General features: G+C 58.3%; 48 protein-coding genes, 3 tRNA genes and 1 other RNA gene (1 of these 52 running past the window's edge). 34 read left to right on the forward strand and 18 right to left on the reverse strand.

The annotated features are described in order from the left end of the window. Positions 1-242: 242 nt before the first annotated feature. Together I5961_RS03780 and I5961_RS03785 are read left to right on the forward strand one after the other, a co-directional pair. On the forward strand, positions 243-914 hold the full coding sequence (locus tag I5961_RS03780) for a histidine phosphatase family protein (protein WP_227234398.1): 672 nt from the start codon (positions 243-245) through the stop codon (positions 912-914). Continuing rightward, positions 911-1,732: a phosphatase PAP2 family protein gene (locus I5961_RS03785; protein WP_227234399.1), complete on the forward strand. Its 822-nt coding sequence runs from the start codon at positions 911-913 to the stop codon at positions 1,730-1,732. Before I5961_RS03780 ends, I5961_RS03785 begins: the two co-directional genes overlap by 4 nt. 65 nt (positions 1,733-1,797) lie before the next feature. Here the strand turns inward: I5961_RS03785 and I5961_RS03790 are convergent, their stop codons facing one another. The 6 genes from I5961_RS03790 to I5961_RS03815 form a co-directional block, all read right to left on the reverse strand. After that, on the reverse strand, positions 1,798-3,231 hold the full coding sequence (locus I5961_RS03790; RefSeq protein ID WP_227234401.1) for an ArnT family glycosyltransferase: 1,434 nt from the start codon (positions 3,229-3,231) through the stop codon (positions 1,798-1,800). A gap of 68 nt (positions 3,232-3,299) precedes the next feature. Beyond that, positions 3,300-3,887 carry a ribosomal protein S5-alanine N-acetyltransferase gene (gene rimJ / locus I5961_RS03795; RefSeq protein ID WP_085702412.1) on the reverse strand — a complete coding sequence of 196 codons (588 nt, stop codon included), beginning with the start codon at positions 3,885-3,887 and terminating at the stop codon, positions 3,300-3,302. A gap of 216 nt (positions 3,888-4,103) precedes the next feature. Then, a complete protein-coding gene (locus tag I5961_RS03800) occupies positions 4,104-4,472 on the reverse strand; it encodes a DUF6124 family protein (protein WP_227234403.1) in 369 nt (122 codons plus the stop codon). Positions 4,473-4,997: 525 nt separating this feature from the next. Further along, positions 4,998-7,961 carry a type I restriction endonuclease subunit R gene (locus tag I5961_RS03805; protein ID WP_227234405.1) on the reverse strand — a complete coding sequence of 988 codons (2,964 nt, stop codon included), beginning with the start codon at positions 7,959-7,961 and terminating at the stop codon, positions 4,998-5,000. 188 nt (positions 7,962-8,149) lie between these two features. Continuing rightward, complete coding sequence (locus I5961_RS03810) at positions 8,150-9,388, reverse strand: restriction endonuclease subunit S (RefSeq protein WP_227234406.1); 1,239 nt, start codon at positions 9,386-9,388, stop codon at positions 8,150-8,152. Position 9,389: 1 nt separating this feature from the next. Beyond that, a complete protein-coding gene (locus I5961_RS03815) occupies positions 9,390-11,987 on the reverse strand; it encodes a type I restriction-modification system subunit M (protein WP_227234408.1) in 2,598 nt (865 codons plus the stop codon). Between the two features lie 236 nt (positions 11,988-12,223). On the opposite strand from I5961_RS03815, the gene I5961_RS03820 reads away from it, so the two are divergent. Next, positions 12,224-13,225, forward strand: a complete 1,002-nt coding sequence (locus I5961_RS03820) for a restriction endonuclease (protein ID WP_227234410.1) — start codon at positions 12,224-12,226, stop codon at positions 13,223-13,225. 103 nt (positions 13,226-13,328) lie between these two features. On the opposite strand, the gene ssrA is transcribed toward I5961_RS03820, so the two are convergent. The 7 genes from ssrA to I5961_RS03855 form a co-directional block, all read right to left on the reverse strand. Beyond that, positions 13,329-13,717, reverse strand: a transfer-messenger RNA (tmRNA) gene (gene ssrA / locus I5961_RS03825). A 96-nt stretch (positions 13,718-13,813) separates the two neighbouring features. Continuing rightward, entirely contained in the window at positions 13,814-14,092 is a 279-nt protein-coding gene (locus tag I5961_RS03830) for a hypothetical protein (RefSeq protein ID WP_085698372.1), read from the reverse strand. Positions 14,093-14,222: 130 nt separating this feature from the next. Then, a complete protein-coding gene (locus I5961_RS03835) occupies positions 14,223-17,045 on the reverse strand; it encodes an FAD-binding and (Fe-S)-binding domain-containing protein (protein ID WP_227234412.1) in 2,823 nt (940 codons plus the stop codon). Continuing rightward, positions 17,042-17,713 carry a LutC/YkgG family protein gene (locus I5961_RS03840; RefSeq protein WP_227234414.1) on the reverse strand — a complete coding sequence of 224 codons (672 nt, stop codon included), beginning with the start codon at positions 17,711-17,713 and terminating at the stop codon, positions 17,042-17,044. Before I5961_RS03840 ends, I5961_RS03835 begins: the two co-directional genes overlap by 4 nt. Next, complete coding sequence (locus I5961_RS03845; RefSeq protein ID WP_227234416.1) at positions 17,713-19,167, reverse strand: LutB/LldF family L-lactate oxidation iron-sulfur protein; 1,455 nt, start codon at positions 19,165-19,167, stop codon at positions 17,713-17,715. The genes I5961_RS03840 and I5961_RS03845 overlap by 1 nt, the downstream gene beginning before the upstream one ends. After that, positions 19,164-19,988, reverse strand: a complete 825-nt coding sequence (locus I5961_RS03850) for a (Fe-S)-binding protein (RefSeq protein ID WP_227234418.1) — start codon at positions 19,986-19,988, stop codon at positions 19,164-19,166. The genes I5961_RS03845 and I5961_RS03850 overlap by 4 nt, the downstream gene beginning before the upstream one ends. A gap of 150 nt (positions 19,989-20,138) precedes the next feature. Continuing rightward, complete coding sequence (locus I5961_RS03855; RefSeq protein WP_227234420.1) at positions 20,139-21,833, reverse strand: lactate permease LctP family transporter; 1,695 nt, start codon at positions 21,831-21,833, stop codon at positions 20,139-20,141. Positions 21,834-22,095: 262 nt separating this feature from the next. Here I5961_RS03855 and I5961_RS03860 point away from each other — a divergent pair, with 262 nt between their 5' ends. Continuing rightward, a complete protein-coding gene (locus I5961_RS03860) occupies positions 22,096-22,863 on the forward strand; it encodes an FCD domain-containing protein (protein ID WP_085698378.1) in 768 nt (255 codons plus the stop codon). A gap of 50 nt (positions 22,864-22,913) precedes the next feature. Here the strand turns inward: I5961_RS03860 and smpB are convergent, their stop codons facing one another. Beyond that, positions 22,914-23,396, reverse strand: coding sequence for an SsrA-binding protein SmpB (gene smpB / locus I5961_RS03865; protein WP_007953781.1), 483 nt, complete (start codon positions 23,394-23,396; stop codon positions 22,914-22,916). A 119-nt stretch (positions 23,397-23,515) separates the two neighbouring features. Here smpB and I5961_RS03870 point away from each other — a divergent pair, with 119 nt between their 5' ends. Genes I5961_RS03870 through I5961_RS03880 form a run of 3 tightly spaced genes read left to right on the forward strand, consistent with a single transcriptional unit; the run spans position 23,516 to position 25,668 of the window. After that, complete coding sequence (locus I5961_RS03870) at positions 23,516-24,919, forward strand: sodium-dependent transporter (RefSeq protein WP_227234422.1); 1,404 nt, start codon at positions 23,516-23,518, stop codon at positions 24,917-24,919. A 7-nt stretch (positions 24,920-24,926) separates the two neighbouring features. Then, on the forward strand, positions 24,927-25,361 hold the full coding sequence (locus tag I5961_RS03875) for a type II toxin-antitoxin system RatA family toxin (RefSeq protein ID WP_003221509.1): 435 nt from the start codon (positions 24,927-24,929) through the stop codon (positions 25,359-25,361). Next, complete coding sequence (locus I5961_RS03880; protein ID WP_085698381.1) at positions 25,354-25,668, forward strand: RnfH family protein; 315 nt, start codon at positions 25,354-25,356, stop codon at positions 25,666-25,668. Before I5961_RS03875 ends, I5961_RS03880 begins: the two co-directional genes overlap by 8 nt. Before the next feature lie 63 nt (positions 25,669-25,731). Here I5961_RS03880 and I5961_RS03885 read toward each other — a convergent pair whose 3' ends face one another. Beyond that, positions 25,732-26,259, reverse strand: coding sequence for an outer membrane protein assembly factor BamE (locus I5961_RS03885; protein WP_085685591.1), 528 nt, complete (start codon positions 26,257-26,259; stop codon positions 25,732-25,734). Between the two features lie 97 nt (positions 26,260-26,356). On the opposite strand from I5961_RS03885, the gene fur reads away from it, so the two are divergent. Next, complete coding sequence (gene fur, locus I5961_RS03890; RefSeq protein WP_085685593.1) at positions 26,357-26,761, forward strand: ferric iron uptake transcriptional regulator; 405 nt, start codon at positions 26,357-26,359, stop codon at positions 26,759-26,761. Positions 26,762-26,836: 75 nt separating this feature from the next. On the opposite strand, the gene recN is transcribed toward fur, so the two are convergent. Continuing rightward, entirely contained in the window at positions 26,837-28,510 is a 1,674-nt protein-coding gene (gene recN / locus I5961_RS03895) for a DNA repair protein RecN (protein WP_085702435.1), read from the reverse strand. Between the two features lie 240 nt (positions 28,511-28,750). On the opposite strand from recN, the gene grpE reads away from it, so the two are divergent. The 8 genes from grpE (at position 28,751) to I5961_RS03935 (ending at position 39,224) form a co-directional block, all read left to right on the forward strand. After that, positions 28,751-29,320, forward strand: coding sequence for a nucleotide exchange factor GrpE (grpE, locus tag I5961_RS03900; RefSeq protein WP_085685597.1), 570 nt, complete (start codon positions 28,751-28,753; stop codon positions 29,318-29,320). Positions 29,321-29,422: 102 nt separating this feature from the next. Further along, positions 29,423-31,339 (forward strand): molecular chaperone DnaK, encoded by a 1,917-nt coding sequence (dnaK, locus tag I5961_RS03905; RefSeq protein ID WP_085698383.1) that lies wholly within the window; start codon positions 29,423-29,425, stop codon positions 31,337-31,339. Positions 31,340-31,636: 297 nt separating this feature from the next. Continuing rightward, positions 31,637-32,761, forward strand: a complete 1,125-nt coding sequence (gene dnaJ / locus I5961_RS03910; RefSeq protein ID WP_085698384.1) for a molecular chaperone DnaJ — start codon at positions 31,637-31,639, stop codon at positions 32,759-32,761. A gap of 9 nt (positions 32,762-32,770) precedes the next feature. Further along, positions 32,771-33,577, forward strand: coding sequence for a 4-hydroxy-tetrahydrodipicolinate reductase (gene dapB / locus I5961_RS03915; protein WP_085698385.1), 807 nt, complete (start codon positions 32,771-32,773; stop codon positions 33,575-33,577). 256 nt (positions 33,578-33,833) lie between these two features. Continuing rightward, positions 33,834-34,970: a glutamine-hydrolyzing carbamoyl-phosphate synthase small subunit gene (gene carA, locus I5961_RS03920; protein ID WP_007953761.1), complete on the forward strand. Its 1,137-nt coding sequence runs from the start codon at positions 33,834-33,836 to the stop codon at positions 34,968-34,970. 126 nt (positions 34,971-35,096) lie between these two features. Beyond that, the gene (gene carB, locus I5961_RS03925; protein WP_085698386.1) at positions 35,097-38,318 is read left to right on the forward strand and encodes a carbamoyl-phosphate synthase large subunit; all 3,222 of its coding nucleotides are present in this window, start codon (positions 35,097-35,099) and stop codon (positions 38,316-38,318) included. Further along, positions 38,315-38,791, forward strand: coding sequence for a transcription elongation factor GreA (greA, locus tag I5961_RS03930; protein ID WP_007953757.1), 477 nt, complete (start codon positions 38,315-38,317; stop codon positions 38,789-38,791). The genes carB and greA overlap by 4 nt, the downstream gene beginning before the upstream one ends. Positions 38,792-38,819: 28 nt before the next feature. After that, positions 38,820-39,224, forward strand: a complete 405-nt coding sequence (locus I5961_RS03935; RefSeq protein WP_227234424.1) for an MFS transporter — start codon at positions 38,820-38,822, stop codon at positions 39,222-39,224. A 9-nt stretch (positions 39,225-39,233) separates the two neighbouring features. Here I5961_RS03935 and I5961_RS03940 read toward each other — a convergent pair whose 3' ends face one another. Next, complete coding sequence (locus I5961_RS03940) at positions 39,234-39,542, reverse strand: YhbY family RNA-binding protein (protein ID WP_085698388.1); 309 nt, start codon at positions 39,540-39,542, stop codon at positions 39,234-39,236. A 101-nt stretch (positions 39,543-39,643) separates the two neighbouring features. Here I5961_RS03940 and rlmE point away from each other — a divergent pair, with 101 nt between their 5' ends. The 17 genes from rlmE to I5961_RS04025 all read left to right on the forward strand — a co-directional run bounded on the left by rlmE (position 39,644) and on the right by I5961_RS04025 (position 55,689). Beyond that, the gene (rlmE, locus tag I5961_RS03945) at positions 39,644-40,273 is read left to right on the forward strand and encodes a 23S rRNA (uridine(2552)-2'-O)-methyltransferase RlmE (RefSeq protein ID WP_085698389.1); all 630 of its coding nucleotides are present in this window, start codon (positions 39,644-39,646) and stop codon (positions 40,271-40,273) included. Positions 40,274-40,475: 202 nt separating this feature from the next. Further along, complete coding sequence (gene ftsH, locus I5961_RS03950; protein WP_011332403.1) at positions 40,476-42,383, forward strand: ATP-dependent zinc metalloprotease FtsH; 1,908 nt, start codon at positions 40,476-40,478, stop codon at positions 42,381-42,383. 8 nt (positions 42,384-42,391) lie between these two features. Then, complete coding sequence (folP, locus tag I5961_RS03955; RefSeq protein WP_085698390.1) at positions 42,392-43,243, forward strand: dihydropteroate synthase; 852 nt, start codon at positions 42,392-42,394, stop codon at positions 43,241-43,243. Positions 43,244-43,259: 16 nt separating this feature from the next. Continuing rightward, a complete protein-coding gene (gene glmM / locus I5961_RS03960; protein WP_085698391.1) occupies positions 43,260-44,597 on the forward strand; it encodes a phosphoglucosamine mutase in 1,338 nt (445 codons plus the stop codon). A gap of 65 nt (positions 44,598-44,662) precedes the next feature. Continuing rightward, complete coding sequence (gene tpiA / locus I5961_RS03965; RefSeq protein WP_085698392.1) at positions 44,663-45,418, forward strand: triose-phosphate isomerase; 756 nt, start codon at positions 44,663-44,665, stop codon at positions 45,416-45,418. Positions 45,419-45,422: 4 nt separating this feature from the next. Beyond that, positions 45,423-45,806 (forward strand): preprotein translocase subunit SecG, encoded by a 384-nt coding sequence (gene secG, locus I5961_RS03970; protein WP_011332406.1) that lies wholly within the window; start codon positions 45,423-45,425, stop codon positions 45,804-45,806. A 22-nt stretch (positions 45,807-45,828) separates the two neighbouring features. Further along, a tRNA-Leu gene (locus tag I5961_RS03975) sits at positions 45,829-45,914 on the forward strand. A gap of 97 nt (positions 45,915-46,011) precedes the next feature. Then, positions 46,012-46,088 (forward strand) — tRNA-Met (locus tag I5961_RS03980). Between the two features lie 138 nt (positions 46,089-46,226). After that, on the forward strand, positions 46,227-46,685 hold the full coding sequence (rimP, locus tag I5961_RS03985) for a ribosome maturation factor RimP (protein WP_039769696.1): 459 nt from the start codon (positions 46,227-46,229) through the stop codon (positions 46,683-46,685). A gap of 47 nt (positions 46,686-46,732) precedes the next feature. Next, a complete protein-coding gene (gene nusA / locus I5961_RS03990; RefSeq protein WP_085698393.1) occupies positions 46,733-48,214 on the forward strand; it encodes a transcription termination factor NusA in 1,482 nt (493 codons plus the stop codon). A 27-nt stretch (positions 48,215-48,241) separates the two neighbouring features. Further along, positions 48,242-50,758, forward strand: a complete 2,517-nt coding sequence (gene infB, locus I5961_RS03995) for a translation initiation factor IF-2 (RefSeq protein ID WP_227234426.1) — start codon at positions 48,242-48,244, stop codon at positions 50,756-50,758. 161 nt (positions 50,759-50,919) lie between these two features. Beyond that, positions 50,920-51,318, forward strand: a complete 399-nt coding sequence (gene rbfA / locus I5961_RS04000; protein ID WP_085698395.1) for a 30S ribosome-binding factor RbfA — start codon at positions 50,920-50,922, stop codon at positions 51,316-51,318. A gap of 4 nt (positions 51,319-51,322) precedes the next feature. Further along, positions 51,323-52,240, forward strand: a complete 918-nt coding sequence (truB, locus tag I5961_RS04005) for a tRNA pseudouridine(55) synthase TruB (RefSeq protein ID WP_227234427.1) — start codon at positions 51,323-51,325, stop codon at positions 52,238-52,240. A gap of 141 nt (positions 52,241-52,381) precedes the next feature. Beyond that, entirely contained in the window at positions 52,382-52,651 is a 270-nt protein-coding gene (gene rpsO, locus I5961_RS04010) for a 30S ribosomal protein S15 (protein WP_085698397.1), read from the forward strand. A 193-nt stretch (positions 52,652-52,844) separates the two neighbouring features. Further along, entirely contained in the window at positions 52,845-54,950 is a 2,106-nt protein-coding gene (gene pnp, locus I5961_RS04015; protein ID WP_011332410.1) for a polyribonucleotide nucleotidyltransferase, read from the forward strand. Between the two features lie 129 nt (positions 54,951-55,079). Further along, positions 55,080-55,155 (forward strand) — tRNA-Thr (locus tag I5961_RS04020). Between the two features lie 234 nt (positions 55,156-55,389). After that, positions 55,390-55,689 carry a DUF6388 family protein gene (locus I5961_RS04025; RefSeq protein ID WP_085698564.1) on the forward strand — a complete coding sequence of 100 codons (300 nt, stop codon included), beginning with the start codon at positions 55,390-55,392 and terminating at the stop codon, positions 55,687-55,689. A gap of 51 nt (positions 55,690-55,740) precedes the next feature. Here the strand turns inward: I5961_RS04025 and nadC are convergent, their stop codons facing one another. Beyond that, complete coding sequence (gene nadC, locus I5961_RS04030; protein WP_011332412.1) at positions 55,741-56,589, reverse strand: carboxylating nicotinate-nucleotide diphosphorylase; 849 nt, start codon at positions 56,587-56,589, stop codon at positions 55,741-55,743. Positions 56,590-56,843: 254 nt separating this feature from the next. Here nadC and I5961_RS04035 point away from each other — a divergent pair, with 254 nt between their 5' ends. After that, on the forward strand, positions 56,844-57,671 hold the start of the coding sequence (locus I5961_RS04035; RefSeq protein WP_227234429.1) for a DUF1631 domain-containing protein. Its footprint extends 1,362 nt past the window's final position; the window shows 828 of its 2,190 coding nt (coding positions 1-828); it begins with the start codon at positions 56,844-56,846; its stop codon lies off the right edge, out of view.

Genomic DNA, 57,671 nt, shown 5'->3' on the forward strand with positions numbered 1-57,671 from the left:
CAAATCCTCCAGAAAAACGTTGTGCTACTTGATCGTCGGTCAGGCTGGAAGATTGTTGTTTTTTTGCGCCAGCAAGGGTGTAAGCAGGACTGTATCGGCCGCAAATCCGAGAGCTGAAAGGATTTTGTCCGACGGATTTTGTAACAAGGGATCCCAAGATTTTTTTCACATGGGTTTCACTGGCTGCCCACGCCGTGCTCTTTAACCTCGCCGCATCGAATGACAAGTGATGGCGGCTTTTTGTGGAATTGCGACTGAGTCTGTTCGGCGTCAAGCGCTCGATTGATCTGAGCGGTCTGGCCCGTTTTCGAAACACCTGGGTGGTATTGGCAGCTTCGGTGCTGGTGATTCCGCTGACCCTCTGGCTGCTCGCCCCGGCGGCGGTGCCGGACCTTGCCCACGGCAACGTGGCCGGGGCCAAGGCGCTGAAGGAAGGCTGGAGCAAAGGCGAAATCATCGTGCTGGTGCGCCATGTCGAGCGCTGCGATCACTCGAAAGCGGCGTGCCTGAGCGGCCACGATGGCATCACCGACCGTTCGCGCAGTGTCGCGGTGAGCGTCGGCGCTCAGTTCGAGCAGTTGGGCCTGGACGAGGCCGACGTCTACAACAGCCCGATGATGCGCACCGTGCAGACAGCCGGCTACATGTTCAACAAGGCGGCGACCGGCGAAGACTGGCTGATCAGTTGCAAGGGCCGGATGCTGCAGGACGCACTGGCGCACAAAGTCCCGGGACGCAACCTGATTCTGGTGACCCACAGCGAATGCATGGCGCAGCTGGAAAAAGACCTCAAGGTGCCGGCCTCGACCCTCGGGTACGGCGCGTCGCTGTTTGTTTCCGCCGCCAGCCCGGCGGCCCCACGGATGCTCGGCTTCATTGAAGCCTCAGACTGGCGCACGGTGACCACCCAATGAAATCCCGCTTTTACGCTTACAACTTCGGCATCCCGCTGCTCTGCGCAGCCGTGGTTTTTCTGATGTTCGACATGACCAATATCGACATCGCCTTCAGCAACCTGCTGTTCGATCCGCTGACCCACACATTCCCGCTCGACAAGATTCATTTCTTCGAAAAGCTGACCCACAAGTGGGCGCGGATCATTCCGAACTGGACTGCCGAAATTGCCTTGATCGGCGCCATGCTGTCGTTTGTCTGGCCACTGGTGAAGCCGCAAAAGCATCCGCGCGTGTGCGGTTTTCTCGAGCGTTGCAAAGTCGCGCCGGTGCTGCGCTTTGCCGCTGATCACCGTAGGGATTTTCTGTTTATCGTGGTGGCTTTCGCGGTCTGCACCGGGGTCATCCATTTCCTCAAGGCGCACACCAGCGTTTACTGCCCGATCGAGACCACGCTGTACGGCGGAAAGATGCCGCATATCGAGTGGTACAACAATTTCCAGCTGTTCCACGAAGCGGGTGAAGGGCGTTGCTGGCCGGGCGGTCATGCTTCCGGTGGCTTCACCATGCTGGCGCTGTATTTCGTCGGGCGTCGTTATCAATGGCGCTTTTCCAGCGCATTGTTGTGGGGCTCGCTGCTGCTCGGTTTTGTCTACGGCACTACGCGAGTCCTACAGGGCTGGCACTACATGTCCCACACGTTCTGGGCCGGGATCTTCGTGTGGCTGGCGTGTTTGCTGACGGCGCTGGCGTTCTACGGGCGGGCTCGTCTGGAATTGCCGGTGTTGAGCAAACGTGAACGTAAGGTGTTCGCTGCACAGCCTGAGGCTTCGCTCTGAGTCCCCGCCGCTGAAATGAAAAACCCGCCATCACCGGCGGGTTTTTCGTTTGTGCTGTGGTGGCTTCAGTAGCCCACGAAGTAATACGCCTGGCGCCCAACCATCATGGTCTTGTGGACTTTCAGCGGGGCGGTGGGTTCGCTGTCTCCCGACATCACGGCGATGTGCGAGGGCGATGCACTGAGAAACTCCCGTAGCTGCGCATCGGTGTCCAGGCCCTTGAGGACGCTCTGGGTATAGAACACGCTGGCGCCGCCGAGCCGTTCGTTGGCTTGAAACAACGCGACCTGACTGCCGCTCGCTTGCAGCGACTGGATGTGTTCGGTCAACGGCAGGAACGACAGGCGTTTGTCGGCATTTGGCAGTGCCCATTGCGCGGCGCCAAGGTAGCTGGCGATGACCACCGTCAGTATCCCCGCCGCCAGTGGCTGACGATGACGGGCGATTCGTCCGACAAAACCCTTCCTGTGATCCTTCAACTTGTCGAACAGCACGCCCGCATATTCGGCGGCAATCACTGCCGCTGCGGGTGTCATCGACATCAGGTAAACCGTGCGTTTGCTCGAGGCCAGGGTCAGCAGGATGAATTGCGCAATGATCCACAGGCTGAAAAACAGCAGGTAACGATTGGCCTTCAGTTCCTTGCGAAAATGCCACAGGCCCAGGTACACCAGAATGTTCCACGGCAGGAACGCCTGCGGCAGCTTGGCGAGGTAGTAGTAAAACGGCTCGTAGTGGCCGGCTTCAACGAACGATCCGCTGAAACGTCCTACGCTGTTGGTCAGCAACACTTCGCTGACCGCCTGGACGCCGCCGCGCTGATAGAGCACGGCGAGCCAGATCATCAGCGGGATCAGACCGACAACGGTCAGCAAGCCCGGACGCAGCCAGTCCGTCAGTTTGAAGCGCTTGTCCATCAGGTTGTCGGCCAGCAGAAAAGCGAAAATCACCACGCCCGGCATCGCCAGTCCGAGCACGCCTTTGCTCAACGTGGCGATGGCGATCCCGGCGATAAACAGCGACGAATTGCCTGGGGTCGATGCTCGCTGCGCCTGGAAGAACGCCAGCAATGCCGCAGTCACACCGAGGGCGAGCAACGCATCCTCGCCGACCCCGCGCACGTTGCTCCAGTAACTGGCCATGGTCGCCAGCAGAATCCCCGCCGTCCAGGCGATGGCCTTCGGGCGGTCGAAGCGGCGCAACATGGCGTACAGCAGCATCACGCTGAGCAACCCGGCCACCGCCGACGCCAGTCGCACCGCCCAGGGCGAGACGCCGAAAACCCGCAGGGCGCTGGCGTCCAGCCAGAGGCTCAGGGGCGGTTTTTCCAGGAAAGGTTCACCGAACAGACGCGGTGTCACCCAGTCGTTGTCCAGATGCATTTCCATCGCAATGCCCGCCACCCGGGCCTCGGTGGAGCCTTGCAGTTGATGGTTGCCAAGGGCGAAAAAGAACAGCAGGGCGGCAAGCAGAAGCAGGGAAGAGGCGGCACGCGACATGGGTTCAGGCAACCGGAAGTGAACGGAAACCCGAGCTTACGCGGCCAATCCTTAACAATTTGTGAACGTCACGACAGCGGTCGTGACCAGCGCTGATCCGGCGTTTCGAAACGCGGATTGACCCGCGCTGTCAGCACATGATCCTGCCAGCGCCCGGCAATGTTCAGGTACGCCTTGGCGTAGCCTTCCCGTTCGAATCCAAGGCGCTCCAGCAACCGTTCGCTGCGCTCATTGCCGGGAATGTAATTGGCCATGATCCGGTGCAGGTTCTGGGTGTCGAACATGTAAGCGATGGCCGCCTCCAGCGCTTCCTGCATCAAACCCTTGCCCTGATGCGCTTCGTCGATGTGATACCCCAGATAACAGGCCTGAAACGCACCGCGGATGATCCCGCTGAAATTGCAGGCGCCGATCATCTGCCCGCCATCCGGGGTCAGCAACGCCATATGCACCGCCAACCCGGCGTCGAAGGCGCTGGCCTGGATTTCAAGGCGTCGGCGGATCTGCTCGGTGGAAAAATAGTCGGTGGTGCGAATCGGCGACCACGGTGCGAGGTGGCGTTGATTGCGCTGGTAGAACGCGCTTTCCAGCGGCGCCTGATCCGGGTCGAGTACCGCGAGCGTCAGGCGTTGGCAGGGCAGGGTCAGCAGCGGCATCGGGTGCTCCGGGTCTCGGGATTGAACACCAGAATTGCCCGGTGAGCAGGAAAAAACAAATCGCCGCCAGATTGCGGGCGAAAAAAAGCCCGCAGGAGCGCGGGCGAACCGTAGTTTCTTGAATGAGCGAGGCCAATGTACACGGCCATCACCGCCGCCGGGGTGAAGAAAAGTTCATGTCGATGAACGACTTGCAGCATCGGCGAACGGTCGCTTTCAGTGCACGACAGGTGCCGTTGTAGCGGGCACCAGGTTCACCGGATCAAGGTTCTCCATGGCGCGATTGACCAGCATTTCGGTCATGATCGACAGCTGCCGGATCGCCAGCAACCGGCTGCGCTGAGAGCCAGTGAAATCATCGGCGATATTGGCCGTCATCATGTTCAGCGCCGCCAGCGTTTCGCAGGCATGGGTCAGCAGAGTGGCCGTGTCCACGTCGGTGCGCACGGAGAAAATCTCGTTGAACGGCAGGGTGCGACGCGGCTTTCTCACGTATTCCTGAGGCTGGGCAAGCACAGCCGGTTCTTTCGATTCGGTTTCGTGAGGCGGTGTTTGATCAGGCAGGCTTCGGGTGTCTTTTTTCATGACGAGGCTCCATGGTTTCAGGCTCCCGGCGAATCCCTTTGGTAAACCATCTGCCGGGTTGCAGCGGAGCGCGAAGACTAGCGTTTGGAAGCATCTTGAACCAGTTCATGGAAGTCGACGCGGGTTGCGGGAAATTTCCTAGGACGTTGGGTGGAGACGTTGTCCGGATGGGGAACTGCAGATGCGACAAGGCCCGCACTTGGCGGGCCTTGTCGTTGAGAGTTGGTGGGCCGGGGTAATTTGAAACAAGTCGGTATCTATCTGTTTTTTATCTAATAACTTATTGGTCAACTTGCTTTGAATGCCCGTTGGAACGCTGCGTGGTCTGGACTCCGATGGACGGCTGCTCCGCTCCGTAATTCAGCAGACGGCCTATGCGAACAAATCGACCAAAGCTGCTGTGCGTCAATGCGCGAAATCTGACCACAATTAATTGGTTTCCTGTCGCTCAAGCACGGGCTTACGTCAATGGCAGAGGGAAAATCTCAGGCCCTGTATCTTTGTTCTGTTTTTGCTCTGAACCCATTAACTACCTTCAACTCCACCCCGTAGGAGAAAGTCGCTCAGAAGCTTGGCAGCCTTGATTTTGACCTTGAAAATTGGGAGTGAAACACCCTCTAGACCGTCAAAATATGCCTTTGCTTTTTCTTGATCTACTGTGCCCCTAAGATCATCAAACCGACCGTACTCATTGAGATTAGCTTCCGTGAGATGGGTGCTCATCAAAGCAATCAGCTTCGCTGCATGCACCCCCAAAGCTGAAACAATTGCCGCTACTTCTTTATCTTTTGCGGCCGTCTTGTAACCCGTCAGATAGTCGCGGAAGGTCCGAACGGGATCGATCTGCACATCGCCGCGCTGGATGTCGTGCAAAAAAATCTCGGCTAACTTCTGGTCCTCCTGCGAGAGCGACGTGAACGACCGATGCAGCTCGGCCAGAGTTGCCTCCTTGGATGCCCCGTCCCCGTTCTGTAGCTCTTTGAGGTACTTGGCAAAACGCGAGTTCATGTAGTCCGCGTCGATCTTGCCAGTGTCGATCTCGGTGATGTGGCTGTCGATGTCGAACGGGATGCTCTCGCTTGCGCCGCTACCGCCTGCCCCCAGTTCCTTGTAGCGTTGCAGCAACGTCAGGTACTGCAGCTTCGTGATGTCCAACGCAATCGACTGTTTGGGATCCGTGTCGAATTCGTAGACTGACTTGTCCCAGGTGAAGCCCTGAATCTTGGCGGCCTCCAAGATAGCGCTGAACCGGTTGAACTGTTTCGCGAAGACTGCCCGCGCCGCCAAATCGTCGGGCAACTTGGCAAAGTCGGTGATGCCCGCCGCGCTGAAGAGAGCGCTGATCTCGGTGAAGCAGTCGTTCAAGCGCTCCAGGTTTCGGGGCAACTTGTCGGCAAAGAGGCCAATGGGCTTGTCGCCCGAGTACACCTTCACCGCCGCACTCACGTTGCGCTTCATCGTGTGCGGCTTGCGGTAGTAGCGGATCGTGCCAAATGGCTTGTCTGGTCCGAACAGCCGGTTGGTGCGTGAGAGCGCCTGGATGAGATTCTCGTAATCCAGCAGCTTGTCGCAGTACAGCGTGTTGACCCACTTCGAATCGAAGCCGGTCAGCATCTGGTTCACCACGATCAGCAGATCCAGCCGCTTCTCCGGTTCGGCCTCGACCCGGATGTAGGGTGCCTTGTGGGCCAGACGTGCGGCCAGGTCCTTCTTAAAATTCGCATGGGTTCCCATGTCGAACTTCTGACCATAGGTGGCGTTGTAGTCCTTGATGATCTCTTCCAGCCCGGCTGCCTTGAAGGTTGGATCGGTACCGCCGATGTCGTCATCGCTGATGTGTGGGTCGAACAGCGCGGTGATCTTCAGCGTGGGGCACTCCGCCTTCATGAGGCGGTAGTAGACGATCGCCTCAGTGATGCTGCTGGTGGCAAAAATGGCGTGGAACTTCCCTCCTTGGCTCAGCACCTCCCAGTTGTCAGCGATGTCCCTCAACACGGCGTGGTGGTGCTCGTCGCGCTCGTACTGGGCATTCGACAAGTAGTCCTCAATGCCGCGCTGGTACTCCCCCGCTGCATCGACGTGGCCTGCCATCGGCACATCGTTCACGTACCGGTTGAAGGCCTTCTTCTTGGCTGGGTCCGCCAGCGCCTCAGCCACGGACGACGCCTTGGCCTTTTCCAACGCCACTGCCAGTCGAAGGTCGCGGTCGCGGTAGGTCAGAACCTGGTAAGGATCGAAGCCCAAAACGTTCTTGTCGCGGATACCGTCGGCAATGCTGTAGCGGTGCAGTTCGTCCCCAAAGACATCCGTCGTGGTGTTGTCCTTGCGAACGTTCTCTGTGTGGATGGGCGTGCCGCTGAAACCGAAGAACACCGCGCCTGAGAAGCTCACCTTGATATCGGCCAGCATATCGCCGAAGGTGGAGCGGTGGCATTCGTCGACGATGAACACGATGCGCTTATCGCGCATGGTTTTTAGGTCGTGCGCCTTCAAGCCATCGGTGTCGTCCGTGATCCGGCTCATCTTCTGGATGGACGTGACGATCAGGGTGTCCGCGGGCGAGGTGCTCTTCAGAGTCTTGACCAGCACCCCGGTGTTCTCGGTGGCCTGAACCTGGTTACTGTCACCGGCAAAGTCCCGGTAGGCCTTCAGCGTCTGCGTTCCCAGTTCCACCCGGTCCAACAGGAACACCACTTTGTCGGCATCCTTGGAGTTGGCGATGAGCTGGGCCGACTTGAAGCTCGTCATGGTCTTGCCCGAGCCGGTGGTGTGCCAGATGTAGCCGCCCAGGCGGTTCGGGTTTTTCCAATCAGTCTTGGCCACCTTGTCGGAAATGGCGTGCGCGGCGTAGTACTGGTAGCTGCGCATCACCTTCAGCACGCCGTCGGCCTCGTCGGCTACGGTGTAGAAGCCGATCAGCTGGTGCGCCATCGGGATGGACAGCAGGCTGGAGGTGAAACTCTTCCAGTTGTTGATGGGCTCGTTGTTGAAGTCAGCCCAGTGGAAGGCGTAGTCCTTGTTGAACTTGCCGTCCGGACCGGGGTTAGCGAAATACAGCGCCTCCCCAGGCTCCATGGCCACAAAGATCTGAACCAGAGAGAACAGCCTGGTGAACACGCCCTCGCGTGCGTATTTCTGGATCTGGTTGTAGGCCTGGCTGACAGGCACACCGCTCTTCTTCAGCTCGATGTGGATCAACGGCATGCCGTTGATCAGCAGCAGCATGTCACCCCGCCGGTCATGTTGCAGTTCAGACGTGCGGGCGTAGCGCGGCTGCTGGGCAATCTGGTAGCGACTCTGCCCAGCGGCAATCTCGTGCCGGTCGTAGACCTTCAGGCTCACCTCCTTGCCAAAGTGCAGCGTGTCGGCCGGGTTGTCCCGCGTGATGGCCACCGTCTTGCCGTTGATGAAGCCGTTCAGCTTCAGCGGGGTGCGCAAGGCGACTATCTGCTCCATCACCTGCTGCATCTCGCTGTCGGTCAGCGGCACCTCGTTCAGTCGGTCCTTACCTCGGTTGTTCTCGAAGAGGATCTGCTTCCAGTTCGCCAGCAGGTCGGCCTCGCTGGGGCACTTGATGACCTGCAGCTCCCCCAGCCGCGCTGGCGCAATTCGTGGATGACAGCCGCTTCAAACTCAGATTCTTTGACAAAGGTGGTCATACGTGATGGGCTCGACGCTCAGACAAACATCTCTTCCAGAAAGGCGAATTTAACTTGCTGGAACCTTTGGATTTGGGTGGCGTGCTGGAAAATCAGTTCGTCCAGCGTGCGGAAGTAGGAGCCGATTTTTTTTTGTTCAGGAACTGTGGGAGCACGAAAGCTGAACTCCGAATACTCGCCTGCATTAATTCCTGGTTGACCAGATCGCTGGGAGTTGATCGCTACAAATTTTCCGTACTGACTAGTCAGAGTCGTGTAAAAAATAAAGTCAACACACTCCTTATTAAATGCCTTTGCTCGGATAAGGAACCCCGCAAAAAAAACACGTCCGTCACTTTCTTGGTAACGGTATGTCTTGCCAACTGAGGCGCCAGTTCGAGCAAATAAGATATCACCCTCGCTTAACAAATATTTTGAGGCACTAACAAGATCCGCATCTGGCGTGGTGAGATTTGCTTGAGAGAGGTTGCGTAAATTTTCATCAATATCCGTGATCCGGATATATTTGTTCCGCCCGTCATAGTCTTTTGCAGGAGCGTTTAGTCCATATTCGAATGGGCCGCATACATCACCCAGCTTCTTATCTGTCCAATTTTCCGAGAATCCCTTAAAGCGGATTTCAGGGATGGTAGCGCCGGGTTTCGGGAACATTTTTTGAAGCATTGACTCCTTCAGTGCTATCAACTTTTTATGCTTGCACTGATATAACCGGATCAACTGATCCAGTCTTCGGGAATGGGCGCAAATTTTAGTTTGTTCAGTGACGCCAGGAATCGTGACCTTTCGCCTCTTCCAGTCTTCGGCATCGAAGAGCAGTTTTTCGATGTCCACACCATAGGAGCTCAGAAAGAACTTCCTGCGCATCGCGGGAAGTCTCGCGATGATAGCGAGGAATTCCGTCAAGAGCTTGCGGCTGTCAACGGCCGTCAAGTACTCGTTCGAAACGATTGCGCCACCCAACTCAGCCGGGATGATGCCGGTGGCCCCATGGACCACTTGGCGCTTGGAAATGACAAAGTCACCCGCAATGAGCTGCGCATAATTCTTCACCAGGATTTCGCGTCCTAGCAGGTGGCCGCGAGAGACGACTCCTTCATTACGTCGTTTGACCGTGATGAGCTCGTAGCGCTGATTGTCCTCTAGCTCGATAGGACGACGCTTTTCGGCGAGGACATCGCCAATCTTCTCTTCCACCCACGGTTCGCTGTATGCCTTGAAGCGAATTCGCGGCACCATTCTTGTGGTCTGGTTCGCCATGTCAGTTCCCCGCCAACAAGGTCTTCAGCTCCTCAATGCCCTTGAGGTCGAACTCGCCGCCATCCAGTTCTCCCAGCATGCTCACGAGGGCCTTTTCTGATTGCATAATGTCGCGGGCGTTATCGGCATAGGTAATCCGGTACTTCTCTACCAAGGCTTGTAGTCTGGCGATGAGACTGGATGTCACCAGGCCAGGCAAACGGTGCAACTCGTCCACCAGCGGCGAGAGCCACTTGCTTTCGAGCAGGGGGTAAACCTGTGCGTCGCTCAAAGCCTCGACTGTGGCTTTGGTTTTGAGGTGCAGCGCTGAAATGTCCTTCTTGATGGCCGATTTCAGTGACTTCTCTTTGGCCAGCACTTTGGCCACTTGGATGATCTTACCTTCATAGGACTCGGCGTCGAAACTTCCAGATTCTTCGGCCTCGGCAGAAAACTCTTTCGCCTCTTTCGCCACGGCTGCTCCGACGAACTTGTCGCCAGCTTCGTTGAACGTATCTTTGGATTTGTCTTCTTCATTGAAGCTATCGAGCAGTTCGACCAGCTTAGCGACAACGTCGGCCAGTTCAGACTCCTTCTTGCGAAGTGCATCCAGCTCCTTCTTGTGGTGTGCCAACTGCACCAGGTCAAAGGGCAAGATTCGGCCCTTCCAGCCCTCCTGCACTTCCACGTCCTTCCCGTCCTTCTTCTTGAAAACATAGTTCGGGTCAACCACGCGCGTGGCACCAAAGCCCTCGGTCTGCAGGATTTCAAGATCCACAGCAATGGTCTGCCAGTGGTCGTCGAGGACTTGATAGGCCTGGTACTTGTCGATGAGCGACACAGTGCCGACCTTGGCCAAGCGGGCAAACAGTTCGTCGCAGATAGTCGCTTCTTGGCGAGGGACCTGCAGAGTAAGCATCTTGCCGATCAGTTCGCTTTGCAGCCAAGGCTTGAAGCCTTCGAATGCACGGGTAAAGGCCTCGTTGAACTCCGTCACATCAGGGTGCTGCTGCACAACTGCAGCCAGGTCATCCGCCTTCGGCTGGGCGTACGGTGTGCCATCCAAGGTGAACAAGGTCGCGCGCAGGTTGGGGAAGGCCTTCCAGTAGTCGGCCAGCGCTTCCAGTTCGTTCAGCGGGATACCGCCGAACATTGAGGCGTACAGGTCCCAGCTCTCGTGCGGCTCGGACGAGTCCACATATCGCGGAATATTGAGGTTGTAGTCGTTTGCCTCCCCCTGCAACTCGGTCTTCGGCACTAGACTGCTGAAGCCAGGCACGGTGGCTCGGGCTATCACCACATCAGTAATTTTCTTGATGTCGCAAGCGCGGAGCTTGTTGTTCTTGCCCTCTTTGGCAAAGCCCTTGGAGGCATCCACGAACAGCACATCGCTACCTTCGCGCTTTTGCCGGAGCACAAGGATGACGGTCGCGATACCAGTGCCGAAGAAGATCTTGGACGGCAGGCCGATGATGGTTTCGAGATGGTCGTTCTCGATCAGTTGCTTGCGGATGACGCCTTCTTCACCGCCCCGGAACAGCACGCCGTGCGGCAGGACGATGGCCATGATCCCGTTGGGCTTCAGGTGGTACAGGTCGTGCAACAGGAAAGCGTAGTCGGCCTTGGACTTCGGGGCTACACCGAAGCGGGCATAGCGCGGGTCAGTATCCTTGTGCTGCGGGTCCCACTTTTGTGAGTAGGGCGGGTTCGACACCACTGCATCCAGGTACAGCGGATTGTAGCTGTTGACCGGGTCCTGCTCGTCGAAGTACGGCCAGTCGTCTTCCAGCGTGTCGGCGTTGCGCGTGACGATGTTGCCCGGGAGGATGCCGCGCATGACTAAGTTCATGCGCGTGAGGTTGTAGGTGTTCTCCTTCAGCTCTTGGGCGTAGTACTTGATGCTGTCTTTGTCGCCCATGTGCTTGGCGATTGCTTGGCCGATATTGAGCAGTAGCGAGCCGGAGCCACTGGTGGAGTCGTAGATCTGGATGGTCTCGCGGTCTTTCAGGTGGTGCGCGATGACCTCGGACATCAGCACAGACACCTCGTGCGGCGTGTAAAACTCGCCTGCTTTTTTGCCCGCATTGGCTGCAAACATACCAATCAGGTATTCATAGATGAAGCCGAGCACGTCGTAGCCCTGCTTGCCATCCATGGGTATGTCTTTGATCAGTTGGAGAAGCTCGCTGATCGCCTTGGTCTGTTTTGCTGCGGTGTCGCCCAGCTTGCTCAGTCCGGTCTCCAGCGTCTTGAAGATGCCCTCGAACAGGCGCTTGTGGTTCGGGTGGATCAGGCGGCCAAAGGCCGACAGGGCTTCGCGAACATCAGCAACATCGAAGTCGCTGGCTTGTTCGAGCCACGTGGAAAACAGGTGCTGATGGGCGATGAAGTAGCCCAGGCTGGACTTGAAGTGGTCAACGGTTTCCGTGTCCTCTTCAGTCACCGCACTGAAGTCTTCGTCCGTGAATCCCTCGGCGGAGGCGAAGGCCAACAGCTTGTCGGAGAGGTACTTGTAGAAGATGAAGCCAAGGATGTAGTCCTTGTATTCGTTAGCCTCGATCTTGGATCGCATCTGGTTGGCAGATTCCCAGATTTTGGCTGCGAGCTGTTGCTTATTCACGGCGAGTACTTTTAGGGAGTTGATCAGGAAAGTTGAATGAAATTTTCTGCCTTAAGCAGAGCTGAGCCAGCAAAAGGATGGGATTTCAATAATGCGCCGGAGTATCGCACCCACAGGGCGTCCACGAAAAGCTATGAATACGGTTGGCGGGTGGATACCGTCCTAAACTGCATTCACACAAACGCTCACCATTGCTACAGTCTCACCTCGAATTCATGGAAATAACGAGTGTCAGCATGGCAGCGATGTGGATGATCCGAGGTGACGGCGGCCGTCTCTATGACGATTTCAGAGATCGCAATATGGCGGCGATTGGTTGGGCTCAACTAGCCCCAGAGGCCAAGCCAGGTGTTTCTCGGAAGGCATTGATTCAGGCCTATAAAGACCTCCAGCCAGGGATTAAGGACGGGAGTGCCGTATCTGGTGCTTCGCAGGTATTTCGTTTCGTTAACGAAATCAGCATTGGCGATACGGTCGTTACGTATTCTCCCGCGAACCGAACGTATCTGGTTGGTCGCTTCACTGGTGAATGCCAGCTTCGCCCAGATCTGGCGGATGATGGGATGTCTTTAACTCGGTCTGTTGAGTGGTACCCGCAGGAGGTTGATCGCGACAAGCTCACTGGCGCGAGCAGAAACAGTCTGGGATCAACACTAACCGTATTTAATGTTGCAGAGGATGCTCAGAAGGAATTGCTGGCCCTCGCTACTGGTAAAAACGTCTCCGCTACGCCGAAAGATCTTATTGAAGATCCTGAGGCTCTGGAAGACCCGTTGAAAGGTGTTCAAGAGATTGCCTTTGAGAGGATCAAGGACCAAATCAACAGTCTGGATTGGGCTGAAATGCAGGAGCTTGTAGCTGGAATCTTGCGAGCAATGGGTTACAAGACGCTCGTTTCACCGGCTGGTGCTGATAGGGGGAAAGACATCATCGCTTCTCCTGATGGTTTTGGATTTGAACCGCCACGCATTGTTGTGGAGGTTAAACATCGAAATGCCCGGATGGGGAGTAGTGAGATTCGTAGCTTCTTGGGCGGTAGGCACAAGGATGATCGTGGGCTGTATGTCAGCACTGGCGGGTTCACCAAGGAGGCGCTCTATGAGGGAGAGAGGGCCCATGTCCATCTGACAATGTGGACGCTGGATGAACTGGCTCGCACTTTGATGGCCCATTACCCGGCTACTGATCCAGAGACCAAGCGATTGGTGCCGTTGAGCTATTTTTACATGCCAGCGTGAAAAGCCTCGTTGGCCGAAAGAGCATGTGCTGATTTGAAATTCCCTAATCAGCACCGAATCGCAGACACAAAAAAAGACGTCCAAGGACGTCTTTTTGTCTATTTGGTGGAGCCGGGGGATTTGAACCCCCGTCCGCCAGTACTCCGCTGTCGGTACTACATGCGTAGCCGTGTCTATTAAGTTAACCCTCAGCGACCCGACGGGCAGGGTGCTTTGGGCGAGTTGTGTAAGTTTTAGCCGCTTCGTCCACAACGTACTGCACGGCGATTCTGTTCTATATGACAATCATTTTGGGTTTACAGACATCCCCTGATGATTGCTGGACCCGAAGGTACCAGGAGTGCATGTCAGCTGCAATTAAGCAGCGAGAGCAGCACCGTATTGGTCGTCATTGGCAACTATAAGTAGTTGCAACAGTGGATTTACGACTTCTGTTACCAAGTCGGCATGCACCTAGAGTTTCGCAACCGGCGTCGAATCCTGAACGGCCCCGAACTCATTGCCCGGTACATCTGTTCGAGCAACAAGCACGCGCAGTGTACGCCAAACGGCCCGCAAGGCCAACCCGAAGGTTGGCCTCAGCTTCGATCAGTTGTTGGTTCCGCTGGTTTTGCGGATTTCCAGAATGGTTTGCTGGGTTTCAGCCACGCATTCGTCGATCTTGCCCTGGGCTTTGAGTGCCTGGGCCTTTTGCACACTGGCCTCTACCCGTTGACTCAGGTCAGGCGACGACATGGCTTGGGCCTTGGCGTTGTTGATGGTTTGCAGATTGGCATCGCACAAGTCAGCAGGCTTGTCAGCAGCAAAGGACGTGGAAGCCATCATCGAGGCAGTAACGAACAGACCTAACAGTACAGAACGTTTCATGTGTATCTCCTTGAACTGAGGGATCCAGACTTCGCTGGCCGTCAGGACGGGCGACCGAATGGAGGAAAAGCCCCGATTGTTCGGGGCCTGTTCTGTGGACTGCGCTCAATCGCAAGGGTTCTATTTTTCTTCACACGGCGGTTGCGGGGGCTTTGGCCCGGGTCACCCGATCCACCAGGTACACCAGGCCGTGGTAGTCGATTCCGCCGTGTTGCGTCAGGCCGATCTCACAGGTGCGGCTGGTGGAAATCCCCTCGCTGCACTGTTGCACCGCATCCTTGAGCGTTCGCAGCGAATGGCTGTTGAGTTCCGGTGTGGTGAAACCCTTGTCGCCGGCGAAACCACAGCAGTGAATGCCTTCCGGGATCACGACCGTCTTGCTGCATTTGCGCGCCAGTTCGATCAGCGCCTGGCTTTCCCCAAGGTGCTGAGTGCTGCAGGTCACGTGAACGGCAATCGGTGCTTCCTGCGGCGTGAAGTCGAGCCGGTCCATCAGATGCGTACGGATGAATCGCACGGGGTCGTACAGATCCAGGCGAACATTTCCCACATCCTGCACCAGCCGCAACGTGCAGGGGCTGGTGTCGCAGTAGATCGGATCAAGCCCGCCGCGACTGGCCTCAAGCAATGCACCGATCAGCTCCTGACGCTTGTGTTCGGCCTGCTCGGCATAGCCCTTGGACGCGAAAGGCTGACCGCAGCAGAGGTTGTCCAGATTGTCCGGGAACACCACCTGATAACCGGCCTTCTCCAGCAGACCACGGGTTTTGTCGTACAGCGACATCTGCTCTTTGTCGCCCGCCGCCGGCCCCATTACCCGCGAGACGCAGGCTGCCAGATACACGACGCGCGGACGCTCGTCCGACACGGCAGGGCTGAAGCGGATGGCTTTTTCCGGCTGTGGCATCGCGTTGGTCCACAGCGGCACCTGACCTTTGGACAGCCGCGTCAGGGTTGCTGAAAGCTTCGCCAGGCGTGGTGCACCCAACAACATTCGCGCACCGTTGGCCACATGCAGGGTGAAGCGCGCACCTTGCAGGGTGGTGGCGAAATTTCCTTCGATCAGGTTGGCGGTTTTCGTATGGGTTGCGTGATGGCCGCGAAGCTTTTTCACCAGCTCACCGGTATTGATGCCTACAGGACAGCGTTGCGCACACAAACCGGTCGCGGCGCAGGTATCGATGCCTTGGTACTCGTAGGCTTTTTCCAGTTCGGTGGTGTCGATCCCGGCGCGCTTTCGCGCTTGAATATCGCGCCAAATCACGATGCGCTGGCGCGGGCTCAGGGTCAGGCCTTTCGAGGGGCAGACCGGCTCGCAGAAACCGCACTCGATGCATTTATCCACAATCTCGTCGGCCGCCGGCAGCGGTTTCAGGTGCTTGAGGTGGATCTGCGGGTCTTCGCTGAGCACCACGTCCGGATTGAGAATGCCGTTGGGGTCGAGCAGGCGTTTGAGCTGCCACATCAACTGATAGGCGTCGCTGCCCCATTCCAGTTCAACGAAGGGCGCCATGTTGCGTCCGGTGCCGTGTTCCGCTTTCAGCGAGCCGCCGAACTCCACGGCCACCAATTGCGCCACGTCGTCCATGAACGCCTGATAGCGTGCGACTTCTTCCGCGCTGTTGAAGCCTTGGGTGAAGACGAAGTGCAGATTGCCTTCCAGCGCGTGTCCGAAAAGGATCGCTTCGTCGTAGTGATGTTTGTCGAACAGCTCGATCAGACGGTTCACGCCGATCGCCAGTTGTTCCACCGGGAAGGTGACGTCTTCGATGATCACCGTAGTGCCGGTCTTGCGCACGGCGCCGACGGCGGGGAAGGTGTCCTTGCGGATCGCCCAGAGGCGGGCGTTTTCGACCGGGTCTTCGGTGAAGTCGACCTGCTTTTCCACCGGGAAATCGCCGAGCGACGCCATGATTTGCGCCAGTTGTTCCTGTAGCAAAGTGGAAGAGGCGGCGCGGGATTCGATCAGCAGTGCGCAGGCATTGTTCGACAGCTGCTGTACGAAATCCGGCATCCCGGGTTTGTCCTGCACCGAGCGCAGGCTGCGGCGATCAAGCAGTTCCACGGCGGACACCGGTTGGCTTTTCAGCACGGTGACCGCGTTGCAGCAGGTTTCCACGTCGGGGAAAACGATCAGCGCCGAAGCCTTGTTCGGGTGGTCGATCACCGTGTCGTAGGTCACCGCGCTGATGAAGCCGAGGGTGCCTTCGGAGCCGACCAGCAAGTGGCTCAAGATATCCACAGGCTCATCGAAATCCACCAGGGCGTTGAGCGACAGGCCGGTGGTATTTTTCAGACGGTATTTGTGGCGGATTCGCGCGGCCAGTTCGGCATTGGCGCGGGTCTCGCGGCCCAAGCTCGCCAGACGTTCCAGCAAGTCACCGTGGCTGACTCGAAAAGCCTCGACGCTGGCGGCATCTTCGGTGTCGAGTCGGGTGCCGTCGGCCAGCACCAGGCGAATCCCGGCCAGCGTGTGGTAGGTATTTTGCGCAGTGCCGCAGCACATGCCGCTGGCGTTGTTGGCGACGATGCCGCCAATCTTGCAGGCGTTGATCGACGCCGGATCCGGACCGATCTTGCGCCCGAATGGCGCGAGCCATGCGTTGGCCTGGGCACCGATGACGCCCGGTTGCAGGCGGATTTGCGTGCCTTGTCCTCGGATTTCCCGGGCGTTCCAGTTATCCCCAAGCACGATCAACACCGAATCACTGATCGCCTGGCCGGACAGGCTGGTGCCGGCGGCGCGGAAGGTCACCGGGACCTGATCGCGCTGGGCCAGTTTCAGCAGCGCTACCACTTCATCTTCGGATTCGACGCGGATCACCAGTTGTGGAATCAACCGGTAGAAGCTGGCGTCGGTGCCGAAGGCCAGGGTCGACAGCGGATCGTCGAAACGCCGTTCGGCTGGAATCAGTTGCTGCGCATCGCGCAGGAAAGTCGCCGGTAAGGTCATTGGTCCTCCAGGATCAACACCACCAGGTCTTTCGGGCCGTGGGCGCCGTAAGCCAGGACTTGTTCGATGTCGGCGGTTTTTGACGGGCCGGACACCAGCAGCGCATTGGTCGGCATGCCTTGGGCCCACTCGAATTCCTGCTGCACCTGATAGAAGTTGTCGCGGATCTGGCTGGCCTTGAGCAGGGCGTAATGCACCGGCGGCACCAGGCTCATCAGCCGTGGTTCTTCGCGGGTTGGCCAGAGAATCAGGCTGCCGGTGGCGGCAATGGCGCCGAGGGTGCCGGTCAGGCTGGCCGGGGTGTCGTTGAACAACTCGGCTTTCCACTCTTCCATCGGCCGGTCGTAGGACTTCAGCGTCGGCAGATCAGGATTGTTCGCCCAGTGCTGTGAGATGCGCTGCCCGTGAGGCGTAGTCGGTGCGATCAGCAGACTCGGCAACTGGCGGTCGCGCACTAATTGCGCCAGCAGCGCCGGCCACGCTTCAGCAGACGTCAGGTGGATTTCGGTGTGCACCGCTTCCATCAGTTTGCGCAGTTGCGGGATCCGTTGTTCGGCGCTGTAGGTGTAAGGCCGGGTTACCAGATCGACATCGAAGTTGTCGGCAATCGGTGTGGTACCGGCCAGACTGTTCCTTAACTTGCCGAGGATGTTTTGCTTGGCGCTCATCAACGGTCTCCTTGTTTGGCCAGGTGTTCGCGAGCCATGTCATGCAGTGAGCGGGGAGCGGGTTTCGGAGCGCTGTGATTCTGCGTCCACGGCCCGACGTTGTTCGGCGCCAGCGCGCGCAGGCGTGTAGCGAAAAATGCAAACAGTCGATACAAAGTCGGCGAGCTATTGAGCTTCGCCCAGGCGTTCCAGATGAAGCGTTCCTTGCGCGAATACTTGCTGCCCTGGCCGCGCATCACTTGATGAGGACTGTCGGGGGCTTTGACGTTCTCTTCGCGCAGGCGGCGCAGCAGTGCGGGGATAGGAATTTTTACCGGACATACTTCACCGCAGGCGCCGCACAGCGAAGACGCGCTTGGGTGATCCGGGACTTTCGCCAGACCGACCATGTGCGGGGTGATGATTTTGCCGATCGGGCCGGGGTAGACCTCGCCGTAGGTGTGGCCGCCAACGCGGGTGTAGACCGGGCAATGATTCATGCAGGCGCCGCAGCGGATGCAGTTCAACGTCTGGCGCAGTTCGCTGTCGGCGAAGGCTTGGCTGCGACCGTTGTCGAGCAGTACCAGATGCACTTCCTGCGGGCCGTCGAGTTCATGTTCCTTGCGCGGGCCGGAGATCATGTTGACGTAGGTGGTGATCGGAATGCCCAGCGCCGAGCGGGTCAGCAATGACAGCAGCGGCACCACGTCGCGCAGGTTTTCCACGACTTTTTCGATGCCGGTGACGGCGATGTGCACCGGCGGCACGGTGGTGGTCATGCGGCCGTTGCCTTCGTTTTCCACCAGCAGCAGAGTGCCGGTTTCGGCCACGGCGAAGTTGACGCCGGAGACGCCGATGTCCGCTTCGAAGAATTTCTGCCGCAGAACCCTGCGACCGATCTGTATGAGTTGGTCAACGTCCTTGGTGTATTCCACGCCAAGTTTGTCGTGGAACAAGGACGCGACCTGACCGGCATTCTTGTGGATTGCCGGCATGATTATGTGTGAAGGCTTCTCGTGGTCGAGCTGGACGATGTACTCCCCCATGTCGGACTCCAGACATTCAATGTCCCGAGCCTCGAGGAAATGGTTCATCTCCATCTCTTCGCTGACCATCGATTTGCCCTTGATCACTTGCCGCGCCTCGTGAGCGCGGATGATCGAAAGGACGATGCCATTGGCCTCGTCCACCGTTTCCGCCCAGTGCACTGTCACACCGTTGCGGGTCAGGTTCTGTTCCAGTTGCTCGAGCAGGTCGGGCAACTTGGAGAGCGCGCGGGCACGGATCGCATTGCCCAGTTCACGCAGGTGTTCTCTTTCGTGGGCATCGCTGAAAGCCGCTGCCCGCTTGGTCATCAGTGAATCCATCGCGGTGCGGAAGTTGTTCCGCAACTGCGAATCGTCCAGGGCGTTATGTGCCCGGGTGCGGAAATCTTCTTCTACGGCAACCGTAGGAATAATCGTGGAAGTGCTCATCGCGCACCTCCGCTTCGTTGCCAGAGGAAGCTCGCCAGGTGTTGCCCGCGCAGCGCTTCCTTCTGTTTTTCCAGCGAGCCGTTGATGTTCATCAGACAGCCGCAGTCGGCACTGAGTACCTGATGTGCGCCGGATTCCTTCAACGCCCGGGTCTTGTCAGCCACCATCGCGCCGGAAATGTCTGGCATACGGACGCTGAATGTCCCACCGAAGCCACAGCATTCGCTTTCATGGTCGTGGTTGACCCGTTCCACGTTGCTCAACTGCGCCAACAACTCGCGGCCGTGCAGGTGGGTGTTCATTTCCCGCCGCGCCGAACACGAGGTGTGCAGCGCCACTTTGACCGGCTCGCCGCTGTCCTTGAGCTGCACCTTGCAGACGAACAGCAGGAACTCGGCCAATTCATAGGTGCGGGCCGCGAGGGCCTGAACCTGTTTCAGCGTTTGCGGCTCGTCCTTGAACAAGTCGGCGTAATGCTCGCGGATCATCCCGGCGCACGAACCCGATGGCACCACCACCGGAAAATCCCCGGCAAACAGCGCCAGTTGCGAGCGCGCCACCGTGCGTGCCTGCTCGGTGTAACCCGAGGTGTAGGCCGGTTGTCCGCAGCAGCTCTGCCCTTGCGGGTAGTCGACCCGGATGCCTTCGCGTTCCAGCAAGTGGATCGCGTCCATCCCGGCTTCCGGGTAGAACAGGTCGACCACGCAGGTGCCGAACAGGTAGACCCGCGACGGTTTCTCGCTGGGGTATTGCCGGGGTTCGGGCAGTGGCGGTGCGACGCGAGTGGCGTTAGGCACAGCGTTATAAAAAAGCTCGCTCATCAGGCGTGTCTCCGGGTGGGCCCGGTTATCCGTCTGTTGAGGCTGCCGAATATAGAGCGCGTTGCTTTCAGCAGCCTTACAGACCGGGTTGTGAATTGCTGACGCCGGAATCACGAACCGGCGTCGGTTATTTCCATGTCGCTTGTAGTCTTAATGCACCAGCATGCCGGTGAACCAGTAGGCCTGAGCCAGGGTGATCAGGCCGACGATCGTGGCAAAGAATAGGCTGTGCTTGAGGGTGAAGCGGAACAGATCGGATTCCTTGCCCACCAGACCGGTCGCTGCGCAAGCCACGGCGATCGATTGTGGCGAAATCATCTTGCCGGTCACGCCGCCGCTGGTATTGGCCGCTACCAGCAAGGTGTCGTTGACGCCGATCTGGTGTGCGGTGGTCGCTTGCAGCGAACTGAACAGGGCGTTGGACGAGGTATCGGAACCGGTCAGGAACACGCCCAGCCAGCCGAGGAACGGCGAGAAGAACGGGAATGCCGCGCCGGTTGCCGCCAGCACCAGAGCCATGGTCGAAGACATGCCGGAATAGTTGGTAACGAAGGCAAACGCCAGCACCATGCCGATGGACAGGATCGGCCAGCGCAGTTCGTAGAAGGTCTCTTTCAAAGTGGTCAGACCAGTTTTGATATTGATCTTCAGCACCAGCATCGAGATCAGTGCGGAGAAGAAAATCGCTGTACCGGTCGCGGAAATCGGGTCGAGTTTGAACACGGCCGGAATCGCCGTCGGGGCGGCAACGATCGGTGCGGTTTTGATCACCAGTTGATCAAGGTGCGGGATCGCGAAGTTGAACACCCAGGCGTACATCGAACCGCCGGCGGCGAACATGGCCTTGAAAGGCTTGAGGGTCCAGATGGTCACCAGCACGGTGAGGATCAGGAACGGCGACCACGCCTTGAAAATTTCCCCGAGGCTGTAAGGCGAAGCGACGGTGGTGCGCTTCTGGCCGAAACCGCCGGCGCTGGCGGTTACCACCGAAGCAGAAACGGCACCGGCAATGTGCTGGCCGGCGGCACGTTTTGGCTGCCAGACCTTGAGGAACAGGGTCAGCGAAATCAGGCTGGCCAGGGCTGACGTGATGTCCGGCAGTTCCGGGCCGATGAAGTTCGAGGTGAAGTACTGGGTGACGGCAAAGCTCAAGCCTGCAACCAGCGCCGCCGGCCAGGTTTCACGCACACCGCGCAGGCCATCCATCATGAACACCAGCCAGAACGGCACGAACAACGACAGCAGTGGCAACTGGCGGCCGGTCATTGCGCCGATCTTGAACGCGTCGATACCGGTGACTTGCCCGGCCACGATGATCGGAATCCCCAATGCGCCGAACGCAACCGGTGCGGTGTTGGCAATCAGGCACAGGCCGGCGGCGTACAGCGGATTGAAGCCGAGTCCCACCAGCAGCGCAGCGGTAATCGCCACTGGCGCACCGAAACCGGCGGCACCTTCCAGGAATGCTCCGAAGCAGAAACCGATCAGCAGCACCTGCAGACGCTGGTCGTCAGTGATCGACAGTACCGAGCTGCGGATGACCTCGAACTGACCGCTCTTGACCGTGAGTTTGTACAGAAACACCGCCGCCACAATGATCCAGGCAATCGGCCACAAACCATAAGCGAAGCCGTAACCGGCGGCGGCGAACGCCATGTCGACCGGCATCTGGAACGCGAAGATCGCCACGGCGATGGCCAGTGCGAGCGTGATGCTGCCGGCCACATGACCTTTGAGGCGGAACACCGCCAGGGCGAGGAAGAAGAAAACGATGGGGATGACGGCCGCGAGTGCGGACACGCCGAGACTGCCGAGCGGGCTGTAGAGCTGTTGCCAGGTTTGCATATGGGGTGGCCCCTAATTGTTGTTGGTCAGGCACTGTCAGCGTACTTGGGTAATTGGTAAGACCAATTTACAAGTGCTGTCGGCTAGGGTAAAAGCCTTGATATCGGTGTGTCAATTTGCCGCCCTAAAACTTTTGTCGAACAACCGGACGGCAAGTCGGAGTGCACCGGTTGAATTGGCGTCATCTGGCAGGTGTCGGCGCAGCGTCGATAGGCCAGAATAGAGAGCCCGGCGAGCGGTCGGGATGGTGGAGAGTTGAGTGATGGGGTTTGATCAGATACGTCAGCGCCGTTTGTCTGACGACATTGTCGAGCGACTGGAAGGGATGATTCTCGAGGGCACGCTGAAGTCCGGCGAACGTCTGCCGGCCGAGCGGACTTTGGCGGAACAGTTCGGCGTTTCCCGGCCCTCGTTGCGCGAGGCGATTCAGAAACTGGCGGCCAAGGGTTTGCTGGTGAGCAAGCAGGGCGGCGGCAACTATGTTGTGGAAAGTCTCGGTTCAACCTTCAGTGATCCGCTGCTGCAATTGCTGGAAAGCAATCCCGAGGCGCAGCGCGATCTGCTGGAATTTCGCCACACTCTGGAGGCATCGTGCGCCTATTACGCGGCATTGCGCGCCACGGATGTGGATCGTGAGCGGTTGACGACTGCGTTCGAAGAATTACAGGACTGCTATTCGCGGCATGACGAAGTGAGCCGGGCGGAAGAGGGCGCGGCGGATGCGAAATTCCATCTTGCGATTGCCGAGGCCAGTCACAACGCGGTGTTGCTGCACACCATTCGTGGGCTGTTCGACCTGCTCAAGCGCAACGTGGTGACCAACATCGGTGGCATGTACAAACAGCGTGCGGAAACTCGCGACATGCTGATCACACAGCATCGGGAATTGTATCTGGCGATTATCGAGGGGCGCGCGGAACAGGCGCGTGAGGTATCCAGCCGACACATTCTTTATGTGCAGGAAGTGCTGGAAGAGGTGCGACAGGAAGTACAGCGCATGGCTCGCGCCGAACGACGCAAGGGAATGTAGGCATGACCGTTCTCGCGGCGGGCGCGGGAACGGTCATTCAGGCAGAGGAATCAGTCTTCCTTGCCCTTGTTGCGCACCGCACGCTGCAACTCGCGACCAGCATCGCGTTCGCGTTCGGTATCACGCTTGTCGTATTCCTTCTTGCCCTTGCCCAGTGCGATCTCGCACTTGACCATGTGCTTGCTCCAGTACCAGGACAGGCACACGCAGGCGTAACCCTTTTGCTGCACGGCGGCGGCGAGCTTGTCCAGCTCACGACGGTTGAGCAGCAACTTGCGGGTACGCACCGGGTCGGCAATGACGTGGGTGCTGGCGGTCATCAGAGGCGTGATGTGGCTGCCGAGCAACCAGGCTTCGCCATCCTTGAGCAACACGTAACTGTCGACCAGTTGCAGTTTGCTTGCCCGCAGACTTTTTACTTCCCAGCCGGCCAGGACCAGACCAGCCTCGAACTTGTGCTCGATGAAGTAATCGTGTCGCGCCTTTTTGTTTTGCGCGATGGTCCCTGTTGGGTGTTTCTTCTGTTTAGCCATAGGGGCGGCATTATATGGAGATAAACGGCTGTCGGCTACGGTGATGCTGCGTGCTTGAGCAGGTTGTGTGAATCCCGGACAATGCGGCCTCTTTTTCTAACGCTTGGGCGTGATAAACGATGTCGACAGACAAGGTTTCTGTCCACGGCAGTTGGGCTAGCCGCTGGGTTTTCATTTTCGCCGCGACCGGCTCGGCCGTGGGACTGGGCAGCATCTGGAAGTTCCCCTACATGGTCGGGGTCTACGGTGGCGGCGCCTTCGTGCTGATGTTTCTGGCGTGCATCGCGCTGATCGGCATCCCGGTCATGCTCGCCGAGACCTTGATCGGCCGACGTGCCCGGCAGAGTCCGGCGAATGCCCTGAAGGCGCTGGCGCTGGAAGCCGGTCACTCGGGCAAATGGTCGTGGGGCGCATTCGCCGGGATGATCACGGCGTTGCTGATCCTGTCTTTCTACAGTGTGGTCGGCGGCTGGTCGCTGGATTACATCATTGATATGGGACGCGGCGACTTTCAGGGCGCGACGGCCGATCACGTCGGGGCGTACTTCGGTAATGTCATCGCCGATCCGTGGCGCCTGACTCTCTGGCACACGGCTTTCATGCTGCTTTCGGCCGTGGTCATCGCCAAGGGCGTGGTCGCAGGGCTTGAGCGCAGCCTGCGGATCATGATGCCGCTGCTGTTCGTGATGGTGCTGGTGCTGCTGGGTTACAGCATGACCACCGGGCATTTCATGGAGGGCGTGCATTTCATGTTCGACTTCCACCCGGAGAAAGTCCTCGACGGTTTGCTGCCGGCCATGGGGCACGCGTTTTTCTCGCTGAGTGTGGGCGTGGGCTCGATCATGATCTACGGCGCCTACATGACCAAGGAAGCCTCGCTGTCCGGCACGGTCGTGGGTGTGGCGCTGCTCGATACTTTTGTTTCGCTGGTGGCCGGCCTGGCCTTGTTTCCGATTGTGTTCGCCGGTGGTTTGAACCCGAGCGAAGGCCCGGGGCTGATGTTCGTCAGCCTGCCATTTGCTTTCGGTAACGTGCTTTTCGGCCAGTTGATGGGCGTGGTGTTCTTCGTTCTGGTGGCCATTGCGGCCTGGAGCTCGGCGATTTCCCTGCTGGAGCCAATGGTCGCCTATCTGGTCGAGCGGACTAAAATCAGTCGTGCCTGGGTGACGTTCTGGTTGGCATTCATTTGCTGGTTCGTCGGCCTGGGTACGGTGTTTTCCTTCAATATCTGGAAGGAAGCCAAATTTTTCGTGAACGATGGCGGGGTGTTCCATCTCTACCAATGGGGTGCGGCCGGTGGTCTGGACTTCTTTGGGGTGATCGACTTCTTCACCTCGCGGATCATGTTGCCGCTCGGCGGGCTGTGCTTCGTGCTGTTTGCCGGTTGGGTGATGGGGCGTGAAGCGGTGCGTGACGAGTTGTCGATTCGCAGCCCGGTGCTGTTCGCTCTGTCTCTGTTCTTGATGCGCTATGTGGCGCCCATCGGCATTCTTGTAGTGTTTGCCACCCAGCTCTGGAAGTGACGCTTACATGACGACACATATTCAACGATCGGCACTGCTGCCTTACCCGGCGCAATTTCTCTACGACCTGGTCAATGACGTGGCGCGTTACCCCGAGTTTTTGCCGTGGTGCTCGTCTGCTGAGGTTCTGGAAAGCTCGCCTGAGCATATGCGCGCCAGTGTCGGCGTGGCCAAGGGTGGTCTCAGTCAGCATTTCGTGACGCGCAATACGCTGGTGCCGGGGCAGTCGATTGAGATGAACCTGGAGGAGGGGCCGTTCAATCAGCTGCATGGCGTCTGGGTGTTCAAGGCGCTGAACGAGAAGGCCTGCAAGATCAGTCTGGATCTGTCCTTCGACTATGCCGGCCCGTTGGTCCGGGCGACGCTCGGTCCGTTGTTCAATCAGGCGGCCAATACATTGGTGGATGCGTTTTGCCAGCGCGCCAAGCAGATGCATGGTTGAGCCGGTGATCGAAATCGAAGTGGTGTATGCCGCCGTTGATCGTCAGGTTTTGCGGGTGGTCAGCGTCGTCGAAGGTGCGACGGTGCGGGCGGCCCTGATGGCTTCCGGGATTGATGCTGAATTTCCGGAGCTGGATCTGCAGAGCTGCCCCTTGGGGATCTTCGGCAAAGTGATCGCTGATCCGGATACTCGACAGGTTCAGGAGGGCGATCGCATCGAGATCTATCGACCGCTGTTGGCTGATCCGAAAGAAGTGCGCCGTCTGCGTGCCGCGAAAGCCGCCGAGGCCAAGGCGCGAAATCAGTAGGCTGGCCAAACGGCAGGCAATAAAAAAACCCGGAATTTCCGGGTTTTTTTATTGCGTCGCAAATTATTGCGGCGAGGTATCCAGCGGTTCTGGCGTTGGAACCGGAACGGTTTCCACACCATCGACGTCCTTCTGGATCTGATCCAGCAGGGAGCCTGGCTTGGCTGGTTTTTCCGGTTTTGGCTGCTCGACGTTCTCGGCAGGAGCGGTCACGCTGGTTCCACTGTCCTTGCCGAGAATGGCTTCGTCACGGCTGACGCCTGGCATGAAGTCACCGGACAGGGCGGCAAGGCGGTCATTCGAGTCGAAAATGACACTCACGCGTTCCTGCTGGCGTTCACCGCCACCCGGTTGCAGGCTGTACAGATAATCCCAGCGGTTGGCATGGAACGTGTCGGCAAGCAGAGGGTTGCCCATGATAAACCGTACTTGCGGCCGGGTCATTCCCGGGCGTAACTGGTCTATCATGTCCTGCGTGACGACATTGCCCTGCTGGATGTCGATTTTGTAAACCCCGGGGAATGAACAACCGGCGAGTGCGAGCAGTCCCACAAAGGTGAAACTGGTTAGCAAGAGCTTGGTGTTTTGCATCGGTGGGCGACTTCCACTATCTTGGCTGGGACAACGTAAACGCCGATCATACCCGCATTAAGAGAAGCTGCGAAGCAGCATCGCGAGAAAGCTGACCATGGTTGAAAATAGCGAACTACGCAAAGCCGGCCTCAAAGTGACCCTGCCACGGGTCAAGATCCTGCAAATGCTCGACTCTACCGAGCAGCGTCACATGAGTGCCGAGGACGTCTACAAGGCGTTGATGGAAGCTGGCGAGGACGTCGGTCTGGCCACGGTTTACCGTGTACTGACCCAGTTCGAAGCGGCTGGCCTCGTGGTCCGTCACAACTTCGACGGCGGTCACGCGGTATTCGAATTGGCCGACAGTGGCCACCACGACCATATGGTCAACGTGGACTCCGGCGAGGTTGTCGAATTCGTCAGCCCGGAAATCGAGAAGCTTCAGAAGGCAATCGCCGAGGAGCATGGTTTTGATCTGGTGGATCACAACCTGGTGCTGTACGTACGCAAGAAAAAGTAAGCATGTCGCGCGAATTTCAGGTTCGCGAAACGAACGAAGGCGACCCGAGGGTCGCCTTCGTGCTTTCTGCGGTGCTTAAACCTTTGCGGTAACGACCATCTTTTTCGCGTGCGCCAAGGACTCTTTGGTTAGATCGATGCCGCCAAGCATTCGCGCGACTTCTTCTATACGGTCATTCTTGCTCAGCTTCGAAACGGCCGTGTGAGTGGCCTGTTCACCACGCACCTTGTGGACGAACAAATGCTGATGCCCCTGAGCCGCGACCTGCGGCAAGTGCGTGACCGTCAATACCTGCCCGCGATCCCCGAGGCGGCGCAACAACTGGCCGACGATTTCGGCCGTCGGACCGCCAATGCCCACGTCCACTTCGTCGAACACCAGCGTCGGTACGCGAGAGGTCTGGGCGGTAATCACCTGGATGGCCAGGCTGATCCGTGACAGCTCACCGCCGGACGCCACTTTGGCCAGGGCCTTCAAAGGCTGGCCCGGGTTGGCGCTGACCAGCAGCTCGACTTGCTCCAGGCCATTGGGTTGCAGTTCGCTGCTGTTGTTGGCGCGCAACTCTATAGTGAAGCGACCTCCGGGCATGCCCAAGCGCTGAATCTCCTGCTCCACAGCGCTGGCCAGGCTGCCGGCCGCCTGATGGCGCAGCTCGCTCAGTTCCCGAGCCTTTTCCTGATAGTGGCGGGCATAGGATGCGAGTTCTTCGGAGAGACGCTCGATGGATTCATCGTTGGCGTCCAGGGCTTCAATTTCATCGAGCAGCTTCTGCTGCATCTCCGCTACTTCCGTCGGCTGTATGCGGTGTTTGCGTGCCAGCGTGTAGATGGAATCCAGACGTTCTTCCAGATATTGCAGGCGCGCCGGATCGGCATCGAAATTGTCGAGAAAGCGATTGAGTTCGCCGACGGCTTCTTCGACCTGGATCTGTGCACTGGTCAGCAGGCTGCTCGCCTCACCCAGTGCGCCGACCGAGTTGTTCACGCTCGACAGGCGATTGAGACTGGCCGTCAGGGCATTCAGCACATTGCCAGAATCGCTTTCGCTGCATTGTTCGACCACTTGTCGGCAGATGCCAAGCAGGGTTTCGGCGTTGGTCAGGTTCTTGTGTTCCTGCTCCAGTTCTTCCAGCTCATTTTCACCGAGGCCGAGGTTTTCCAGTTCTTCGAGCTGGTAGCTGAGCAACTGATGGCGTGCACGCTGTTCGTCGCCGGAGTTGGAAAGGCGTTCCAGCTCCTGGCGAGTCTGACGCCAGCGCTGGGCGGCCAGATGCACCTGGCGCGCCAGATCGGTGGCCCCGGCGTACTCGTCGAGCAGACGTCGGTGGGTGTCGGTCTTGAGCAGGGATTGGTGTTCGTGCTGGCTGTGGATATCGATCAGCAACTCGCCGAGCGCCTTGAGATCGCCGAGCGGGCAGGGCGTGCCATTTATATAGCCGCGTGAGCGACCTTCGCAGGTGATGACCCGGCGCAGGATGCACGGGCCGTCGATTTCCAGGTCGCGCTCCGCCAGCCAGGCGCTGGCCTCGGGGATGTCGGCCAGATCGAAGGTCGCCAGAATATCGGCCTTGTCGGCGCCCGGTCGAACCACGCCGCTGTCGGCGCGATCGCCGAGCGTCAGGCCCAGGGCATCGAGCATGATCGACTTGCCGGCGCCGGTTTCCCCGGTAATCACGCTCATGCCGCGATCGAGTTCGAGATCGAGATGTTCAACGATGGCGTAGTTGTGTACGGACAGGTGCACCAGCATAAAGGCCGCTCCCAGGCTTCAGGTCTGGTTATTTATACAGTGTTTTGTTTCGGGCTGACAATGCCCTCACTCGGTTCGATGGGAATGATCCGATCAAATGCCTACAGCGCCCGGGAATGACAATGCAGCACTTTTTTGTAGGGTTAATCGTTGTCAGCCCTTGAAGCCTGATTTTGCGGCCCCATATACCGAGGCAGAAGCGCGAATCGAACTCGCTGACGATATTGAAAGGAGAATTCTATGGCTGACGAACAGACAGTAGATACGCAAAATCCAGAAGCCAATCAGGCGCCCGAGGCTTCGGGTGATGACCTGGCGACCCGTGTACAAGTGCTCGAAGAGCAATTGGCCGCCGCGCAGGATCAATCGCTGCGCGTAGCTGCCGATCTGCAGAACGTCCGCCGCCGTGCCGAGCAGGATGTAGAAAAGGCGCACAAGTTTGCGCTGGAAAAATTCGCCGGCGACCTGCTGCCGATCGTCGACAGCCTGGAGCGCGGCCTCGAGCTGTCGAGCCCGGACGACGAAAGCATCCGTCCGATGCGCGAAGGCATCGAGCTGACCCTGAAAATGTTCCAGGACACCCTCAAGCGCTATCAGCTTGTAGCCGTCAGCCCGCAGGAAGGCGAGCCGTTCAACGCCGTGGAACATCAGGCAATGGCCATGCAGGAAAGTGCTGACCTGGAACCGAACAGCGTTCTGAAAGTGTTCCAGAAGGGCTACCAGCTCAATGGCCGCCTGCTGCGTCCGGCGATGGTTGTGGTCAGCAAGGCGCCGGCACCAGTTTCGCCTTCGATTGACGAGAAGGCTTGAAATTAGCCGCAAGGCCCCCATTTAGAAGTCAAGCGTTTAAGTATTACCGCAGTTAGCCACCACTGCTGCGGCAACCAAATCCAAAGTTTCGGGAGAGTGAACATGGGCAAAATTATCGGTATCGACCTGGGGACTACCAACTCCTGCGTCTCCGTGCTGGAAAACGGCGTAGCCAAAGTTATTGAAAACGCCGAAGGCGCGCGTACCACGCCGTCGATCATCGCTTACGCCAACGACGGTGAAATCCTGGTGGGTCAGTCCGCCAAGCGTCAGGCTGTGACCAACCCGCACAACACACTGTTCGCGGTGAAGCGCCTGATCGGCCGCCGCTTCGACGAAGAAGTCGTGCAGAAAGACATCAAGCTGGTGCCTTACAAGATCGTCAAGGCCAACAATGGTGACGCTTGGGTTGAGGCCTCTGGCAAGCAGATGGCTCCGCCGCAAATCAGCGCCGAAGTCCTGAAGAAGATGAAGAAGACCGCCGAAGACTACCTCGGCGAAGCTGTGACCGAGGCGGTGATTACCGTTCCGGCCTACTTCAACGACAGCCAGCGTCAGGCGACCAAAGATGCTGGTCGCATCGCCGGTCTGGACGTAAAACGTATCATCAACGAACCAACCGCAGCAGCTCTGGCTTACGGCATGGACAAGGCCAAGGGCGATCACACCGTGATCGTTTATGACCTGGGTGGTGGTACCTTCGACGTTTCCGTGATCGAAATCGCTGAAGTTGACGGCGAGCACCAGTTCGAAGTACTGGCCACCAACGGTGATACTTTCCTAGGTGGTGAAGACTTCGACATGCGTCTGATCGACTACCTCGTCGACGAGTTCAAGAAAGAGTCCGGCATGGATCTGAAGAACGATCCTCTGGCGCTGCAGCGTCTGAAAGAAGCCGCTGAGAAAGCCAAGATCGAGCTGTCTTCTTCTCAGTCGACCGACGTCAACCTGCCGTACATCACAGCAGATGCGACTGGTCCTAAGCACCTGAACGTGAAGATCTCTCGTGCCAAGCTCGAGTCGCTGGTCGAAGATCTGGTGAACCGTACCATCGAGCCATGCCGCATCGCTCTGAAGGATGCCGGTATCGACGCCAGCAAAATTGACGACGTGATTCTGGTCGGTGGTCAGACTCGTATGCCACTGGTGCAGAAGGCAGTTACCGATTTCTTCGGTAAGGAAGCACGTAAAGACGTGAACCCGGACGAAGCTGTTGCCATGGGTGCAGCCATCCAGGGCGCCGTTCTGGCCGGTGACGTGAAAGACGTTCTGCTGCTCGACGTCAGCCCGCTGACCCTGGGTATCGAAACCATGGGTGGCGTGATGACCGCGCTGATCGAGAAAAACACCACGATTCCTACCAAGAAATCGCAAGTGTTCTCGACTGCCGACGACAACCAGGGCGCTGTGACCATTCACGTCCTGCAGGGCGAGCGCAAGCAAGCCGCACAGAACAAGTCTCTGGGCAAGTTCGACCTGGCCGACATTCCACCAGCTCCACGTGGCGTGCCGCAGATCGAAGTGACCTTCGACATTGACGCCAACGGCATCCTGCACGTAGGTGCGAAGGACAAGGCTACCGGCAAGACCCAGTCGATCGTGATCAAGGCCAACTCCGGTCTGTCCGACGAAGAAATCGAGCGCATGGTGCGTGATGCCGAGGCCAACGCCGAGGAAGACCGCAAGTTCGAAGAGCTGGCCGCTGCCCGCAACCAGGGTGATGCACTGGTTCACTCGACTCGCAAGATGATCGCTGATGCTGGCGACAAAGTGACTGCAGAAGAGAAGACTGCAATCGAAGCAGCCGTGGTTGCCCTGGAAGCTGCCGTAAAAGGCGACGACAAGGCTGCCATCGACGCCAAGGTTGAAGAGCTGTCGAAAGTCTCCGCACCGGTTGCCCAGAAGATGTACGCCGAACAGGCTCAGCCTGCCGAAGGCGCGGCGCAGCACGACGAGAAAGCTGAAAAGGCTGACGATGTCGTCGATGCCGAGTTCGAAGAAGTAAAAGACCACAAGTAAGTTGTTGGTCGCCCGGTTGACTGCCTTGCGGCGGTGACTGGTAGGATGTCGCCGCGCGGGAGCTTGCTCCCGCGTTGGCGTATCTGGAATACGCGAATTTTTACAGCATGCGACAAGCTTCGTGTGTTGGCGGTATGGCCGGGAATGCTCCTGCTTTTCGCGCTGCAAATACCGCATGAACCAAAGACCAGGATCGTTGAATTGACGTGAGTTGGGTCCGGGCCTGTATTGGGGCTCAACGAGTTTGGCGAAGCTCAGGAGGGGTTTGCCGAACGTCCTCAAGAGTATGAAGAACTTATGGCAAAGCGTGACTATTACGAAGTGTTGGGTGTTGAGCGCAGCTCAAGCGAAGCAGACCTGAAAAAGGCCTATCGCCGTTTGGCAATGAAGCACCACCCGGACCGTAATCCCGGTGACAAAGCGTCGGAAGATCTGTTCAAAGAGGCCAACGAAGCCTACGAAGTGCTCTCCGATTCAAGCAAGCGTGCAGCGTACGACCAGTACGGTCATGCCGGCGTCGACTCAAGCATGGGCGGCGGTGGTGCAGGCTTCGGCGGTCAGAACTTCTCCGACATCTTCGGTGATGTCTTCAGTGATTTCTTCGGTGGCGGTCGCGGCGGTTCCCGCGGTGGCGCACAGCGTGGCAGCGATTTGCGCTACACCCTGGAGCTGAACCTGGAAGAAGCGGTGCGCGGCACGACCGTGAATATCCGCGTTCCGACATTGGTCAACTGCAAGCCATGCGATGGTTCGGGCGCCAAGAAAGGCTCGTCGCCGTCGACTTGTCCGACGTGCGGCGGCATCGGCCAGGTGCGCATGCAGCAAGGCTTCTTCTCGGTGCAGCAGACCTGCCCGCGCTGCCATGGCCAGGGCAAGATCATTTCCGACCCGTGCGATTCCTGCCACGGCGACGGTCGCGTCGAAGAATACAAAACCCTCTCCGTCAAAGTGCCGGCCGGTGTCGACACGGGTGACCGCATCCGTCTGTCCGGCGAAGGCGAGGCGGGTACTCAGGGTGGTCCGACCGGCGACCTGTACGTCGTGATCAACGTCCGCGAACACGACATCTTCCAGCGTGACGGCAAGCACCTGTTCTGCGAAGTGCCGATCAGCTTCGTCGATGCAGCCCTGGGTGGCGAGCTGGAAATTCCGACCCTCGACGGTCGCGTCAAACTGAAGATTCCGGAAGGGACTCAGACCGGCAAGCAGTTCCGTGTACGCGGCAAGGGTGTTGCGCCGGTACGTGGCGGTGGTGCGGGCGATCTGATGTGCCGTGTGGCAGTCGAAACGCCGGTCAATCTGAATCGTCGTCAGCGTGAACTGCTGGAAGAGTTCCGCAGTTCCCTGGCGGACGACAACAGTCACTCCCCGAAAACCACCGGTTGGTTCGACGGTGTGAAACGCTTCTTCGGCGATCTGTAAGGAGTCGGCATGCGACGTATAGCTGTGATGGGCGCTGCCGGGCGCATGGGCAAGATTCTGGTCGAGGCGGTGCAGCAGCGCGCGCCGCTGACCGGTCTGACGGCTGCGATTGTCCGCCCTGGCAGTACGCTGATCGGTGTGGATGCCGGTGAGCTGGCTTCGCTCGGTCGAATCGGTGTGCCGCTGTCCGGGAATCTGGAGTCGGTGGCGGAAGAGTTCGATGTGTTGATCGACTTCACCCTGCCGGAAGTCATGCTGAAAAACCTGGCCTTCTGCCGCAAGGCCGGCAAGGCGATGGTGATCGGCACGACCGGGCTGGACGCTGCGCAGAAGCAGTTGCTGGCCGAGGCGGGCAAGGATATTCCGATTGTCTTCGCTGCCAATTTCAGTGTTGGCGTCAACCTGTCGTTGAAGCTGCTCGACATGGCAGCGCGGGTATTGGCGGAAGATGCGGACATCGAAATCATCGAAGCCCATCACCGCCACAAGATCGATGCGCCGTCGGGTACGGCCCTGCGCATGGGTGAGGTGATTGCCAATGCGCTGGACCGTGATCTGCAGAAGGTCGCGGTCTATGGTCGTGAAGGTCACACCGGTGCCCGTGCGCGTGAAACCATCGGTTTCGCCACTGTTCGAGGTGGTGATGTGGTGGGTGATCACACGGTGCTGTTTGCCTGTGAGGGCGAGCGCCTGGAAATCACGCACAAGGCTTCGAGTCGCATGACCTTCGCCAAAGGCGCGGTGCGTGCAGCGTTGTGGCTGGATGCTCGCGAGCCTGGTTTGTACGACATGCAGGACGTGCTTGACCTGCATTGAGATGTTCTGAAGCCGGCGCAAACGCCCTGTTTGTGCCGGTTTTGCTCCACCCGGCGACGCCCTGTCGCATTCTCCGGCCTTTCGGGCTCATTGGCGGTAGACCAAAAATCCCTTTTTCTGTAAGCTACAGCTTTAGTGTGTCCACTAAAAGCGCGCAGAATAATTCAGTGAAGAAGCGGGGTGACGTGTCCATACGTCACTCCGCTTTTTTACAACCTGCGATTGCCCTTTCATGCGTTATTTACGGGAGGTCTTCTTGACTAAGCCAGCCATACTCGCCCTTGCTGATGGCAGCATTTTTCGCGGCGAAGCCATTGGAGCCGACGGTCAGACCGTTGGTGAGGTGGTGTTCAACACCGCAATGACCGGCTATCAGGAAATCCTTACCGATCCTTCCTACGCCCAACAGATCGTTACCCTGACTTACCCGCACATCGGCAACACCGGTACCACGCCGGAAGACGCCGAGTCCGACCGCGTCTGGTCCGCTGGCCTGGTCATCCGTGACCTGCCTCTGGTAGCGAGCAACTGGCGTAACACGATGTCTCTGTCCGATTACCTGAAAGCCAACAATGTTGTGGCAATCGCTGGTATCGACACCCGCCGCCTGACCCGCATTCTGCGTGAAAAAGGCGCACAGAACGGCTGCATCATGGCCGGCGACAACATTTCCGAAGAAGCGGCCATCGCCGCGGCGCAAGGCTTCCCGGGCCTGAAGGGCATGGACCTGGCGAAAGTCGTCAGCACCAAGACCCAATACGAATGGCGCTCCACTGTCTGGGATCTGAAAACCGACAGCCACGCGACCATCGAAGCCTCCGAACTCCCTTATCACGTGGTTGCCTACGACTACGGCGTCAAGGTCAACATCCTGCGCATGCTGGTCGAGCGCGGCTGCCGCGTGACCGTTGTGCCGGCGCAAACCCCGGCTGCCGACGTACTCGCCCTGAAACCGGACGGCGTGTTCCTGTCCAACGGCCCTGGCGATCCGGAGCCTTGCGACTACGCGATCAAGGCAATCAAGGAAGTGCTGGAAACCGAAATTCCGGTCTTCGGCATCTGCCTCGGTCACCAACTTCTGGCCCTGGCCTCTGGCGCCAAGACCCTGAAAATGGGTCACGGCCACCACGGTGCCAACCACCCGGTTCAGGATCTGGACACGGGCGTCGTGATGATCACCAGCCAGAACCACGGTTTCGCGGTTGACGAAGAAACCCTGCCAGCCAACGTCCGTGCGATCCACAAATCGCTGTTCGACGGCACCTTGCAAGGTATCGAGCGCACCGACAAGAGCGCGTTCAGCTTCCAGGGTCACCCTGAGGCGAGCCCGGGCCCGAACGATGTGGCCCCTCTGTTTGACCGCTTCATCAACGAGATGGCCAAGCGACGCTAAGCGCTCGCCTTGAGACTGTAGCGAGAAGCCTCTTGAGGGCGGCCCCGGAACCGGCGGCCCCCTCGGGACTTCAGAAATCGATCAAGACGGCTTGCCGACTGACCTGCGGATTTGAGTGACAAACCCATGCCAAAACGTACAGACATTAAAAGCATCCTGATTCTCGGCGCTGGCCCGATCGTTATCGGCCAGGCCTGCGAATTCGACTACTCCGGCGCCCAGGCTTGCAAAGCCCTGCGCGAAGAGGGTTACCGCGTCATCCTGGTGAACTCCAACCCGGCCACCATCATGACCGATCCGGACATGGCCGACGCCACCTACATCGAGCCGATCAAATGGCAGACCGTTGCCAAGATCATCGAAAAAGAGCGTCCGGATGCCGTGTTGCCAACCATGGGCGGCCAGACTGCTCTGAACTGCGCCCTGGATCTGGAGCGCGAAGGCGTTCTGGAGAAGTTCGGCGTAGAGATGATCGGGGCCAACGCCGACACCATCGACAAGGCTGAAGACCGTTCGCGTTTCGATAAGGCGATGAAAGCCATCGGCCTGGAATGCCCGCGTTCCGGTATCGCCCACAGCATGGAAGAAGCCAACGCAGTACTCGAGCGCCTGGGCTTCCCGTGCATCATCCGTCCGTCCTTTACCATGGGCGGCACCGGTGGCGGTATCGCTTACAACCGTGAAGAGTTCGAAGAAATCTGCGCCCGCGGTCTGGACCTGTCGCCGACCAAGGAGCTGCTGATCGACGAATCGCTGATCGGCTGGAAAGAGTATGAAATGGAAGTTGTCCGCGACAAGAAGGACAACTGCATCATCGTCTGCTCGATCGAAAACTTCGACCCGATGGGCGTGCACACTGGTGACTCGATCACTGTTGCCCCGGCCCAGACCCTGACCGACAAGGAATATCAGATCCTGCGTAACGCCTCGCTGGCGGTGCTGCGCGAGATCGGCGTCGAGACCGGCGGTTCCAACGTTCAGTTCGGTATCTGCCCGGACACCGGCCGCATGGTCGTGATCGAAATGAACCCGCGTGTATCGCGCTCTTCGGCCCTGGCTTCGAAAGCCACCGGTTTCCCGATCGCCAAGGTTGCGGCCAAACTGGCAGTCGGCTACACCCTCGACGAGCTGTCGAACGACATCACCGGCGGCAAGACCCCGGCGTCGTTCGAACCGTCCATCGACTACGTCGTCACCAAGATGCCGCGCTTCGCTTTCGAGAAGTTCTCCAACGCTGACGCGCGTCTGACCACTCAAATGAAGTCCGTAGGCGAAGTCATGGCCATCGGCCGTACCTTCCAGGAATCCCTGCAGAAAGCCCTGCGCGGTCTGGAAGTGGGTGTTTGCGGTCTGGACGAGAAAGTCGACCTGAGCAACCCGGAAAGCATGAGCGTGCTCAAGCGCGAACTGACCGTGCCTGGCGCCGAGCGTATCTGGTACGTGGCGGACGCCTTCCGCGCCGGCATGACCGTCGAAGAAATCTTCGGCATGAACATGATCGATCCGTGGTTCCTGGTACAGATCGAAGATCTGATCAAGGACGAAGAGAAGGTCAAGACCCTTGGTCTGTCCGCTATCGACCGCGACCTGATGTTCAAGCTCAAGCGCAAAGGTTTCTCCGACCAGCGTCTGGCCAAGCTGTTGGGCGTCACCGAGAAGAACCTGCGTACTCACCGCCACAAGCTGGAAGTGTTCCCGGTCTACAAGCGCGTCGACACCTGCGCGGCCGAGTTCGCCACCGACACCGCCTACCTGTACTCGACCTACGAGGAAGAGTGCGAAGCCGCGCCGTCCGGTCGCGACAAGATTATCATCCTTGGCGGTGGCCCGAACCGTATCGGTCAGGGCATCGAGTTCGACTACTGCTGCGTACACGCGGCACTGGCGCTGCGCGATGACGGTTACGAGACCATCATGGTCAACTGCAACCCGGAAACCGTTTCCACTGACTACGACACTTCCGATCGTCTGTACTTCGAACCGGTCACTCTGGAAGACGTGCTGGAAATCTGCCGCGTCGAGAAGCCGAAAGGCGTGATCGTCCAGTACGGCGGCCAGACGCCTCTGAAACTGGCTCGCGCCCTGGAAGCGGCCGGCGTGCCGATCATCGGCACCAGCCCTGACGCCATCGACCGTGCCGAAGACCGTGAGCGCTTCCAGCAAATGGTCGAGCGTCTGAACCTGCGTCAGCCGCCAAACGCCACCGTGCGCAGCGAAGACGAAGCTGTTCGTGCTGCTGCGAAAATCGGTTACCCGCTGGTGGTGCGTCCGTCCTATGTGCTGGGCGGCCGGGCGATGGAAATCGTCTACAAGGAAGAAGAACTCAAGCGTTACCTGCGTGACGCGGTGCAAGTGTCGAACGACAGCCCGGTGCTGCTCGACCACTTCCTCAACTGCGCCATCGAGATGGACGTGGATGCGGTCTGCGACGGCAAGGACGTAGTGATCGGCGCGATCATGCAGCACATCGAACAGGCCGGCGTTCACTCCGGTGACTCGGCGTGCTCGCTGCCGCCGTACTCGCTGCCGGCGCACATCCAGGACGAGATGCGCGAACAGGTCAAGAAAATGGCCCTGGAACTGGGCGTGGTCGGCCTGATGAACGTTCAGTTGGCGCTGCAGGGTGAAGACATCTACGTCATCGAAGTCAACCCGCGTGCTTCTCGTACCGTACCGTTCGTGTCGAAGTGCATCGGTGTTTCCCTGGCGATGATCGCGGCTCGCGTGATGGCTGGTAAAACCCTGAAGGAAATCGGTTTCACCAAGGAAATCATTCCGAACTTCTACAGTGTGAAAGAGGCGGTGTTCCCGTTCGCCAAGTTCCCTGGCGTTGACCCGATCCTCGGCCCTGAGATGAAATCCACCGGTGAAGTGATGGGTGTCGGTGACACCTTCGGCGAAGCCTTTGCCAAAGCCCAGATGGGTGCCAGCGAAGTGCTGCCGACCGGCGGTACCGCATTCATCAGCGTGCGCGACGATGACAAGCCACTGGTTGCAGGCGTGGCCCGTGATCTGATCAACTTGGGCTTCGAAGTCGTAGCCACTGCCGGCACTGCCAAGCTGATCGAAGCCGCAGGTCTGAAAGTGCGTCGCGTGAACAAGGTGACCGAGGGTCGTCCACACGTGGTCGACATGATCAAGAATGACGAAGTCACCCTGATCATCAACACCACCGAAGGGCGTCAGTCGATCGCCGATTCCTATTCCATTCGTCGTAACGCCTTGCAGCACAAAATCTACTGCACCACCACCATTGCTGCTGGCGAAGCTATCTGTGAAGCGCTGAAGTTCGGTCCTGAGAAGACCGTACGCCGCTTGCAGGATCTACACGCAGGATTGAAGGCATGAATAAATACCCAATGACCGTCCAGGGCTCCAAAGCCCTGGAAGAAGAGCATGCTCACCTGACCAAGGTCGTTCGTCCGAAGCTCAGCCAGGACATCGGTACGGCCCGCGAGTTGGGTGACTTGAAAGAAAACGCTGAATACCATGCCGCGCGCGAACAGCAAGGCATGGTCGAGGCGCGGATCCGTGACATCGAAGGCCGCCTGCAGAACGCGGTGATCATCGACGTGACGACCATTCCGCACACCGGCAAAGTGATTTTCGGCACCACCGTCGAAATCGCCAACGTCGAAACTGATGAAAGCGTCACTTACCAGATCGTGGGTGAGGATGAAGCGGACATCAAACTCGGCAAGATTTCCGTCGGCTCTCCGATCGCTCGCGCCTTGATTGCCAAGGAAGAGGGCGACACGGTCGTCGTGAAAACGCCGGGCGGCGATATCGAGTACGAGATTGTCGAAGTCCGTCACATCTGAGAGTGGGCGCCCGCTGCATGCGGGCGCGATGCTCTGGCAACTGGCCCAGATGTTGTGGGTTGGTGGCTTGTGGCTGGTTCATCTCGGTCTGCGACCGGTGCTGGGTCAAATCGGCCTGGCACCGCTGTTGATCGATGAAGTTGCAACTACGTTTGAAGTGGCGGTGGTGGGTTTCGCCGTTGCGTGCTTGATATTTCAGGCTTTGGTGCTGGTACAGGCCGAAGGCCTTGCCAGTCTATGGCGGGATTTTCGCGGACAGGTGTTGCTGATGGCGTTGTATGCGTGTGCGATGTTTGTCGCAGTGCGTGTCGGCTGGCCGGATGCGCAGCGCTGGCAGGAGTTCAGCTTTCTTGTACTGGGTTTCTCCGGGTTGGTGCTGGTTTTGCAGCCGGTGCCGGGATGGAGTGGCAGGGTGCGCGAAGCACACCCTTGACCCTGGCCATCACTTGAAGCGATGGACGTTCGACAGCTGCTTGTTGACGCTGAAGTTCTTGCGGTAAATCAGTGCCATCTTGCCGATGACTTGAACCAGATCGGCCTTGCCGACCTTGCACAGCTCTGCAATGGACGCCAGGCGCGCCTCACGATCGAGGATGTTGAGCTTGATCTTGATCAGCTCGTGATCCGCCAATGCGCGTTCGAGTTCGGCTAAAACACCCTCAGTCAAACCGTTGTCAGCCACAGTCAGAACTGGTTTCAGGTGGTGGCCAATGGATTTGTACTGTTTCTTCTGCTCGGGAGTGAGCGGCATAATCTGACCCTTTCGTCTGGATTCTGTAAAATGGCGGCCATTTTACCCGAGGGCTCGTGGATCCGCCCAATTAATCACGACCCTAATCAACGAGGTGCCCAATGGCGCGTTCCAAGACAAGCCTTGGTTGGCTGAAAAGACATGTCAATGACCCCTATGTGAAGCAGGCGCAGAAGGACGGTTACCGTTCGCGTGCGAGTTACAAGCTTCTGGAGGTCCAGGAAAAATACAAACTGATCCGGCCCGGCATGAGCGTTGTCGACCTGGGCGCCGCGCCCGGCGGCTGGTCGCAGGTCACCAGTCGGTTGATCGGTGGTCAGGGGCGTCTGATCGCTTCGGACATCCTGGAAATGGACAGCATTCCGGATGTGACCTTCATTCAGGGGGATTTCACTCAGGATGAAGTCCTTGCTCAAATCCTTGAGGCGGTGGGTAATTCACAGGTGGACCTTGTGATTTCCGATATGGCCCCCAATATGAGTGGTACGCCCGCCGTAGATATGCCGAAAGCCATGTTTCTTTGCGAACTGGCGCTTGACCTGGCGGAGCGGATTCTCAAGCCGGGCGGTAATTTCCTGATCAAGATTTTTCAGGGCGAAGGGTTCGATACTTATCTGAAGGACGCTCGTCGGAAATTCGACAAGGTCCAGATGATTAAACCGGACTCTTCCCGCGACAGTTCCCGCGAGCAATATATGCTGGCTTGGGGCTATCGCGGTCACAGTGAGTAAAACGAGGTTTTTTGCCGGGGTGATAGGTTTTTCGTATTTCGCCCCGCGTGCATAAGCGAATATTGTGTAGAAAGTGTTTCACAAAGGGTTACAGACGGCGCCTGCCAGAGCTGTAGGTAATGTAGTAAGTTAGGCCGGTGAATATCATGCGAAGCGCGCGCCAGTAGCGGAGCTTGCTTCAGAGGGTAGTTAATTGAACGATATGGCAAAGAATCTGATCCTGTGGTTGATCATCGCGGCTGTCCTGGTGACGGTGATGAACAACTTCTCCAGCCCTAACGAGCCGCAGACCCTCAACTATTCCGACTTCATCCAGCAGGTCAAGGATGGCAAGGTCGAGCGCGTGGCCGTCGACGGCTACGTGATTACCGGCAAACGCAACGATGGCGATAGCTTCAAGACCATTCGTCCGGCAATCCAGGACAATGGCCTGATCGGCGATCTCGTCGACAACCACGTTGTGGTCGAAGGCAAGCAGCCTGAGCAGCAAAGTATCTGGACCCAGCTCCTGGTAGCCAGCTTCCCGATCCTGGTGATCATCGCGGTGTTCATGTTCTTCATGCGCCAGATGCAGGGCGGCGCGGGCGGCAAGGGCGGGCCGATGAGCTTTGGAAAGAGCAAGGCGCGTCTGCTGTCCGAAGATCAGGTGAAAACCACTCTGGCTGACGTTGCCGGTTGCGACGAAGCGAAGGAAGAAGTTGGTGAGCTGGTTGAATTCCTTCGTGATCCGGGCAAGTTCCAGCGCCTGGGCGGCCGCATTCCTCGTGGAGTGCTGATGGTCGGTCCTCCGGGTACCGGTAAAACCTTGCTGGCCAAGGCGATTGCCGGCGAAGCCAAAGTGCCGTTCTTTACCATTTCCGGTTCCGACTTCGTCGAAATGTTCGTCGGTGTTGGCGCCAGCCGTGTTCGTGACATGTTCGAACAGGCCAAGAAACACGCTCCGTGCATTATCTTCATCGACGAGATCGACGCCGTTGGTCGCCATCGTGGCGCCGGCATGGGCGGCGGTCACGATGAGCGCGAGCAGACTCTCAACCAGTTGCTGGTGGAGATGGATGGCTTCGAAATGAATGACGGCATTATCGTCATCGCTGCGACCAACCGTCCTGACGTGCTCGACCCTGCATTGCTGCGTCCTGGTCGTTTCGACCGTCAAGTTGTGGTCGGTCTGCCGGACATACGTGGTCGTGAGCAGATCCTCAAGGTTCACATGCGTAAAGTGCCAATGGGTGACGATGTCGCTCCGGCCGTTATTGCGCGTGGTACTCCGGGCTTCTCCGGTGCCGATCTGGCGAATCTGGTCAACGAGGCTTCGCTGTTTGCTGCTCGTGCCGGCAAGCGCATCGTCGAGATGAAAGAGTTCGAACTGGCCAAAGACAAAATCATGATGGGCGCCGAGCGCAAATCCATGGTCATGTCCGAGAAGGAAAAGCAGAACACTGCTTATCACGAGGCAGGCCATGCCATTGTTGGTCGTGTCGTGCCCGAGCATGATCCGGTCTACAAGGTATCGATCATCCCGCGCGGTCGTGCGCTGGGTGTGACCATGTTCCTGCCGGAAGAAGATCGTTACAGCCTGTCCAAGCGTGCGCTGATCAGTCAGATCTGCTCGTTGTACGGCGGCCGAATTGCCGAAGAAATGACTTTGGGCTTCGATGGTGTGACCACGGGTGCTTCCAACGACATCATGCGCGCGAGTCAGATTGCGCGGAACATGGTGACCAAATGGGGTCTGTCGGAAAAGCTCGGTCCGTTGATGTATGCCGAAGAAGAGGGTGAAGTATTCCTCGGTCGCGGTGGTGGCGGTCAGAATGCCAGCTTCTCCGGTGAGACAGCCAAGCTGATCGACTCCGAAGTGCGCAGCATCATCGACCAGTGCTACGGCACGGCCAAGCAAATTCTCACGGACAACCGCGACAAGCTCGATGCCATGGCGGATGCCCTGATGAAGTACGAAACGATCGATGCCGAACAGATCGACGACATCATGGCCGGACGTACACCTCGCGAGCCTCGCGACTGGTCGGGCGGCACCGGAACTGGCACGCCTCCTGTCATTCAGGGTGAGCGTCCGGAAACACCGATTGGCGGTCCTGCTGCCGACGTTTAAGGTTTGAAATGACTTCTGTACAGTCCCTGACCCGGTTGCCTTGCGGCAACCGGGTTCTTGATTTGGCCCGGACTCATGTCATGGGCATTCTCAATGTCACTCCCGATTCCTTTTCCGACGGTGGCCGATACAGCCAGCTCGACGCGGCCTTGCGTCATGCCGAAGCCATGGTTGCGGCGGGTGCGACGCTGATCGATGTGGGCGGCGAGTCGACCCGGCCAGGCGCGCGGGCGGTTTCTCCCTTGGAGGAGCTGGAGCGTGTCGCGCCCGTTGTCGAGCTGATCAATCGCGAACTGGATGTGGTCATATCCGTCGATACATCTACTCCGGCGGTCATGCGCGAAACGGCTCGCTTGGGTGCTGGCTTGATCAACGACGTTCGTTCGCTACGGCGCGATGGCGCACTTGATGCGGCGGCCGCCACGGGATTGCCCGTGTGCCTGATGCATATGCTCGGCGAGCCTGGTGATATGCAGGACGATCCGCGTTATCAGGATGTCACCCGTGAGGTAGGTGAGTTTCTTGCTGAGCGCATGGTTCAGTGTGAGAGGGCAGGAATTCCCGCCGAGCGGATCATTCTCGATCCGGGCTTCGGCTTCGCCAAAACCCTGCAGCACAATCTAAGCTTGTTCAGGCATATGGAGGCCCTGCATGCGCTGAGGCGGCCTCTGTTGGTGGGTGTTTCACGCAAAAGCATGATCGGTCATGCATTGAATCGCCCTGTGGGTGAGCGTCTTTACGGTGGTCTGGCTTTGGCCGCACTGGCATCAGTGAAAGGTGCGCGTATATTGCGCGTCCATGATGTGGCGGAAACGGTGGACGTGGTGCGAATGCTCGCGGCCGTGGAATCAGCCGAATAAGAATGATGGAGCACTTATGAGCAAGAAATACTTTGGTACTGACGGTATTCGTGGTCGTGTCGGGGAATACCCGATCACTCCTGACTTCATGCTCAAGCTCGGCTGGGCTGCCGGTATGGCATTTCGCAAGATGGGTGCCTGCAAGGTGCTGGTCGGCAAGGACACGCGGATTTCCGGCTACATGTTTGAATCGGCCCTTGAGGCTGGCCTGACATCTGCGGGCGCCGATGTCATGCTCCTCGGCCCGATGCCGACTCCGGCCATCGCCTATTTGTCGCGTACATTCCAGGCTGAGGCCGGGATCGTGATCAGTGCATCGCACAATCCGCATGACGATAACGGCATCAAGTTCTTCTCCGGCAAGGGCACCAAGCTGCCCGATGAGCTGGAGTTGATGATTGAAGAGTTGCTCGATACACCAATGACCGTTGTCGAGTCGAGCAAGATCGGCAAGGTGTCGCGAATCAATGATGCGTCCGGCCGCTATATCGAATTCTGCAAGAGCTCCGTGCCGACTGGTACCAGTTTTTCCGGGCTGAAGATCGTCATCGACTGCGCACACGGTGCTACCTATAAAGTGGCGCCGAGTGTTTTTCGTGAGCTGGGCGCCGAGGTCGTCGTTTTGTCGGCGCAGCCTAACGGCCTGAACATCAATGACAACTGCGGCTCCACGCATATGGGGCAATTGCAGGCGGCGGTGTTGTCCGAACATGCGGATCTGGGTATCGCCTTCGATGGCGATGGTGACCGGGTGCTGATGGTCGACCACACGGGTGCGATTGTTGATGGTGACGAACTGTTGTACATCATTGCGCGCGATCTTCATGAGCGCGACAAGTTGCAAGGCGGTGTAGTCGGTACCTTGATGAGTAACCTTGGACTTGAGCTCGCGCTCGCGGATTTGGGTATTCCTTTTGTGCGCGCCAATGTCGGTGACCGCTATGTGATCGCCGAACTGCTGGAGCGTAACTGGCTGGTGGGTGGAGAAAACTCGGGGCATGTCGTGTGCTTCAATCACACCACCACAGGTGATGCGATCATCGCGGCCTTGCAAGTGCTGATGGCGCTGAAGACGCGTAACGAGGGGCTTGCTCAAACTCGCCAGGCATTGCGCAAATGTCCGCAGGTGCTGATCAACGTGCGTTTCGGTGGGGGCGAAAGCCCGTTGGAGCACCCGGCTGTCAAGGAAGCGAGTGCGCGCGTGACCCAGGCGATGGCGGGTCGTGGTCGCGTGCTTTTGCGCAAGTCCGGAACAGAGCCTCTGGTGCGGGTGATGGTCGAAGGCGAGGACGAAACTCAGGTTCGTGGCTATGCCGAAGAGCTGGCAAAACTGGTAACTGAAGTTTCTGCCTGATTCGGCTTGCCAGCCATGATTGTGTTGGGTAACATCTGCGCCCACTTTGACCGACGAGGTACAGCATGCGTCGCCCTATGGTAGCTGGTAACTGGAAGATGCACGGTACCCGCGCCAGCGTCGCTGAGCTGATCAACGGCCTTCGTCATCTGGCCTTGCCAAGCGGTGTTGATGTCGCGGTGTTCCCGCCTTGCTTGCATATCAATCAGGTGATTGATGGCTTGAAAGGCAAATCGATTTCGGTCGGTGCGCAGAACTCTGCGGTGGAATCCATGCAAGGTGCGTTGACAGGCGAGATTGCGCCGAGTCAGTTGGTGGATGCAGGTTGTTCCCTGGTGCTTGTCGGGCACTCCGAACGCCGCCAGATAATGGGCGAGCGAGACGGAATGCTGAATCGCAAGTTCGCAGCGGCACAGGCATGTGGCTTGATTCCGGTATTGTGTGTGGGGGAGACCCTGGAGCAGCGTGAGGCCGGAAAAACTCTTGAGATTGTCGGGCGTCAGCTGGGCAGTATCATAGAAGAGCTGGGTGTCGGTGCTTTTGCCAACGCAGTGATCGCTTACGAGCCGGTCTGGGCGATTGGTACCGGGCTGACTGCGACGCCGCAACAGGCTCAAGATGTGCATAAAGCCATTCGTGAGCAGTTGGCGGCAGAGAATTCTGAAGTGGCACGAGGTGTGCGGCTTCTATACGGCGGCAGCGTGAAGGCGGCCAATGCGGTCGAACTGTTCGGCATGCCGGATATCGATGGGGGGCTCATTGGTGGAGCTTCCCTGAATGCAGATGAGTTCGGTGCGATCTGTCGCGCCGCGGGAAACTGAAAAAATGCTGGAAACAGTCGTAGTCGTTTTTCATCTGCTGGGTGCGTTGGGCGTAGTTGCTCTGGTTTTGCTGCAGCAGGGTAAAGGTGCGGACGCTGGCGCGTCTTTCGGAGCAGGTGCTTCAAATACTGTGTTCGGAAGCCAAGGTTCCTCTACCTTTCTTAGTAAGTTTACTGCTATACTTGCCGCCGGTTTCTTCATAACCAGCTTGGGGTTAGGTTACTTTGCTAAAGAGAAGGCTCATCAGCTGACTCAAGCAGGTTTGCCAAACCCGGCAGTATTGGAAGTTCCAAAGCAGCAACCGGCTTCTGATGATGTCCCGGTGCTTCAAGAGCAAAAGTCGGCTACTCCAGCGACTGACGTACCTCCAGCTCAAGAGCAAAAGTAAGAAGGGTTTCAAACGTAGTATTGCCGAGGTGGTGGAATTGGTAGACACGCAACCTTGAGGTGGTTGTGCCCATAGGGTGTAGGGGTTCGAGTCCCCTTCTCGGTACCAATTAGTCAGGAGAGCCCGCTGTTGCGGGCTTTCTTGCAGGTGGAAGGTTACATTGACCCTAAAGGGGATCGGTCGTATACTTCCGCCCCAGCTTTGTCGCGGGGTGGAGCAGTCTGGTAGCTCGTCGGGCTCATAACCCGAAGGTCGTCGGTTCAAATCCGGCCCCCGCAACCAGTTTAAGGAGCCCCTTTTAAGGGGCTTTTTGTTAGCTGGACACTTTCAACGCCGCTGTTCGACGGCGTTTCAAGGATGGGCGTTTCGCCCATTTTTTTATTTTGCATAGCATGCACATACATGCACGAGGGGGTTCAGGTGTCGAGCAAGCTAGAAGAGTTGCAGGCCTTGCTGGCCCCGGTGGTCGTGGCCCTAGGCTATGAATGCTGGGGTATTGAGTTTTCGGCTCAAGGTCGCCACTCAATGTTGCGCGTTTATATCGATAAGGAAGGCGGCGTACTGGTGGACGATTGCGCCATCGTCAGCCGTCAGATCAGCGGTGTGCTGGATGTTGAAGATCCGATCTCCGTTGAATACACCCTTGAAGTTTCCTCGCCAGGCATGGAACGCCCACTGTTCACTCTTGAGCAGTTTGCCAAATATGTCGGTGAACAAGTGAAGATCAAGCTGCGCTCGCCTTTTGAAGGTCGACGCAACTTTCAGGGCCTTCTGCGCGGTGTAGAAGAACAGGACGTCGTGGTGCAGGTAGATGACCATGAATTCCTGTTGCCGATCGATATGATCGACAAGGCCAACATTATTCCCAGTTTTGACTGAGACGCGGATCCCGCGGATCCAATGGCTTGCGAAAGGCGAGGCGTACGATGAGCAAAGAAGTACTGCTGGTTGTTGAGTCGGTATCCAATGAAAAGGGTGTACCGGCAAGCGTAATTTTTGAAGCGCTGGAGCTGGCTCTGGCCACTGCTACCAAAAAGCGTTTTGAAGACGAAGTTGATCTGCGTGTGGAAATCAACCGCCACACCGGTTCTTACGAAACTTTCCGTCGCTGGACGGTCGTCGAAGAGGATGATCTCGATGATCCGGCCATCGAAACCTGGCCGAGCAAGGTTGCTGAAACGCACCCTGGCGCCAAGGTTGGCGACGTCGTTGAAGAAAAGATCGAGTCCATCGAGTTCGGCCGCATCGCTGCACAGACTGCCAAGCAGGTCATCGTGCAGAAAGTTCGTGAAGCCGAGCGCGCTCAAGTGGTTGACGCTTATCGCGAGCGCCTGGGAGAAATCATCTCCGGCACCGTGAAAAAAGTGACCCGCGACAACGTGATCGTCGACCTGGGTAATAACGCTGAAGCGTTGCTGGCCCGTGAAGACATCATTTCTCGCGAAACCTTCCGGGTCGGCGTGCGTCTGCGTGCGCTGCTCAAGGAAATCCGCACCGAGAACCGCGGCCCTCAGCTGATCCTGTCGCGTACCGCGCCGGAAATGCTGATCGAACTGTTCCGCATCGAAGTGCCGGAAATCGCTGAAGGCCTGATCGAAGTCATGGCCGCATCCCGTGATCCGGGTTCGCGTGCCAAGATCGCTGTCCGCTCCAAGGACAAACGCATCGATCCGCAAGGCGCGTGCATCGGTATGCGCGGTTCGCGCGTCCAGGCCGTGTCGGGCGAGTTGGGTGGCGAGCGTGTCGACATCGTCCTGTGGGACGACAACCCGGCCCAGTTCGTGATCAATGCCATGTCGCCGGCAGAAGTGGCGGCCATCATCGTTGACGAAGATGCCCATGCCATGGACATCGCTGTTGGCGCAGACAATCTGGCTCAGGCCATCGGTCGTGGTGGTCAGAACGTGCGTCTGGCGAGCCAGCTGACTGGCTGGACCCTGAACGTGATGACCGAATCGGACATCCAGGCTAAGCAACAAGCAGAAACCGGCGACATCCTGCGCAACTTCATCGACGAGCTGGAAGTCGACGAAGAGCTGGCTCAGGTGCTGGTGGACGAAGGCTTCACCAGCCTGGAAGAGATTGCCTACGTACCGTTGGAAGAAATGCTCAACATCGACGGCTTTGACGAAGACATCGTCAACGAGCTTCGCGCTCGTGCCAAGGATCGCTTGTTGACCAAAGCCATCGCTACTGAGGAAAAGCTGGCAGACGCCCATCCGGCCGAAGACCTGCTCTCGCTTGAGGGTATGGACAAGGATTTGGCGATGGAACTGGCGGTGCGCGGCGTAATTACCCGCGAAGACCTGGCCGAGCAGTCTATTGACGATCTGCTCGACATCGACGGCATTGACGATGATCGTGCCGGCAAGTTGATCATGGCCGCCCGAGCCCACTGGTTCGAGTAATTAGGCGCGGCCTGAGGAGAGAAGTGCATGACGCAAGTCACGGTGAAACAACTGGCCGATGAGGTCAAAACACCGGTAGAGCGCCTGTTGCAGCAGATGCGTGAGGCAGGTCTGCCGCACACCGCCGCCGAAGAAAATGTGACTGACAGTGAGAAGCAATCCCTGCTGACCCACTTGAAGAGCAGCCACAAGGCGAAAGTGGAAGAACCGCGCAAGATCACGCTGCAGCGTAAAACCACCAGCACCCTGCGTGTGGCTGGCAGCAAAAGCATCAGCGTTGAAGTCCGCAAGAAGAAAGTTTTCGTACAGCGTAGCGCGGAAGAAATCGAAGCCGAGCGCAAGCGTGAACTGGATGAACGTCGCGCGGTAGAGAATGCTGCCCGTCAGAAGGCTGAAGAAGAAGCCCGTGTGCGCGCCGAAGAAGAAGCGCGTCGCCAGCCTGCTGCGCCGTCCGCTCCTGCTGAAGCCGTCGCTGCACCTGCGCCAGTGGTCGAACCAGTGCGCGAAGCTGCGCCGGTTGTGGCTGCTGCGCCAGCTGCCGACACTCGCAAGCGTGACGAACAGCGCCGTCCGGACAAGCCACGCGCCGACGACAACAATCGTCGTGGCGGTGGTGATGGCGAGCGCAAGAACGCTCCGCATCGCGCATCGGTCAAGGAAAAGGCGCCGGCTCCACGCGTGGCGCCACGTACTACCGACGAAGAAAGCGATGGCTTCCGTCGCGGCGGTCGCGGCAAGTCCAAGCTGAAAAAACGCAACGCTCACGGTTTCCAGAGCCCTACCGGCCCTGTCGTGCGTGAGGTGAAGATCGGCGAAACCATCACTGTTGGCGATCTCGCTCAGCAGATGTCGGTCAAGGCTGCCGAAATCATCAAGTTCATGTTCAAACTGGGTACTCCAGCGACCATCAACCAGGTGCTTGATCAGGAAACTGCTCAGCTGGTAGCCGAAGAACTGGGCCACAAAGTGACCCTGGTCAGCGACACCGCCCTGGAAGACTCCCTGGCCGAGTCCCTGAAGTTCGAAGGTGAAGCGGTTCCGCGTGCGCCGGTCGTAACCGTAATGGGTCACGTTGACCACGGTAAGACCTCGCTGCTCGACTACATCCGTCGTGCCAAGGTAGCTGCTGGCGAAGCCGGCGGTATCACCCAGCACATCGGTGCATACCACGTTGAGACCGAACGCGGCATGGTCACCTTCCTCGACACCCCGGGTCACGCCGCGTTTACCGCAATGCGTGCTCGTGGTGCGAAGGCGACCGACATCGTGATCCTGGTGGTTGCGGCGGACGACGGCGTGATGCCACAAACCATCGAAGCTGTTCAGCATGCTCAGGCGGCTGGCGTTCCGCTGGTAGTCGCAGTGAACAAGATCGACAAGCCGGGCGCTGATCTCGATCGCATCCGCAGCGAGCTGTCGGTCCACGGTGTGACCTCCGAAGACTGGGGTGGCGACACTCCATTCGTTCCGGTCTCGGCGAAAATGGGTACCGGCGTCGACGAACTGCTTGAAGCGGTATTGCTGCAAGCCGAAGTTCTCGAGCTGACCGCCACTCCATCGGCTCCTGGCCGTGGTGTCGTGGTTGAATCGCGTCTGGACAAGGGCCGTGGCCCGGTAGCGACTGTTCTGGTTCAGGACGGTACGCTGCGTCAAGGCGACATGGTGCTGGTCGGCTCGAACTATGGTCGCGTGCGCGCCATGCTCGACGAGAACGGCAAGCCGATCAAGGAAGCGGGCCCGGCCATTCCGGTCGAGATCCTCGGCCTGGACGGTACGCCTGATGCGGGCGACGAGATGAGCGTGGTTGCCGACGAGAAGAAAGCCCGTGAAGTGGCTCTGTTCCGTCAAGGCAAGTTCCGCGAAGTCAAACTGGCTCGCGCTCACGCCGGCAAGCTGGAAAACATCTTCGAAAGCATGGGTCAGGAAGAGAAGAAGACGCTCAACATCGTCCTCAAATCCGACGTCCGTGGTTCGCTGGAAGCCTTGCAGGGCGCTCTGAACGGCCTGGGCAACGACGAAGTGCAAGTGCGCGTGGTCGGTGGCGGCGTCGGTGGTATCACCGAATCCGATGCCAACCTGGCACTGGCTTCCAACGCTGTACTGTTCGGCTTCAACGTGCGTGCCGATGCCGGTGCACGGAAGATCGTCGAGCAGGAAGGTCTGGACATGCGTTACTACAACGTGATCTACGACATCATCGAAGACGTCAAGAAAGCCTTGACCGGTATGCTTGGCAGCGATGTTCGCGAGAACATCCTCGGTGTGGCCGAAGTCCGTGACGTGTTCCGTTCGCCGAAGTTTGGCGCGATCGCTGGTTGCATGGTGATCGAAGGTGTTGTGCACCGTAACCGTCCGATCCGTGTACTGCGTGAAGACATCGTGATCTTCGAAGGCGAGCTGGAATCCCTGCGCCGCTTCAAGGATGACGCTTCCGAAGTACGTGCCGGCATGGAATGCGGTATCGGCGTGAAGAGCTACAACGACGTCAAGGTCGGCGACAAGATCGAAGTCTTCGAGAAGGTTCAGGTTGCTCGCAGCCTCTGACTCGCGCACTTCAAGGGCCACGTCGGGTCGCCGCATGCAAGTGCGCGGCACGGCGTCAGGACTCTAAACGCAACGCCCGGTCTGGCTTTTAGTCAGGCCGGGCGTTTGCCGCTTTCAGACCTTGCGGGTTTCACCGCGGGGCAGTAACAGGTAACAAAATCATGGCAAAAGAATACAGCCGTACCCAACGTATCGGCGATCAGATGCAGCGTGAGCTGGCCCAACTGATCCGTCGTGAAGTCAAAGATCCGCGTGTCGGCCTGGTCACCATTACCGCTGTAGATGTCAGCCGTGATGTTGGTCACGCGAAGATCTTCATCACCGTGATGGGGCAGGACAACGCCGAAGACATCGCGCAAAGCATCAAGGTGCTCAATGCTGCCGCCGGTTTCCTGCGCATGCAGCTGGCCCGTGAAATGAAGCTGCGCAGCGTGCCTCAATTGCATTTCCACTACGACGAAAGTGTCGCACGTGGTGCGCACCTGTCGGCTCTGATCGAGCGCGCGGTGGCCGAAGACAGTCAGCACGAAACTGCTGCACCCGAAGACACCAAGGAGTAACTCGGTGGCTCAGGTCAAACGTATCCGTCGTAACGTCAGCGGCATCATCTTGCTCGACAAGCCGTTGGGGTTCACCTCCAACGCCGCGTTGCAGAAGGTTCGCTGGTTGCTCAACGCCGAGAAGGCCGGTCACACCGGCAGTCTCGATCCCCTGGCCACCGGCGTTCTGCCACTGTGCTTTGGCGAGGCGACCAAGTTCTCGCAATACCTGCTCGATTCCGACAAGGGTTACGAAACCCTGGCGCAACTGGGCAAGACCACCACCACGGCAGACGCCGAAGGCGAGGTTTTGCAGGAGCGTGCGGTGACCGTTTGTCAGGCCGACATTGAAGCGGTCCTGCCGAAATTTCGCGGTCAAATCAGCCAGATACCGCCGATGTACTCGGCTCTCAAGCGTGATGGCCAGCCGCTGTACAAGCTGGCCCGTGCAGGCGAAGTAGTGGAGCGCGAACCGCGTTCTGTTACTATTGCGCGCTTGGAATTGCTGGCCTTCGAAGGCGATACTGCGCGACTCGCGGTGGATTGCAGCAAGGGCACCTATATTCGCACTCTGGTGGAGGATATCGGTGAGCAACTCGGTTGTGGTGCGTACGTCGCTGAACTGCGTCGTACCCAGGCCGGGCCTTTCACCCTGGGGCAGACCGTGACCCTCGAAGAGCTGGAAGCGGTACATGCCGAAGGCGGCAACGAAGCGGTCGACCGCTTCCTGATGCCATCGGACAGCGGCCTGCAGGATTGGCCGTTGCTGCAGTTCTCGGAAGCGAGCGCGTTCTACTGGCTCAACGGCCAGCCGGTACGTGCCCCGGATGCTCCGAAGTTCGGCATGGTGCGGGTACAGGATCACAACGGTCGCTTCATCGGTATCGGTGAAGTGAGCGAAGACGGGCGTATCGCGCCGCGTCGACTGATTCGGTCAGAATGACCGGAAACCGGTCTGTGTAACAGCAGGCCGGCGAGTGTGGCTGTCAACAGGCACGGTCACTACTCATTTATAGATACAGGGATTTGTCCCTGGCCTGTTGAAACTGTTTTTTAAACAGTTTCCTGATAAAAGGATTGCCTCATGGCTCTAGACGTTCAAGAAAAAGCTCAAATCGTTGCCGACTACCAGCAAGCTGTTGGTGATACTGGTTCGCCAGAAGTGCAAGTTGCACTGCTGACCGCCAACATCAACAAACTGCAAGGTCACTTCAAGGCCAACGGTAAAGACCACCACTCCCGTCGTGGTCTGATCCGCATGGTTAACCAGCGTCGCAAGCTGCTGGACTACCTGAAAGGCAAGGACCTGAGCCGTTACAGCGCTCTGATCGCTCGCCTGGGTCTGCGTCGCTAATCAGCGATTGCGCTATGAGGTTGGTTGTCTGTCAGACGTCAGCGGGGTTCCGCCGACGTCCGGCAGGCTCCCAGCCTCAAGTTTTATCTGAACTACCGTTTTACCCGGACAATCCGCGGGCCGATTCCCGACGTTGCCCAAGAATTTCGCAAGAAACCAGTTCCCCCAAGAGCCACAAAGAAGGTAGGACACCGTGAACCCGGTAATCAAAAAATTCCAGTTCGGTCAGTCGACCGTTACCCTCGAGACTGGCCGTATCGCCCGTCAGGCCTCCGGCGCAGTATTGGTCACCGTTGACGACGACGTCAGCGTATTGGTGACCGTAGTCGGTGCCAAGCAAGCTGATCCGGGCAAGGGCTTCTTCCCTCTGTCCGTTCACTACCAGGAAAAGACTTACGCTGCCGGTAAGATTCCTGGCGGTTTCTTCAAGCGTGAAGGCCGTCCTTCCGAGAAAGAAACCCTGACTTCCCGACTGATCGACCGTCCGATCCGTCCGCTGTTCCCTGAAGGTTTCATGAACGAAGTGCAGGTTGTCTGCACCGTCGTTTCCACCAGCAAGAAAACCGATCCGGACATCGCTGCGATGATCGGTACCTCGGCTGCCCTGGCGATCTCCGGCATTCCGTTCGACGGCCCGATCGGCGCCGCTCGCGTTGCTTTCCACGAAAGCACCGGCTACCTGCTGAACCCGACCTACGAGCAGCAAGCTGCCTCGAGCCTGGACATGGTCGTTGCCGGTACTTCGGACGCTGTGCTGATGGTTGAATCGGAAGCCAAAGAGCTGACCGAAGACCAGATGCTGGGCGCGGTACTGTTTGCTCACGACGAGTTCCAGGTCGTCATCAACGCCGTTAAAGAACTGGCTGCCGAAGCAGCCAAGCCAACCTGGACCTGGGCACCTGCCCCAGAAGCCACCGAGCTGCTGGCTGCTATCCGTTCCGAGTTCGGCGAAGCGATCTCCCAGGCTTACACCATCACCATCAAGGCCGACCGTTACGCGCGTCTGGGCGAGCTGCGTGACCAGGTCGTAGCCAAGCTGTCCGGCGAAGAAGGCCAGCCTTCGGCTGCCGACGTCAAAGCGGCTTTCGGCGAAATCGAATACCGCACCGTTCGCGAAAACATCGTAAACGGCAAGCCACGTATCGACGGTCGCGACACCCGCACCGTACGCCCGCTGAACATCGAAGTCGGCGTTCTGCCGAAGACTCACGGTTCGGCACTGTTCACCCGTGGCGAAACCCAGGCTCTGGTCGTCGCGACGCTGGGCACCGCCCGTGACGCGCAACTGCTGGACACTCTGGAAGGCGAGAAAAAAGACCCGTTCATGCTGCACTACAACTTCCCTCCGTTCTCGGTGGGCGAGTGTGGTCGCATGGGTGGCGCCGGTCGTCGTGAAATCGGTCACGGCCGTCTGGCCCGTCGCTCGGTTTCGGCCATGCTGCCAGCCGCTGACGTGTTCCCGTACACCATCCGTGTGGTTTCGGAAATCACCGAATCCAACGGTTCGAGCTCGATGGCTTCCGTTTGCGGCGCTTCCCTGGCCCTGATGGATGCTGGTGTTCCGATGAAGGCACCGGTTGCCGGTATCGCCATGGGTCTGGTTAAAGAAGGCGAGAAGTTCGCCGTCCTGACCGACATCCTGGGTGACGAAGACCACCTGGGCGACATGGACTTCAAAGTAGCCGGTACCGCCAAAGGTGTGACCGCGCTGCAGATGGACATCAAGATCAAGGGCATCACCGAAGAGATCATGGAAATCGCTCTGGGCCAAGCCCTGGAAGCGCGCCTGAACATCCTCGGCCAGATGAACCAGATCATCGGCCAGTCGCGTACCGAACTGTCGGCCAACGCTCCGACCATGATCGCGATGAAGATCGACACCGACAAGATCCGTGACGTTATCGGTAAAGGTGGCGCGACCATCCGTGCGATCTGCGAAGAAACCAAGGCTTCGATCGACATCGAAGACGACGGTTCGATCAAGATCTTCGGCGAAACCAAGGAAGCGGCTGAAGCAGCACGTCAGCGCGTTCTGGGTATCACCGCTGAGGCCGAGATCGGCAAGATCTACGTCGGCAAGGTTGAGCGCATCGTCGACTTCGGCGCATTCGTCAACATCCTGCCAGGCAAGGACGGTCTGGTTCACATCTCGATGCTGAGCGACGCTCGCGTAGAGAAAGTGACCGACATCCTGAAAGAAGGCCAGGAAGTGGAAGTGCTGGTACTGGACGTGGACAACCGCGGCCGTATCAAGCTGTCCATCAAAGACGTGGCAGCTGCCAAGGCTTCGGGCGTTTAATCACCCCGCAGCCCTAGCGCAATGAAAATGCCCCGCCGTGAAAACGGCGGGGCATTTTTTTGTCCGTGAAATATCGAGCCATTCGGCAAAGTTGCCGACCTGCAAGACCAGTGCTAGGTTTAGCCCACCGCCCGTGTAGCTCAGCCGGTAGAGCAGCGCACTCGTAACGCGAAGGTCGCAGGTTCGATTCCTGTCTCGGGCACCACCTCTCCGTTATCCTTTTAAACCGGCATTTATGTTCCACAGGTCAACTTTTTGTGGGAGAGATGTAAAGAGCCGTGTAATTCGTCATGCAAACGTCCTATATTCGGTGCCTGCATGAGCATCGCCCAGCAGTTTTCAGATGATCCCGAATGGTTCCGAAGGCCGGACAGTCCGCGTCAGAGAGATCCTTGATGATCCAGATCCATCCTCCATTCCCATGATCAGCGAGAACGCCATGACCGAATTAACTCAAGAGCAACGTCACGAAGAAGCGCTTAGAAAATACATCCTGGATGTTCCGGATCTGAAGGAAGAGATCAAGGACCTGAGTCCCGATGAACAGAAGGACCAGATCCAGTGGGCGTTCGAAGACGAAGCCGAAGCCCAGGGGCTGCAGCCTTGGGAGTTGACCCTCAAGTACACCAGTACGCCTGAGGAGTTCGAGGCCAAGCGCCTGGAACTGCACAAGGAGGCGGCCGAAGTATTGGGTGTCGATTGGGAAGAGTACTGCGAGATGAACAATCTGGTGGTCTGAAACAAAAACGCCAGCCTCGAAACGGCTGGCGTTTTTTATTGCCCGACTGCCTCAGATGCTCAGGCGCATCGACAGGTCCACGGCCTTCACATCCTTGGTCATCGCGCCGATCGAGATGTAATCCACCCCGGTCTGTGCGATCGGCAGCAACGTGCTTTCGTTGATGCCGCCACTGGCTTCCAGTTTTGCCTTGCCAGCGTTCAGGCGCACGGCTTCGCGCATGTCATCGAGGCTCAATTCGTCGAGCATGATGATGTCGGCACCGGCGGCCAGCGCTTCTTTCAGTTCCTCCAGACTTTCCACTTCGATTTCCACCGGTTTGCCCGGTGCAATCTTGTGCGCGGCGGCAATGGCCTGCGGGATGCCACCGCTGGCGGCGATGTGGTTTTCCTTGATCAGGAACGCATCGTAGAGGCCGATGCGGTGGTTGTGGCAGCCACCGCAGGTGACCGCGTATTTCTGCGCCAGGCGCAGGCCCGGCAGGGTCTTGCGCGTGTCGAGCAGTTTCACCGACGTCTCGGCGACGAAGTCCGCCAGGTACTGCGCGCGGGTCGCCACGCCCGACAGCAATTGCAGGAAGTTCAGCGCGCTGCGCTCACCGGTCAGCAGCGAGCGTGCAGGGCCTTCCAGATGAAACAGCGGCTGATTCGGCGAAACCCGTTCCCCATCGCGCACCTGCCAATGCACCGCCACCCGGGGATCGAGCTGGCGGAACACTGCATCGACCCAGGCCGTGCCACTGATGACGGCGGCGTCGCGGGTGATGATAGTGGCTTTGGCCAGGCGTTCGGCCGGGATCAGTTGCGCGGTGATGTCGCCGCTGCCGATGTCTTCGAGCAACGCACGGCGCACGTTGGCTTCGATTTCGGCGGTCAAATCGGCGAGACGTAGATTCGGCATAACGGGCTCCACAAACTAAGTGGCCCGATTATAGGGGCATGGCGTCGGCCAACCCAAGGCGAGAACGGCGACGCAGCGCTGCATCCGGTCGATTTTGTTGAGCAAACCGGATTTCGGCGTGGTCACTGCAAGGTGTCGGCGTATAGGGGAAACCCTGACGGCTCTGGCGCCGGGGACATCTTTTGCAAGATAATCCGCCTTGCATTTGACGCCATGACTTTGACGTCGGCGAATCACCGTTTCAGGAGGCTTGGATGCACAACGACGGGAATGTAGTGCCTCTGCACAAGGCCACTACCGATCAGGCGAATCACTCGCCGCTCGCCCGCCTGCCTGTGATTCTGCTTCAGGTTCGTGACAAGGCTGCCCAGCGCCTGCGCAACGGTTTGCAGGAGTTGTTCGATAACGCCGACGACACCCTGTTCGAAATGGCCGACCGGGCACGTAATGACGTCGAACAGAACATCTTTTTCGAGGCCATGCGTGACCTGCGCCTCAAGCGCAAGCACATCGAGCGCGGTTTTCTCGAGCAGTTCTTCGAAGCCTTTATCGGCCTCACTCAATTCGATCCCGCGCCTACCGTCCTTTCTCACGCCTTCCAGCATGAGGAAACCACCCTGCGCACCGATGACATGGAGCGCAAAGTCGCGGTGGAGACCATGGTCGGCCGCGTACTGAATCGCGACGGTTTCGCCCTCGACCAACTGACTTCGCGATTCAATGCGCTGTTGGGCAAGACTCTGGACGATCAATACAACCCTCTGGGTCCGGCGATGCTTTGCGAATACTTCCTGCAAGCCGGGCGCAATCTGGGGGTGGAGATCAAGGTCAAACTGATCCTGCTCAAACTGTTCGAGCGCTATGTGCTGGCCGACACAGATCAACTTTACGCCGAAGCCAACCAACTGCTGAGCGCCACGGGCGTGTTGCCCGAGCTCAAACCGGCACCGGCCCGTCGCGCCATCGATCAGGCTGTGGCCAGCGTGCGGAGCGAATTCGAAGGCATCGACAAAACCCAGGCCGATGCGGGCGTGCAGGAGGTCTTCACCGCGTTGCAGGAGTTGCTGCTGCACGTGCGCGGC

The organism is Pseudomonas sp. IAC-BECa141, assembly GCF_020544405.1.
Taxonomy (GTDB): domain Bacteria; phylum Pseudomonadota; class Gammaproteobacteria; order Pseudomonadales; family Pseudomonadaceae; genus Aquipseudomonas.

Coding starts and splice junctions, on each gene's coding strand:
- I5961_RS03785 (WP_227234399.1), top strand. CDS start 911: ATGAAATCCCGCTTTTACGCTTACAACTTCGGCATCCCGCTGCTCTGC.
- I5961_RS03790 (WP_227234401.1), bottom strand. CDS start 3,231: ATGTCGCGTGCCGCCTCTTCCCTGCTTCTGCTTGCCGCCCTGCTGTTC.
- rimJ (WP_085702412.1), bottom strand. CDS start 3,887: ATGCCGCTGCTGACCCTGCCCTGCCAACGCCTGACGCTCGCGGTACTC.
- I5961_RS03800 (WP_227234403.1), bottom strand. CDS start 4,472: ATGAAAAAAGACACCCGAAGCCTGCCTGATCAAACACCGCCTCACGAA.
- I5961_RS03810 (WP_227234406.1), bottom strand. CDS start 9,388: ATGGCGAACCAGACCACAAGAATGGTGCCGCGAATTCGCTTCAAGGCA.
- I5961_RS03820 (WP_227234410.1), top strand. CDS start 12,224: ATGGCAGCGATGTGGATGATCCGAGGTGACGGCGGCCGTCTCTATGAC.
- I5961_RS03830 (WP_085698372.1), bottom strand. CDS start 14,092: ATGAAACGTTCTGTACTGTTAGGTCTGTTCGTTACTGCCTCGATGATG.
- I5961_RS03835 (WP_227234412.1), bottom strand. CDS start 17,045: ATGACCTTACCGGCGACTTTCCTGCGCGATGCGCAGCAACTGATTCCA.
- I5961_RS03840 (WP_227234414.1), bottom strand. CDS start 17,713: ATGAGCGCCAAGCAAAACATCCTCGGCAAGTTAAGGAACAGTCTGGCC.
- I5961_RS03845 (WP_227234416.1), bottom strand. CDS start 19,167: ATGAGCACTTCCACGATTATTCCTACGGTTGCCGTAGAAGAAGATTTC.
- I5961_RS03850 (WP_227234418.1), bottom strand. CDS start 19,988: ATGAGCGAGCTTTTTTATAACGCTGTGCCTAACGCCACTCGCGTCGCA.
- I5961_RS03855 (WP_227234420.1), bottom strand. CDS start 21,833: ATGCAAACCTGGCAACAGCTCTACAGCCCGCTCGGCAGTCTCGGCGTG.
- I5961_RS03860 (WP_085698378.1), top strand. CDS start 22,096: ATGGGGTTTGATCAGATACGTCAGCGCCGTTTGTCTGACGACATTGTC.
- smpB (WP_007953781.1), bottom strand. CDS start 23,396: ATGGCTAAACAGAAGAAACACCCAACAGGGACCATCGCGCAAAACAAA.
- I5961_RS03870 (WP_227234422.1), top strand. CDS start 23,516: ATGTCGACAGACAAGGTTTCTGTCCACGGCAGTTGGGCTAGCCGCTGG.
- I5961_RS03875 (WP_003221509.1), top strand. CDS start 24,927: ATGACGACACATATTCAACGATCGGCACTGCTGCCTTACCCGGCGCAA.
- I5961_RS03880 (WP_085698381.1), top strand. CDS start 25,354: ATGGTTGAGCCGGTGATCGAAATCGAAGTGGTGTATGCCGCCGTTGAT.
- I5961_RS03885 (WP_085685591.1), bottom strand. CDS start 26,259: ATGCAAAACACCAAGCTCTTGCTAACCAGTTTCACCTTTGTGGGACTG.
- fur (WP_085685593.1), top strand. CDS start 26,357: ATGGTTGAAAATAGCGAACTACGCAAAGCCGGCCTCAAAGTGACCCTG.
- recN (WP_085702435.1), bottom strand. CDS start 28,510: ATGCTGGTGCACCTGTCCGTACACAACTACGCCATCGTTGAACATCTC.
- grpE (WP_085685597.1), top strand. CDS start 28,751: ATGGCTGACGAACAGACAGTAGATACGCAAAATCCAGAAGCCAATCAG.
- dnaK (WP_085698383.1), top strand. CDS start 29,423: ATGGGCAAAATTATCGGTATCGACCTGGGGACTACCAACTCCTGCGTC.
- dnaJ (WP_085698384.1), top strand. CDS start 31,637: ATGGCAAAGCGTGACTATTACGAAGTGTTGGGTGTTGAGCGCAGCTCA.
- dapB (WP_085698385.1), top strand. CDS start 32,771: ATGCGACGTATAGCTGTGATGGGCGCTGCCGGGCGCATGGGCAAGATT.
- carB (WP_085698386.1), top strand. CDS start 35,097: ATGCCAAAACGTACAGACATTAAAAGCATCCTGATTCTCGGCGCTGGC.
- greA (WP_007953757.1), top strand. CDS start 38,315: ATGAATAAATACCCAATGACCGTCCAGGGCTCCAAAGCCCTGGAAGAA.
- I5961_RS03935 (WP_227234424.1), top strand. CDS start 38,820: ATGCTCTGGCAACTGGCCCAGATGTTGTGGGTTGGTGGCTTGTGGCTG.
- I5961_RS03940 (WP_085698388.1), bottom strand. CDS start 39,542: ATGCCGCTCACTCCCGAGCAGAAGAAACAGTACAAATCCATTGGCCAC.
- rlmE (WP_085698389.1), top strand. CDS start 39,644: ATGGCGCGTTCCAAGACAAGCCTTGGTTGGCTGAAAAGACATGTCAAT.
- ftsH (WP_011332403.1), top strand. CDS start 40,476: ATGGCAAAGAATCTGATCCTGTGGTTGATCATCGCGGCTGTCCTGGTG.
- folP (WP_085698390.1), top strand. CDS start 42,392: ATGACTTCTGTACAGTCCCTGACCCGGTTGCCTTGCGGCAACCGGGTT.
- glmM (WP_085698391.1), top strand. CDS start 43,260: ATGAGCAAGAAATACTTTGGTACTGACGGTATTCGTGGTCGTGTCGGG.
- tpiA (WP_085698392.1), top strand. CDS start 44,663: ATGCGTCGCCCTATGGTAGCTGGTAACTGGAAGATGCACGGTACCCGC.
- secG (WP_011332406.1), top strand. CDS start 45,423: ATGCTGGAAACAGTCGTAGTCGTTTTTCATCTGCTGGGTGCGTTGGGC.
- nusA (WP_085698393.1), top strand. CDS start 46,733: ATGAGCAAAGAAGTACTGCTGGTTGTTGAGTCGGTATCCAATGAAAAG.
- infB (WP_227234426.1), top strand. CDS start 48,242: ATGACGCAAGTCACGGTGAAACAACTGGCCGATGAGGTCAAAACACCG.
- rbfA (WP_085698395.1), top strand. CDS start 50,920: ATGGCAAAAGAATACAGCCGTACCCAACGTATCGGCGATCAGATGCAG.
- rpsO (WP_085698397.1), top strand. CDS start 52,382: ATGGCTCTAGACGTTCAAGAAAAAGCTCAAATCGTTGCCGACTACCAG.
- I5961_RS04025 (WP_085698564.1), top strand. CDS start 55,390: ATGACCGAATTAACTCAAGAGCAACGTCACGAAGAAGCGCTTAGAAAA.
- nadC (WP_011332412.1), bottom strand. CDS start 56,589: ATGCCGAATCTACGTCTCGCCGATTTGACCGCCGAAATCGAAGCCAAC.